53 protein-coding genes, 2 tRNA genes, 1 other RNA gene and 1 pseudogene (1 of these 57 only partly in view) are annotated in these 56202 nt (G+C 71.0%); 21 read left to right on the top strand and 36 right to left on the bottom strand.

Annotation, left to right across the window (positions count from 1 at the left end; translation table 11 throughout):
* On the top strand, positions 1 to 594 hold the 3' portion of the coding sequence (locus ISP_RS06975) for a hypothetical protein (protein WP_013223177.1). Its footprint begins 153 nt before the window's first position; the window shows 594 of its 747 coding nt (coding positions 154-747); its start codon lies off the left edge, out of view; its stop codon occupies positions 592 to 594.
* Here the strand turns inward: ISP_RS06975 and ISP_RS06970 are convergent.
* On the bottom strand, positions 576 to 797 hold the full coding sequence (locus tag ISP_RS06970) for a hypothetical protein (protein WP_013223176.1): 222 nt from the start codon (positions 795 to 797) through the stop codon (positions 576 to 578). The two genes, ISP_RS06975 and ISP_RS06970, sit on opposite strands and share 19 nt — an antisense overlap.
* Positions 798 to 805: 8 nt before the next feature.
* Entirely contained in the window at positions 806 to 1933 is a 1128-nt protein-coding gene (locus ISP_RS06965) for an inorganic phosphate transporter (protein WP_013223175.1), read from the bottom strand.
* Between the two features lie 194 nt (positions 1934 to 2127).
* On the opposite strand from ISP_RS06965, the gene ISP_RS06960 reads away from it, so the two are divergent.
* Together ISP_RS06960 and ISP_RS06955 are read left to right on the top strand one after the other, a co-directional pair.
* Positions 2128 to 3546: a carbon-nitrogen hydrolase family protein gene (locus ISP_RS06960; protein WP_013223174.1), complete on the top strand. Its 1419-nt coding sequence runs from the start codon at positions 2128 to 2130 to the stop codon at positions 3544 to 3546.
* Positions 3547 to 3627: 81 nt separating this feature from the next.
* Entirely contained in the window at positions 3628 to 4491 is an 864-nt protein-coding gene (locus ISP_RS06955; RefSeq protein WP_013223173.1) for an alpha/beta hydrolase family protein, read from the top strand.
* On the opposite strand, the gene ISP_RS06950 is transcribed toward ISP_RS06955, so the two are convergent.
* From ISP_RS06950 to hutH, 6 genes are all read right to left on the bottom strand, one after another.
* On the bottom strand, positions 4475 to 5632 hold the full coding sequence (locus ISP_RS06950; RefSeq protein ID WP_230468720.1) for an FAD-dependent oxidoreductase: 1158 nt from the start codon (positions 5630 to 5632) through the stop codon (positions 4475 to 4477). The two genes, ISP_RS06955 and ISP_RS06950, sit on opposite strands and share 17 nt — an antisense overlap.
* Before the next feature lie 107 nt (positions 5633 to 5739).
* Positions 5740 to 6885, bottom strand: a complete 1146-nt coding sequence (gene hutI / locus ISP_RS06945; protein WP_013223171.1) for an imidazolonepropionase — start codon at positions 6883 to 6885, stop codon at positions 5740 to 5742.
* Positions 6873 to 8123: a formimidoylglutamate deiminase gene (locus ISP_RS06940; RefSeq protein WP_013223170.1), complete on the bottom strand. Its 1251-nt coding sequence runs from the start codon at positions 8121 to 8123 to the stop codon at positions 6873 to 6875. The genes hutI and ISP_RS06940 overlap by 13 nt, the downstream gene beginning before the upstream one ends.
* Positions 8124 to 8224: 101 nt before the next feature.
* Positions 8225 to 9421, bottom strand: coding sequence for an allantoate amidohydrolase (locus tag ISP_RS06935; RefSeq protein WP_013223169.1), 1197 nt, complete (start codon positions 9419 to 9421; stop codon positions 8225 to 8227).
* Complete coding sequence (gene hutU, locus ISP_RS06930; protein WP_013223168.1) at positions 9418 to 11070, bottom strand: urocanate hydratase; 1653 nt, start codon at positions 11068 to 11070, stop codon at positions 9418 to 9420. The genes ISP_RS06935 and hutU overlap by 4 nt, the downstream gene beginning before the upstream one ends.
* A gap of 2 nt (positions 11071 to 11072) precedes the next feature.
* Positions 11073 to 12599 (bottom strand): histidine ammonia-lyase, encoded by a 1527-nt coding sequence (gene hutH, locus ISP_RS06925; protein ID WP_013223167.1) that lies wholly within the window; start codon positions 12597 to 12599, stop codon positions 11073 to 11075.
* Positions 12600 to 12683: 84 nt separating this feature from the next.
* Between hutH and ISP_RS06920 the strand changes: the two genes are divergently transcribed.
* The 3 genes from ISP_RS06920 (at position 12684) to ISP_RS06910 (ending at position 16183) form a co-directional block, all read left to right on the top strand.
* Positions 12684 to 13466: an IclR family transcriptional regulator gene (locus tag ISP_RS06920; protein WP_013223166.1), complete on the top strand. Its 783-nt coding sequence runs from the start codon at positions 12684 to 12686 to the stop codon at positions 13464 to 13466.
* Positions 13467 to 13587: 121 nt separating this feature from the next.
* Positions 13588 to 14805, top strand: coding sequence for an MFS transporter (locus tag ISP_RS06915; RefSeq protein ID WP_014466648.1), 1218 nt, complete (start codon positions 13588 to 13590; stop codon positions 14803 to 14805).
* A gap of 139 nt (positions 14806 to 14944) precedes the next feature.
* Complete coding sequence (locus ISP_RS06910; protein WP_013223164.1) at positions 14945 to 16183, top strand: GGDEF domain-containing protein; 1239 nt, start codon at positions 14945 to 14947, stop codon at positions 16181 to 16183.
* Between the two features lie 4 nt (positions 16184 to 16187).
* On the opposite strand, the gene ISP_RS06905 is transcribed toward ISP_RS06910, so the two are convergent.
* Both ISP_RS06905 and ssrA read right to left on the bottom strand, forming a co-directional pair.
* A complete protein-coding gene (locus ISP_RS06905) occupies positions 16188 to 16343 on the bottom strand; it encodes a hypothetical protein (RefSeq protein WP_014466647.1) in 156 nt (51 codons plus the stop codon).
* A 672-nt stretch (positions 16344 to 17015) separates the two neighbouring features.
* Positions 17016 to 17383: a transfer-messenger RNA gene (ssrA, locus tag ISP_RS06900) on the bottom strand.
* A gap of 152 nt (positions 17384 to 17535) precedes the next feature.
* On the opposite strand from ssrA, the gene ISP_RS06895 reads away from it, so the two are divergent.
* From ISP_RS06895 to ISP_RS06885, 3 genes are read left to right on the top strand one after another with little or no spacing between them, the layout of a single operon-like run.
* Positions 17536 to 18210, top strand: a complete 675-nt coding sequence (locus ISP_RS06895) for a sensor domain-containing protein (protein WP_013223163.1) — start codon at positions 17536 to 17538, stop codon at positions 18208 to 18210.
* Entirely contained in the window at positions 18207 to 19340 is a 1134-nt protein-coding gene (locus ISP_RS06890) for a sensor histidine kinase (protein WP_013223162.1), read from the top strand. Before ISP_RS06895 ends, ISP_RS06890 begins: the two co-directional genes overlap by 4 nt.
* Positions 19341 to 19379: 39 nt before the next feature.
* Positions 19380 to 20021, top strand: a complete 642-nt coding sequence (locus tag ISP_RS06885; protein ID WP_014466646.1) for a response regulator transcription factor — start codon at positions 19380 to 19382, stop codon at positions 20019 to 20021.
* On the opposite strand, the gene ISP_RS06880 is transcribed toward ISP_RS06885, so the two are convergent.
* On the bottom strand, positions 20006 to 20437 hold the full coding sequence (locus ISP_RS06880; RefSeq protein WP_230468719.1) for a GlcG/HbpS family heme-binding protein: 432 nt from the start codon (positions 20435 to 20437) through the stop codon (positions 20006 to 20008). The genes ISP_RS06885 and ISP_RS06880 overlap by 16 nt on opposite strands.
* Positions 20438 to 20576: 139 nt before the next feature.
* On the opposite strand from ISP_RS06880, the gene ISP_RS06875 reads away from it, so the two are divergent.
* Both ISP_RS06875 and ISP_RS06870 read left to right on the top strand, forming a co-directional pair.
* A complete protein-coding gene (locus ISP_RS06875) occupies positions 20577 to 20801 on the top strand; it encodes a hypothetical protein (RefSeq protein WP_013223159.1) in 225 nt (74 codons plus the stop codon).
* Between the two features lie 94 nt (positions 20802 to 20895).
* Positions 20896 to 22206 carry an acyltransferase family protein gene (locus ISP_RS06870; RefSeq protein WP_013223158.1) on the top strand — a complete coding sequence of 437 codons (1311 nt, stop codon included), beginning with the start codon at positions 20896 to 20898 and terminating at the stop codon, positions 22204 to 22206.
* On the opposite strand, the gene ISP_RS06865 is transcribed toward ISP_RS06870, so the two are convergent.
* From ISP_RS06865 to ISP_RS06830, 8 genes are all read right to left on the bottom strand, one after another.
* Positions 22196 to 23092, bottom strand: a complete 897-nt coding sequence (locus ISP_RS06865; RefSeq protein ID WP_013223157.1) for an amidohydrolase family protein — start codon at positions 23090 to 23092, stop codon at positions 22196 to 22198. The genes ISP_RS06870 and ISP_RS06865 overlap by 11 nt on opposite strands.
* Positions 23089 to 23571, bottom strand: a complete 483-nt coding sequence (gene smpB, locus ISP_RS06860; protein ID WP_013223156.1) for an SsrA-binding protein SmpB — start codon at positions 23569 to 23571, stop codon at positions 23089 to 23091. The genes ISP_RS06865 and smpB overlap by 4 nt, the downstream gene beginning before the upstream one ends.
* 46 nt (positions 23572 to 23617) lie before the next feature.
* A complete protein-coding gene (gene ftsX, locus ISP_RS06855) occupies positions 23618 to 24511 on the bottom strand; it encodes a permease-like cell division protein FtsX (RefSeq protein ID WP_013223155.1) in 894 nt (297 codons plus the stop codon).
* Positions 24512 to 24557: 46 nt separating this feature from the next.
* A complete protein-coding gene (ftsE, locus tag ISP_RS06850; protein ID WP_003082104.1) occupies positions 24558 to 25247 on the bottom strand; it encodes a cell division ATP-binding protein FtsE in 690 nt (229 codons plus the stop codon).
* 112 nt (positions 25248 to 25359) lie between these two features.
* Entirely contained in the window at positions 25360 to 26457 is a 1098-nt protein-coding gene (prfB, locus tag ISP_RS06845; RefSeq protein WP_141748464.1) for a peptide chain release factor 2, read from the bottom strand.
* Between the two features lie 63 nt (positions 26458 to 26520).
* A complete protein-coding gene (locus ISP_RS06840; protein ID WP_013223153.1) occupies positions 26521 to 27021 on the bottom strand; it encodes a PadR family transcriptional regulator in 501 nt (166 codons plus the stop codon).
* 414 nt (positions 27022 to 27435) lie between these two features.
* A tRNA-Met gene (locus tag ISP_RS06835) sits at positions 27436 to 27509 on the bottom strand.
* A 77-nt stretch (positions 27510 to 27586) separates the two neighbouring features.
* Positions 27587 to 28171 carry a TetR/AcrR family transcriptional regulator C-terminal domain-containing protein gene (locus ISP_RS06830; RefSeq protein ID WP_013223152.1) on the bottom strand — a complete coding sequence of 195 codons (585 nt, stop codon included), beginning with the start codon at positions 28169 to 28171 and terminating at the stop codon, positions 27587 to 27589.
* Between the two features lie 94 nt (positions 28172 to 28265).
* Here ISP_RS06830 and ISP_RS06825 point away from each other — a divergent pair, with 94 nt between their 5' ends.
* Positions 28266 to 29684, top strand: a complete 1419-nt coding sequence (locus ISP_RS06825) for an FAD-dependent monooxygenase (protein ID WP_013223151.1) — start codon at positions 28266 to 28268, stop codon at positions 29682 to 29684.
* Between the two features lie 133 nt (positions 29685 to 29817).
* On the opposite strand, the gene ISP_RS06820 is transcribed toward ISP_RS06825, so the two are convergent.
* Positions 29818 to 29891 (bottom strand) — tRNA-Met (locus tag ISP_RS06820).
* Between the two features lie 67 nt (positions 29892 to 29958).
* A complete protein-coding gene (locus ISP_RS06815) occupies positions 29959 to 32985 on the bottom strand; it encodes a UPF0182 family protein (RefSeq protein ID WP_265049899.1) in 3027 nt (1008 codons plus the stop codon).
* A 122-nt stretch (positions 32986 to 33107) separates the two neighbouring features.
* Here ISP_RS06815 and ISP_RS06810 point away from each other — a divergent pair, with 122 nt between their 5' ends.
* On the top strand, positions 33108 to 33659 hold the full coding sequence (locus tag ISP_RS06810; RefSeq protein ID WP_013223149.1) for a PPA1309 family protein: 552 nt from the start codon (positions 33108 to 33110) through the stop codon (positions 33657 to 33659).
* On the opposite strand, the gene ISP_RS06805 is transcribed toward ISP_RS06810, so the two are convergent.
* Positions 33656 to 34660 carry a YlbL family protein gene (locus ISP_RS06805; protein ID WP_187324693.1) on the bottom strand — a complete coding sequence of 335 codons (1005 nt, stop codon included), beginning with the start codon at positions 34658 to 34660 and terminating at the stop codon, positions 33656 to 33658. The two genes, ISP_RS06810 and ISP_RS06805, sit on opposite strands and share 4 nt — an antisense overlap.
* A 203-nt stretch (positions 34661 to 34863) precedes the next feature.
* Between ISP_RS06805 and ISP_RS06800 the strand changes: the two genes are divergently transcribed.
* A complete protein-coding gene (locus ISP_RS06800) occupies positions 34864 to 36237 on the top strand; it encodes a zinc-dependent metalloprotease (protein WP_014466645.1) in 1374 nt (457 codons plus the stop codon).
* A 206-nt stretch (positions 36238 to 36443) separates the two neighbouring features.
* On the opposite strand, the gene ISP_RS06795 is transcribed toward ISP_RS06800, so the two are convergent.
* A complete protein-coding gene (locus tag ISP_RS06795) occupies positions 36444 to 36953 on the bottom strand; it encodes a M48 metallopeptidase family protein (protein ID WP_013223146.1) in 510 nt (169 codons plus the stop codon).
* Positions 36954 to 37183: 230 nt separating this feature from the next.
* Between ISP_RS06795 and ISP_RS06790 the strand changes: the two genes are divergently transcribed.
* The 3 genes from ISP_RS06790 to ISP_RS06780 all read left to right on the top strand — a co-directional run bounded on the left by ISP_RS06790 (position 37184) and on the right by ISP_RS06780 (position 40682).
* The gene (locus ISP_RS06790) at positions 37184 to 38230 is read left to right on the top strand and encodes a ThiF family adenylyltransferase (protein ID WP_013223145.1); all 1047 of its coding nucleotides are present in this window, start codon (positions 37184 to 37186) and stop codon (positions 38228 to 38230) included.
* A 60-nt stretch (positions 38231 to 38290) separates the two neighbouring features.
* Positions 38291 to 39631 (top strand): ABC1 kinase family protein, encoded by a 1341-nt coding sequence (locus ISP_RS06785; RefSeq protein WP_013223144.1) that lies wholly within the window; start codon positions 38291 to 38293, stop codon positions 39629 to 39631.
* 163 nt (positions 39632 to 39794) lie between these two features.
* On the top strand, positions 39795 to 40682 hold the full coding sequence (locus tag ISP_RS06780; protein ID WP_013223143.1) for a hypothetical protein: 888 nt from the start codon (positions 39795 to 39797) through the stop codon (positions 40680 to 40682).
* Positions 40683 to 40716: 34 nt separating this feature from the next.
* Here the strand turns inward: ISP_RS06780 and ISP_RS06775 are convergent, their stop codons facing one another.
* From ISP_RS06775 to ISP_RS06745, 7 genes are all read right to left on the bottom strand, one after another.
* Positions 40717 to 40902 carry a hypothetical protein gene (locus ISP_RS06775; RefSeq protein WP_013223142.1) on the bottom strand — a complete coding sequence of 62 codons (186 nt, stop codon included), beginning with the start codon at positions 40900 to 40902 and terminating at the stop codon, positions 40717 to 40719.
* Positions 40899 to 41765 carry a class I SAM-dependent methyltransferase gene (locus tag ISP_RS06770; protein ID WP_014466643.1) on the bottom strand — a complete coding sequence of 289 codons (867 nt, stop codon included), beginning with the start codon at positions 41763 to 41765 and terminating at the stop codon, positions 40899 to 40901. The genes ISP_RS06775 and ISP_RS06770 overlap by 4 nt, the downstream gene beginning before the upstream one ends.
* 442 nt (positions 41766 to 42207) lie before the next feature.
* Positions 42208 to 42396 carry a hypothetical protein gene (locus ISP_RS06765; protein WP_141748463.1) on the bottom strand — a complete coding sequence of 63 codons (189 nt, stop codon included), beginning with the start codon at positions 42394 to 42396 and terminating at the stop codon, positions 42208 to 42210.
* A 113-nt stretch (positions 42397 to 42509) separates the two neighbouring features.
* Positions 42510 to 42764: a hypothetical protein gene (locus ISP_RS06760; protein ID WP_013223140.1), complete on the bottom strand. Its 255-nt coding sequence runs from the start codon at positions 42762 to 42764 to the stop codon at positions 42510 to 42512.
* The gene (locus tag ISP_RS06755; protein ID WP_013223139.1) at positions 42761 to 43117 is read right to left on the bottom strand and encodes a WhiB family transcriptional regulator; all 357 of its coding nucleotides are present in this window, start codon (positions 43115 to 43117) and stop codon (positions 42761 to 42763) included. Before ISP_RS06755 ends, ISP_RS06760 begins: the two co-directional genes overlap by 4 nt.
* A gap of 152 nt (positions 43118 to 43269) precedes the next feature.
* The gene (locus ISP_RS06750) at positions 43270 to 43527 is read right to left on the bottom strand and encodes a hypothetical protein (RefSeq protein WP_013223138.1); all 258 of its coding nucleotides are present in this window, start codon (positions 43525 to 43527) and stop codon (positions 43270 to 43272) included.
* Positions 43528 to 43731: 204 nt separating this feature from the next.
* Positions 43732 to 45825 carry an ATP-dependent DNA helicase UvrD2 gene (locus ISP_RS06745; RefSeq protein WP_176742114.1) on the bottom strand — a complete coding sequence of 698 codons (2094 nt, stop codon included), beginning with the start codon at positions 45823 to 45825 and terminating at the stop codon, positions 43732 to 43734.
* A 56-nt stretch (positions 45826 to 45881) separates the two neighbouring features.
* Between ISP_RS06745 and ISP_RS06740 the strand changes: the two genes are divergently transcribed.
* Positions 45882 to 46610: a DUF4191 domain-containing protein gene (locus tag ISP_RS06740; protein WP_013223136.1), complete on the top strand. Its 729-nt coding sequence runs from the start codon at positions 45882 to 45884 to the stop codon at positions 46608 to 46610.
* A gap of 344 nt (positions 46611 to 46954) precedes the next feature.
* Positions 46955 to 47461, top strand: coding sequence for a hypothetical protein (locus ISP_RS06735; protein ID WP_013223135.1), 507 nt, complete (start codon positions 46955 to 46957; stop codon positions 47459 to 47461).
* On the opposite strand, the gene ISP_RS06730 is transcribed toward ISP_RS06735, so the two are convergent.
* Positions 47458 to 47847 carry an RDD family protein gene (locus ISP_RS06730; RefSeq protein WP_013223134.1) on the bottom strand — a complete coding sequence of 130 codons (390 nt, stop codon included), beginning with the start codon at positions 47845 to 47847 and terminating at the stop codon, positions 47458 to 47460. The two genes, ISP_RS06735 and ISP_RS06730, sit on opposite strands and share 4 nt — an antisense overlap.
* A gap of 269 nt (positions 47848 to 48116) precedes the next feature.
* Here ISP_RS06730 and glnA point away from each other — a divergent pair, with 269 nt between their 5' ends.
* On the top strand, positions 48117 to 49541 hold the full coding sequence (gene glnA, locus ISP_RS06725) for a type I glutamate--ammonia ligase (RefSeq protein WP_013223133.1): 1425 nt from the start codon (positions 48117 to 48119) through the stop codon (positions 49539 to 49541).
* A gap of 73 nt (positions 49542 to 49614) precedes the next feature.
* Here glnA and ISP_RS06720 read toward each other — a convergent pair whose 3' ends face one another.
* From ISP_RS06720 to ISP_RS06700, 5 genes and pseudogenes are all read right to left on the bottom strand, one after another.
* Positions 49615 to 50040, bottom strand: a complete 426-nt coding sequence (locus tag ISP_RS06720; protein WP_013223132.1) for an acyl-CoA thioesterase — start codon at positions 50038 to 50040, stop codon at positions 49615 to 49617.
* 14 nt (positions 50041 to 50054) lie between these two features.
* The gene (locus ISP_RS06715; protein WP_014466641.1) at positions 50055 to 53030 is read right to left on the bottom strand and encodes a bifunctional [glutamine synthetase] adenylyltransferase/[glutamine synthetase]-adenylyl-L-tyrosine phosphorylase; all 2976 of its coding nucleotides are present in this window, start codon (positions 53028 to 53030) and stop codon (positions 50055 to 50057) included.
* 29 nt (positions 53031 to 53059) lie between these two features.
* Positions 53060 to 54111 (bottom strand): annotated as a pseudogene (locus tag ISP_RS06710) (anion permease).
* 94 nt (positions 54112 to 54205) lie between these two features.
* Positions 54206 to 54952, bottom strand: coding sequence for a type 1 glutamine amidotransferase (locus ISP_RS06705; RefSeq protein ID WP_013223128.1), 747 nt, complete (start codon positions 54950 to 54952; stop codon positions 54206 to 54208).
* Between the two features lie 15 nt (positions 54953 to 54967).
* Positions 54968 to 55390 (bottom strand): rhodanese-like domain-containing protein, encoded by a 423-nt coding sequence (locus ISP_RS06700; protein ID WP_013223127.1) that lies wholly within the window; start codon positions 55388 to 55390, stop codon positions 54968 to 54970.
* 111 nt (positions 55391 to 55501) lie between these two features.
* On the opposite strand from ISP_RS06700, the gene ISP_RS06695 reads away from it, so the two are divergent.
* Positions 55502 to 55954, top strand: a complete 453-nt coding sequence (locus ISP_RS06695) for an Lrp/AsnC family transcriptional regulator (protein ID WP_013223126.1) — start codon at positions 55502 to 55504, stop codon at positions 55952 to 55954.
* The last annotated feature ends 248 nt before the right edge of the window (positions 55955 to 56202 follow it).

Here is a 56202-nt window from a genome sequence, read left to right as displayed (position 1 = left end):
GCCGCCGCGCTGCAGCGGATGGCCCTGGCCGCGCGGGTCGTGCCCGTCGGGGTGCTCGCCAAGATCGCCGAGAAGGTGTTCGGCCCGCTGCTCTGCGCCCGGATCGCCGGGCTGGTCGACGTCGGGCGCGGGGTCGACGTCGCCAAGCGGCTCAGCCCCCGCTTCCTCGCCGACGTGGCCGCGGAGCTCGACCCGCGGCGCGCGAGCGCGATCATCAGCCGGATCCCCTTGGACACCGTCCTCGCCGTCGCCGGCGAACTGGCGCACAAGGAGGACTGGATCACCCTCGGCCGGTTCGTCGGGCACCTGCCGGACCCCACCGTGCAGCAGGCCCTGAACCGGATCGACGACCCGTCGCTGCTGCGGATCGCGTTCGTGCTCGACGACAAGCGCCGCGTCGACCACGTCGTCGGCCTGCTCCCGGCGCACCGGCTCGGCCGGCTGGTCACGGCGGCGAGCGCCGACGAAGACCTCTGGACGCCGGCGCTCGACCTGCTGACCCACCTGGGCGAGGCGCGGCGCGCCACGCTCAAACCGATGCTCGCCGACCTGCCCGAAGGGTTCCGGGACCGCGTTCAGGCGACGATCAAGTAGATCCCGTAGCCGATGATCGCCAGGCAGGCAGCGAAGCAGACGACCGCGCCGGCCAGCGGCCCGCTGCCCGAGCCACCCGCCTCACGCGCCGATTCGCGCTGCGATAGCCCGACCACGCCGAAGGAGAAGAGGCTCGTCAGCACGACGACCGAAGCCAGCGCGACGACGAAGACGAGACCGAGGGAACCCCAATTGATGTGCACGGCGCTCCTCAGGCGTTGGCCGGCTGCGTGACGCCGGGCTCGGGCTCGTTGATGGAGTTGGCGTTGACGGGGTTCCGCTTCGACGCGAGGTAGATGCCCAGCGCGATGACGACCCCGGCCAGGCCGACCAGCACGGTGCCCCAGGTCCCGAGCGTCGAGACCTCGGCGGCGAGCGCCCCGACGATCGCGGCGGCGGGCAGCGTCAGCGCCCAGGCCAGGACCATCCGGCCCGCGACGCCCCAGCGGACCTCGGCGAGCTTGCGGCCGAGCCCGGAACCGATGATGCCACCCGAGCAGACGTGCGTGGTGGACAGCGCGAACCCGAGGTGCGCCGACGTCAGGATGACCGCCGCGGCGCTGGTTTCGGCCGCGAACCCCTGCGGCGTCTGGATTTCGGTCAGCTTCTTGCCCATCGTCTGGATGATCCGCCAGCCGCCGAGGTAGGTGCCGAGGGCGATCGCGGTACCGGCGGTCAGGATCACCCAGACCGGCGGGCTCGAGTTCGGCGCGAGCGAGCCGGAGGCGATCAGCGTCAGCGTGATGACGCCCATGGTCTTCTGCGCGTCGTTCGTGCCGTGGGCGAGCGAGACCAGCGAGGCGGAGGCGATCTGGCCGGCCTTGAACGTGCGGCCCACCGTGTCCTGCTTCGCCCGGGCGGTGATCCGGTAGACGAGGAAGGTGCCCAGCGTCGCGACGATCCCGGCGACGATCGGCGAAGCGAGCGCCGGGATCAGGACCTTCTCGACGACCTTGCCGAAGTGGACGGCGTCGGAACCCGAGGCGATCCAGGTCGCGCCGATCAGCCCGCCGAACAGCGCGTGCGACGAACTCGACGGCAGCCCGATCAGCCAGGTCACCAGGTTCCACACGATGGCGCCGACGAGTCCGGCGAAGATGATCACCGGTGTCACCTTCGTGTCGTCGACGATCCCGCCGGAGATCGTCTTGGCGACCTCGACCGAGAGGAACGCGCCGACGAGGTTCAGCACGGCCGAAACGGCGACGGCGACTCTCGGTTTCAGTGCGCCGGTGGCGATGGAGGTGGCCATCGCGTTGGCGGTGTCGTGGAAGCCGTTGGTGAAGTCGAAGGCCAGCGCGGCGACGATCACCACCAGCACGATCAGCGAGAAGTCCATGGGCGGCCCACTTTCGTTGCTGTTCGTTAGCAACGCTACTGATCGACGGGGACGGCTCCGATCCCTGTCGAGTGACGGCTTACTGAACTCTGCGTGAACCGGGGTGGGGTAAGCCCTACCCCGATCCGGTGGTCCGGCCCAGTGTGGCCACCCGCGTCGCCTGGAACCCTCGAACCCGGGCGGAAGGGGCCACGATGAACAAGCTGGGATGGGCGCTCGTCGCGACAGTCGCGTCGGCGGTGTTGTTCTTCTTCGGCACGGGCTTGGACCCGGTGCCCGAACTCGCGTGGCTGGCACCGCTGCCGGTCCTGCTGCTCGCGCCACGCGTCCCCGGCGCCGCGGCGATGGCCTGCGCGTTCGTCGCCTACCTCGCGGGCAGCGCCGGGAGCTGGAGTTACTTCTGGCATTCGCTTTCGATCCCGCGCCCCGCGGCGATCGGGATCCTCGGCGGCAGCGCGCTGCTGTTCGCCCTGTCCGCCGGGCTGTTCCGGGTGCTGGTCCGGCGCGGGCACGGCTTGCCGGCAGCGCTGGCCGCACCCGCGTTGTGGACCGTCGTGCTCTACGTCGTTTCGCTGCTCAACCCCACCGGCGTGATGGACACCCTGATGACGACCCAGGCCGACCGGCCGTCCGTGCTGCGGCTCGCCACGGTGACCGGCGGCTGGGGCGTGGAGTTCCTGGTGCTGTTCGTCCCGGCCGCCGTGGCCGCCGCGCTGGCCCCGGGCGTCCGCGCCCGAGCCCGGCTCTCCGGCCTGGTCGTCACCGCCGCGGTGCTGGCCGGGCTCGTCTTCTGGACCACGCCGCCGCTCACCGGGCCGCCGACGCGGATCGCCCTGCTCGCCATGGGACAGAGCCGCTGGGCGCTCGACGTCGCCACGTTCGAGGGCCGCACCCGCATTCAGTCCTATGTGGACGAAATCGGCCGGCTACCGGAGGGCGTCCAGGCGGTCGTGCTCCCCGAAGCCACCTTCGCGGTGGACGAGGCCAGCCGTCCGCGGCTCGTCGAGGCCTTCACCCAGGTCGCCCGCGCGAAGAACCTCGACGTGGTCACCGGCGTCATCGACACGACCCCGGACGGCCGGTTCAACGCCGCGCTGGCGATCCCGCCGTCCGGCCCGCCGGTGGAGTACCGCAAGTGGCACAACGGGGATTCGCCGAACCTCGGTTCCGGCACCCGAACCGCGCACCTCGCCGGGATCGGGCTCATGGTGTGCATGGACGTCAACTTCGCCGACCCCAGCGGCGAATACGGCGAGGCCGGCACCGGTCTGGTCCTCATCCCGGCGTCCGACGAAGACGTCGACGGCTGGGCCCACAGCCGCACCGCGCTGATCCGCGGCGTCGAGAACGGCTTCTCGGTGGCGTGGAGCGCCGCGCGCGGCACGCCGATGCTGGCCGACGCCCGAGGACACGTGCTGGCCGAAACCCACACCGGTGACCGCCCGTTCTCGGTGGTCGTCGCCGACGTCCCGCTCGGTCCCGGCAAGACCCCCTACGCCCGCTTCGGCGACTGGTTCGCCTGGCTCTGCGGGCTGGTCGCGCTGGCCGGGATCGGCACCGCGGCCCGCAGGCCGTCGTTGTCACCCGTCACAACAAACGCCGGACAACTCTAAGCGTTTTCCCAGGTCGCCTCCAGCGGTCTGTGACCGACCATGATCTGGGTCACGTACTGACGGGTAACTGGAGGCAACGGAATGCGGGTCACCAACGGCGGTGCCAAGCGAATCCTGGCCGTGCTCGCCGCGGCGCTCACCTTCGGCGCGCTCGCGCCATCGGTCGCCGAAGCGGCCCCGAGCAGCGGCTGGAACGACTGGGGCTGCCGTCCGTCGGCCGCGCACCCGGAGCCCGTCGTGCTCGTCCACGGTCTCGGCGCGAACGACACCGTCAACTGGTTCTTCCACGCGCCGAAGATCGCCGCCCAGGGCTACTGCGTCTTTTCGCTGACGTACGGCACGGGCGTCCTCGGTCCCGGCGTCGGCGGGCTCGCGTCCATGCGCGACAGCGCGGCGCAGCTCGGCCGGTTCGTCGACCGGGTCCGGTCCACGACCGGAGCGGCGAAGGTCGACATCGTGGGTCACTCCGAAGGCAGCACGATGCCCGCGTACTACCTGAAGTACGGCGGCGCCGCCAAGGTCGCCCGCTTCGTCGGCTTCGGCGCCAACTACCGCGGGACGACGCTCGGCGGCCTCGACGCGCTCGCCAAGGCCCTGCTGACGTCCGTGCCCGAGCTCGGTGCGGTCCTGCGCACGGCGTGCGGCGCGTGCACGGAATACCTGGCGCCGTCGGCCTTCCTGGACGACCTCGCCCGCGGCGGCGTCCACGTCCCCGGCCCCACCTACACGAGCATCGTGAGCAAGTACGACGAAGTCGTCACGCCCTACACCAGCGGAATCCTCGGTGAACCGGGCACCACGGACATCGTCCTGCAGGACTTCTGCGCGGGAGACGCGTCCGGGCACCTGAGCCAGGCGGCCGACCCGAACGTCACCGGCCTGATCCTGCACGCGCTCGACGCGGGCTACGCACCGACGTGCACGCCGTTCACCCTGCCGTTGTGAGCGGGTTCTGCCCGAGGTACCGGCGCCCGTTTTCGGCGGACTCCCGCACCGCGGCGAACCCGTAGTCCACCATCGCGGTCTCGTAGGCCGCCACCGCTTCGAGCGGCGGAGCCCCGGCGAGCGCGGACGCCAACGCCGCACCGTCGCGCAACGCGGTGTTGGCGCCCGCGCCGGCGGCCGGGCTCATCGCGTGGATCGCGTCGCCGACGAGCGTCACGTGCGACGGTTCCCACGGCCCGATCGGGATGCTTGTCCGGATGGGTTGCGGGAACGTCGCCGGGACGTCCCAGTGCTCGACCATCGCGCGGGCCACCGGGTGCCAGCCGTCGACCAGGCGGAGCGCCACCTTCTGCAGGTCCTCCGGCGCCATCGCGGCGAGCTCGGCCTCGGAGTGGCCGGCGATCTCCCAGCGCGCGCCCACCGAGCAGGTCATGTACGGCCGGTCGTCGCGCAACCGCAGGTCCGGCACCAGCCGTGCGCACGCGCCGGCCACCGGTTCGGGGTAGTCGACCGGCGCGAACCCGGCCATCGTCCGGTCCGGCCCGATCATCATCGAGAACACCGCGAACATCTCCGGCTCGAACAGCGCGCGCGTTTCCGGCGTCAGCGGGATCCGGCCGTAGAGGTGCACCAGCCCGGCGTCGACGACCTGGGCGTGCGGGAGGTACTGCCGGCGCACACCGGAGTTGATGCCGTCGGCGCCGACGAGCAGGTCGCCCCGCGCGGCCGTCCCGTCGGCGAAATGCGCGGTCACGCCGTCGGCGCCGGTCTCGTAGTGCGTGAACTGCTTGCCGTAGGCGACTTCCTGGCCGTGCAGCAGGATCTGCCGCAGGGTGAAGCGGTTGATGTTGAGGTGCGTTCCCTCGCCTTCCAAGCGCGTGAGCAGCCGCAACCGGTGGTCGTAGACGTTCGTGTGCGGCAACGCGCGACCGGCGGTGGCGCGGAAGAGTTCGTGCAGCTCCGGCGGCAGCACTTCGCGCAACGCCGTGTCGCCGACGCCGCTGATGTGCAGCCGGTACCCCTGCTTGCGCGCGCCCGCCGACTCGTCGCGTTCGTAGACCCGGCAAGGGATTCCGGCGCGGCGCAGGCCGTGCGCAAGGCTCAGGCCACCCAGGCCGGCACCGATGATGATCACAGACACAGCTGTCCCTTCGTCACGGATGAAGAAGGGACGCACAGGTAAGCCTGCGTAAGCCGCCCGGACTAACCCATACCGGACTGTGTCTTCGCGCGTCCTCGCTTTCGACGTTAGCGCACGCGCTCCCCGGCCCGCCACACCAGGTTCGTCAGCGGCACGCCGGGCCGGTAAGCCAGGTGCGTCACCGAAGGCGCGTCGAGCACGTGGACGTCCGCCCGGGCGCCAGGACGCAGCACGCCCACGTCGTCGCGGCGCAGCGCCTTCGCGCCGCCGGCCGTGGCGGCCCAGACCGCCTCCTCGATCGTCATGCGCATCTGCAGCACGGCCGTTGCGACACAGAACGCCATCGACGTCGTGTACGAGCTGCCCGGGTTGGCGTTGCTGGCCAGCGCCACCATCGCCCCCGCGTCGAGCAGCCGCCGAGCCGGAGCCAGGGGCTGGCGGGTCGACAAGTCGCACGCGGGCAGCAGAGTCGCGACCGTCTCGGCAGCCGCCAGCGCTTCGAGGTCCGCGTCCGACAGATAGGTGCAGTGGTCGACGCTCGCCGCGCCCAGCTCGACCGCCAGCCGGACACCGGGTCCCTCGCCGAGTTGGTTGCCGTGCACCCGCAGGCCGAGCCCGCGCTCGGCGGCGGCCTTCAGCACCCGTGCCGACTGGGTCTCGTCGAACGCCCCCGTCTCGCAGAAGACGTCCGCCCAGCGCACGCTTTCCGCCACCGCGTCGAGCATCTCGCCGCAGACGAGGTCCACATAGGACTCGGCGTCGGCGCCGGGCGGCACGAGGTGCGCGCCGAGGAACGTGACCTCGTCGGCCACTTTGCCGGCGATCCGGGCGCTTCGGGCTTCGTCCGCGACGGTCAGCCCGTAGCCCGTCTTCGTCTCCAGGCAGGTCGTCCCCTGCCGGGCCGCCTCGTCGACGTGGCGGCGCAGGTTCGCCGCCAGCTGCTCGTCGGACGCCTCCCGCGTGGCCCCGACCGTGATCGCGATTCCGCCTGCCGTGTACGGCTTTCCGGCCATTCGCGCCTCGAACTCGGCGGTGCGGTCCCCGGCGAAGACGAGGTGCGTGTGGCTGTCGACCCAGCCGGGCAGCACCGCGCGGCCCTCGACGTCGACGCGCTCGTCGGCGTCCGGCGCGCTCGACGCCGGTCCGGCCCAGGCGACTTTCGAGCCGTCCAAAACCAGGGCCGCGTCGGAAAGACGGCCCAGCGCCGGGTCGTTGGTGGTGAGCTCGCCGATGCCCGTGATCAGGACTGCCACAGTGCCTCGATCTCCTTCGCCAGTACGGATTCCGGTCGGTCGACGAGCAGGTGCGCGCCGTCCCGCACGACCTCGCGGCCGGCGACGACGACGTTTCGGACATCGGCCCCCGACGCCGCGAACACGACGCCCGACGGCTCGATCCCGGCCGTCCGCAGCGAATCCAGGGACACGGTGACGAGGTCCGCGCCCGCTCCGACGGCGAGCGTGCCGACCTCGTTCCACCCGATCGTCGCGTGGTGCGTGCCCGCTTCGAGCAGTTCCTCGGCGCTGAACCGGCCACGCTCTTCGCTGGCCAGACGATCGTCCAGCTCCAGCGCCCGCGTCTCTTCGAACGCGTCGACGATGGCGTTGCTGTCGCTGCCGATGCTCAGCGGCACGCCGGCATCCCGCAGGGCGCGGGCCGGCCCGATGCCGTCGCCGAGGTCGCGTTCGGTGGTCGGGCAGAAGCACGCCCCGACCCGGAACTCGCCGAGCCACCGCACGTCCTGGTCGGTGAGGTGGGTCGCGTGCACGACAGTGAGCCGTTCGCCGAGCACCCCGTGGTCCCCCAGCAGCCCGGTCGGGGTGAACCCGGTGGCCGCTTCGCACTGCTCGTTCTCGGCGCGCTGCTCGGACAGGTGGATGTGCAGCGGCCGGTTCCCCGGCACACCGTCGTCCACTTGGGACAACTCGTCCTCGGGTACCGCGCGCACGGAATGGATCGCCCCGCCGACCCGGAACAGCTCGTCTTCTTTCAGCGTGGAGACCCGCGAAGCCCACGCCGAGGCCGAGCCGTCGGAGAACCGCCGCTGGACCTCGTCGGGTTCGACGCCGATGCCGCCCGCGAGGTAACACGTGTCGAGGAGTGTCAGCCGGATCCCGGCATCGGCCGCGGCCTGCCGCAGGGCCGCCCCCATCGCGTTCGGATCGGCGTAGGGCTTCCCGCCGGGCGCGTGGTGCAGGTAGTGGAACTCCCCGACGCTCGTGTACCCGCCGAGCACCATTTCGGCGTAGACCCCGCGGGCCAGCCGGTAGTAGGTGTCGGGATCGAGCCGGGACGCCAGCGCGTACATCCGCTCGCGCCAGGTCCAGAACGTGCCGCGCTCGTGGTGCGTCCGCCCCCGCAGGGCCCGGTGGAAGGCGTGCGAATGCCCGTTGGCGAACCCAGGCAGGGTCAGCCCCGTGAGCACGGTGCCGGACCGCGGCGAGCCCGGTGTCGCGCCCGTGATCCGGCCGCCGTCGACGTCGATCCGCACCCCGGCCGCGATCCCGCCCGGCAGCCAGGCCTGTTCGCACCAGAAAACTGTCGGTGCCGGGCGATAGGCTGGAAACGGGGGGCGCCCCCGCGGGCTGAGGGTCATCGCGCCAGCCGCTCCAGCACGGTGGCCAGCGCCGCGGCACCGGCTTCGACGTCGCCGGCCTCGGCGAACTCCTCCGGCGAGTGGCTGATCCCGGTCGGATTGCGCACGTAGAGCATCCCGGCCGGGACGAACCCGGCCAGGATCGCCGCGTCGTGCCCGGCGCCGGTCGGCAGCTCCGGCGGCCCGCCGAGCCAGCCGCCGAGGTCACGCCGGAGGGCGTCGTCGAAGACGACATCGCCGGAGTAGGACTCGCGCGTCACCTCGACCCGGCAGCCTTCCTCCTGCGCCGCCTCCGAGGCCGCTCGGCTGATCTCGGCGACCAGCCCCGGCGTGCCCTGGCCGGGCACCCGCGCGTCCAGCCACAGGTCCACAGTGGACGCGATGACGTTGGTCCCGCCGGGGGTCGGCACGAGCCGGCCGACGGTCGCCCGCGCGTCCGGCACCTGCGCGGCCAGCCGCCGCACGGCGGTGACCGTCGCCGCGGCCGGCAGCATCGGATCGGCGCGGTCGGCCAGCAGCGTCGCCCCGGCGTGGTTGCCCTGCCCCGCAAAGGAAAACCGCCACCGTCCGTGCGCGATCACCGTGCTGCCCACGGCCACCGGCGCACCGAGGTCGATCAGCCCGCGCCCCTGTTCGACGTGCAGTTCGAGGAACTGCCCGATCCGGTCCAGCCGCTCGGTGTCCCGGCCCATCCGCGCCGGGTCGACGCCCGCCTTCCCGGCCGCCTCGGCGAACGTCACGCCGTCGGCGTCCCGCAGGCCACGCGCCTTGTCGGCGTCGATGGTGCCGGTGAGCAGCCGCGACCCCAGGCAGGGAACGCCGAACCGGCCGCCCTCCTCCTCGGCGAACACCACGACGGCGAGCGGTCTCCGCGGCCGGAACCCGTTGGTTTGCAAGGCTTCGACCGCGGACAGCCCGCTCACGACCCCGAGCGGCCCGTCGAACGCGCCGCCACCCGGCACCGAGTCGAGGTGGCTGCCGGTGACCACGGCGTTGCGCCCCGGCGGCCCCCACCAGGCCCAGATGTTGCCGTTGCGATCGGTCTCGACGTCCAGCCCGAGCCCCAGCGCGCGCTCGACGAACCACTCGCGCAGGTCGTGCTCGGGCGCGTCGAAGGCGTGGCGGGAGTAGCCGCCGCGCTTCGGGTCGCGCCCGACGCCGGCGATCTCGGCCAGGAAACCAGAAGCGGTCACGCGTCCTCCCGCATCGGCACCCGCACACCGCGCTCGTCGGCGACGTCGGCCGCTTGGTCATAGCCGGCGTCGACGTGCCGGATGACGCCCATGCCCGGGTCGTTGGTGAGCACGCGCTCGAGCTTCTGCGCGGCCAGGAGCGTCCCGTCGGCCACGCTGACCTGGCCGGCGTGGATGGACCGGCCCATGCCGACGCCGCCGCCGTGGTGGATCGACACCCAGCTGGCCCCCGAGGACGTGTTGACCAGGGCGTTGAGCAGCGGCCAGTCGGCGATCGCGTCGGAGCCGTCGGCCATGCCTTCGGTCTCGCGGTACGGCGAGGCCACGCTGCCGGAGTCGAGGTGGTCGCGGCCGATGACGACCGGCGCCTTCAGCTCGCCGCTGGCGACCATCTCGTTGAACCGCAGCCCCGCCAGGTGGCGTTCGCCGTAGCCGAGCCAGCAGATCCGGGCGGGCAGGCCCTGGAACGCCACGCGCTCGCCGGCCAGCTTGATCCAGCGGGCGAGGGATTCGTTCTCCGGGAACAGCTCCAGCATCGCGCGGTCGGTGGCCGCGATGTCCTCGGGGTCGCCGGAGAGCGCCGCCCAGCGGAACGGGCCGTTGCCCTCGCAGAACAGCGGGCGGATGTAGGCGGGCACGAAGCCGGGGAAGTCGAACGCGCGCTCGCAGCCGCCGAGCTTGGCTTCGCCGCGCAGGGAGTTGCCGTAGTCGAAGACCTCGGCGCCGCGATCCAGGAAGCCCAGCATGGCGTCGACGTGGTCGGCCATCGACTCGCGCGAGCGGTCGGTGAACTCGTCGGGCTTCTTGGCCGCGTAATCGTGCCAGTCGTCGACGCTGACGCCCTTGGGCAGGTAGGAAAGCGGGTCGTGCGCCGACGTCTGGTCGGTGACGATGTCGACCTCGACGCCGCGGCGCAGCAGCTCCGGCAGCACCTCGGCGGCGTTGCCGACGACCCCGACCGACAGCGGCCGCTTCTCCTGCTTCGCCTTGGTCACGCGGGCGATCGCGTCGTCCAGGTCGTCGGCCACCTCGTCGAGGTAGCGCGTCTCGACGCGGCGGTGCGCGCGCTGCGGATCGCACTCGATGACCATCGCGACGCCGTCGTTCATGGTCACGGCGAGCGGCTGGGCGCCGCCCATGCCGCCGAGGCCGGCGGTCACGGTGAGCGTCCCGCGCAGGGACCCGCCGAACTTCTTCTTCGCGACGGCGGCAAAGGTCTCGTAGGTGCCTTGGAGGATGCCCTGCGTGCCGATGTAGATCCACGAACCAGCGGTCATCTGGCCGTACATCGTCAGGCCCTGCTGCTCGAGACGGCGGAACTCGGGCCAGGTCGCCCAGTCGCCGACCAGGTTCGAGTTCGCGATCAGCACGCGCGGCGCCCACTCGTGCGTGCGGAACACGCCGACCGGCTTGCCCGACTGCACCAGCAGCGTCTCGTCAACGTCCAAAGTGGTCAGTTCGCGGGTGATCGCGTCGAAGCTGGCCCAGTTGCGCGCGGCCTTGCCGGTGCCGCCGTAGACGACGAGGTCTTCGGGGCGCTCGGCGACGTCAGGGTCGAGGTTGTTGTGGAACATCCGCAGCGCGGCTTCGGTCTGCCACGACTTCGCGGTGAGCTGGGTGCCGCGGGCGGCACGGACGACGCGGGACATTCTCAGACCTCCAGACGGGCGGCGTCGAGGACGGCGCCGGAGCGGACGAGTTCTTCGGCGGCCGCGATTTCGGGCGCCAGGTGGCGGTCGGGGCCGGGGCCCGCGACCTTCGTGCGGAGCAGGTCGCGGACCGCGCCGGTGACCGGCGACGGCTCCAGCGGCGCGCGGAAGTCCAGCGCCCGCGCGGCCGTCAGCAGCTCGATGGCCAGGACGGTGGTCAGGCCGTCGACGGCCTTGCGCAGCTTCCGCGCGGCCGACCAGCCCATCGAGACGTGGTCCTCCTGCATGGCGCTGCTCGGGATGGAGTCGACCGACGCCGGGACGGCGAGCCGCTTGAGCTCGCTGACGATGGCGGCCTGGGTGTACTGGGCGATCATGTGGCCGGAGTCGACGCCCGGGTCGTGGGCGAGGAATGGCGGCAAGCCGTGCGAACGCGCCTTGTCGAGCATCCGGTCGGTGCGGCGCTCGGCGATGCTGGCGACGTCGGCGACCGGGATGGCCAGGAAGTCCAGGACGTAGGCGACGGGCGCGCCGTGGAAGTTGCCGTTGGACTCGACGCGGCCGTCCGCCAGGACGACCGGATTGTCCACAGCGGACATCAGCTCGCGGTCGCCGACGAGCTCGGCGTGCGCGAGGCTGTCACGCGCGGCGCCGTGCACCTGCGGGGCGCAGCGCAGCGAGTAGGCGTCCTGGACGCGGTTGCAGTCCGGGCCGCGGTGGCTCTCGACGATCTTCGAGCCCTGCAGCGCCTGCCACATCCGGGCCGCGGACTTCGCCTGCCCGGGGTGCGGGCGCAGGGCCTGGAGGTCGGCGGCGAACGCGCGGTCGGTGCCGAGCAGGGCCTCGACGCTCATCGCGGCGGTGAGGTCCGCGACGTCGAAGAGCCGGTGCAGATCGGCGGCGGCGAGCAGCAGCATGCCGAGCATGCCGTCGGTGCCGTTGGTGAGCGCGAGGCCCTCCTTCTCGGCGAGCACGACCGGCTCGATCCCGGCCTGCTTCAACGCCTCCGCGGCGGGCTTCAGCTGCCCGGCGTGGATCACTTCGCCCTCGCCCATCAGCGCGAGCGCGACGGCGGCCAAGGGGGCGAGATCACCCGAGCAACCCAGCGAGCCGTACTCGTGGACGATGGGGGTGATATCCGCGTTGAGCAGGGCCGCAAGCGTTTGCGCGGTGCCGGCACGGACCCCGGTGTAGCCGCTGGCGAGGGTGCGCAGCCGCAGCAGCATCAGCGCGCGGACGACCTCGGGTTCGACGGCGGGCCCGGCGCCGGCGGCGTGCGAGCGGATCAGGCTGCGCTGCAGCGCGGTGCGGCTCTCGACCGGGATGTGCCGGGTGGCGAGCGCGCCGAAGCCGGTCGAGACGCCGTAGGTCGGCGTGACGGCGTGGGCCAGGTTCTCGATGTGCAGACGGGTCGCGGCGAGGTTCTTCTCGGCGGCGTCCGTGAGCCCGACGGGCGCGTACCCGCGGACGACGTCGACGACCTGGGCGGCGGTCAGGGGCTCCGGGCCCAGGAGCACTTTTTCCGGCATGGGCCCATTGCACCCCTTCGGAACCGCTGGTGGGATGCCTCAACGGGTGGTTCTGTCTGGCATCCCAGACGCTAGGCTCGGGTCATGGGCGACAGCAGCGAGGTCCCGGCGCTGCGCCGCGGGCTGGCGGTGCTGAGCCTGCTGGCGACGCGGCCCGGCCCGATCACCGCGGCGGCCATCGCCCGAGAAGCCGGACTCCCCCGCTCCACGACGTACCACCTGCTCAACGAGCTCGAAGCGGCCGGTTTCGTCGTGCACCTGCCCGCCGAGCGCCGCTACGGCCTGGGCATCGCGGCCTTCGAGCTGGGCTCGGCCTACCTGCGCCACGATCCGCTGGAGCGCCTGGCCGGGCCGTTGCTGCGCAAGCTCGTCGACCGCGTCGGGCACACCGCCCACCTCGGCGTGCTGCACGGCAACGAGTCGCTGTACCTGATCAAGGAACGCCCGGCCCGGCCGGAGACGCTGGTGACGGAGGTCGGCGTCCGGCTGCCGGCGCAGCTGACCGCGTCCGGCCGGGCGATCCTGCGGCACCTGCCGGCCGCGCACGTCCGCGCGTTGTTCCCGGCGGCACCGGCGTTCGTGCTCCGCACCGGCCGCGGCCCGCGCACGCTGGCCGAGCTGCGTCGCACCCTGACCGCGGAACGCCGGCTCGGCTGGTCGGTCGAGGACGGCCACGTCACCGACGGCTTCGCGTCGGTGGCCTGCCCGGTCTTCGACCACGGCGCCCGCCCGCTGGCCGCGATCAGCGTCACCCTTCGCCACCACTGCGCGGCGGAGCCGTGCACGGAGACCTGGCCCGACCTGGCCGGCGAAGTGGCGGCAACGGCGGCCGAGCTGACCACCCGCATCGGCGGACACCCGGCCTGACCGCCGTCGCGGGCCGTCCGGGGGCTGCGGCTGCTGCGAACGGGGCAACTGTCACCGAACGGCTCGATTCCACTCCGGTGGGTGATTACCGTAGCTGGGGCTGCGGTTTCGAGGGGCACCGATGGATGACGCACGCGTGAAGAAGGCCGGTTTCGGTGCGGTGCTCGCCGTCGCCGAATTCCGGGCCATGTGGACCGCCGAGCTGCTGTCCGTCTGCGGCGACCAGCTCGCCAGGGTCGCGCTCGCGGTGCTCGTCTTCCAGCGCACGTCCTCGGCCGCGCTGACCGCGCTCACCTACGCCCTGACCTACGTTCCTTCGCTGCTCGGCGGCATCCTGCTGGCCGGCGCGGGCGACCGGTGGCCGCGGCGCGACGTGATGGTCGCGGCCGACCTGGCGCGGACCGCGCTGGTCGCGGTCATCGCCGTCCCCGGCGTCCCGCTGTGGGTGCTGTGTGTGCTGGTCGCGGTGATGACGCTGCTCGGCGGGCCGTTCAAGGCGGCGCAGCAGGCGTTGCTGCCCTCGGTCCTGGAAGGCGAGCGGTACCTCGTCGGGATGGCCCTGCGGAACGTGACGATGCAGGGCGCGCAGCTGGCCGGGTTCGCCGGGGGCGGCGCGCTGATCGCCGCGTTCACCCCGTCCGCGGCGCTGGCGTTGGACGCGGCGACGTTCCTGCTTTCGGCGTTGTTCCTGGTCACCGGCGTCCGGCGGCGGGCGGCGATCGCGCAGGCAGTCCGGCCGGCCTGGCTTTCCACGACCGGCGCGGGCATCCGGCTGATCTGGCGCGACCCGGCGTTGCGGACGTTGGTGGCGCTCAACTGGCTGGCCGGGTTCTACGTCGTGCCGGAGGCGCTGGCCGCGCCGTACGCAGCCGGGATCGGCGCGGGCGCGACACTGGTGGGGCTGCTGATGGCGGCGGATCCGGCGGGCAGCGTGCTCGGCGGCGTCGTGTTCGGCAAGTGGATCCCGGAGCACGTGCAGGTCCGCGTGCTGGGCTGGCTGGGGATCGCGGCCGGGCTGCCGCTGGTGGTGTTCGCCTGCCGGCCCGGCCTGGTGGTGTCGGTGGTGCTGCTGGCGGCGTCCGGGCTGGTGGCGACGGGCTACAACATCCAGGGCACGGTCTCGTTCATGCGGCGGGTGCCCGACGCGCACCGCGCGCAGTGCGCGGGGGTGAATTCAGCGGGCCTGATCACCGTGCAGGGGCTGGGCGCGGCCGCGGCGGGCGCGCTGGCCGAAGTGCTGGGCCCGGCGCACACCATCGCCGCGGCCGGGGCGGCGGGTGCCGCGGTGGCCGTGCCGATCGCGAGGGCGTGGCGCCGGGTCGGGGTGGTGGACCGATGACCTCAGTTGTCGCGTCCGCACATGGTGCGCCTCCCTCCGCGGCCCCAGGCCGGACCGGCTCCGTCACCGGCCGGACACCATGAGTATGCGGACCGGGAGCGGGATTGCGCGCACTGGGCCACGGATTCGTGACGTCCTCGTGGCACCGCGGCGCTGGGTGCTGTGGCGCCAGGGTCCGCGGGTGATCGGCTACTGCCTGATCAGCGAAGTGGTGGCGGTGGTGCTGACGCTGCGTCCGTCCCCGATCGCGGTGGACCGCCGGACGCTGTCGATCCTGGTGGTGCTGCTGGTCCTCGGGGTGGCGCAGTCGGAGACGGGCCGGCGCGTGGAGCGGATCCGCCGTCGCGTGTCGGGGACGCCGCACATCAACATGACGTCGGTCTGGACGTTCGCCGGGGTCCTGCTGCTGCCCCCGCTGCTGCTGGCGGTCCTGGTCGGCGGCCTGTACGCGCACCTGGCGATCCGCAGCTGGTACCGCCTGCAGCGGGTGCCGGCGTCCCGGACGGTCAGCAACGCGGCGATCATCGTGCTGTCGTGTTACGCCGCCCAGTCGGTGCTGCGGCTGGCCGGCTTCTCCGACATCCGCTCGGCGATGGCGCACAGCTGGGCGGGGACGTTCGCGATCGCGGCTGCCGGCGTGACGTTCTTCGCGGTGAACGCGGTCCTGGTTCTCCCGGCCCGCCGCGAGGTCGGCCGGACGCCGGAGGCGCTGTTCGGCACGTGGTCGGACAACGGCCTCGAGGTGGCCACGCTGTGCCTGGGTGCCTTGAACGCGGTGGTGCTGGCGACGTTGCCGGGCCTGGTGGTGCTGGTGTTCCCGCCGTTGCTGCTGTTGCACCGGACGGTGCTGGTGAAGCAGTTGGAGGTGGCGGCCCACCGTGACGAGAAGACGGGCTTGTACAACACGAGCGGCTGGCACGCGCTGGCGGAGCGGACCCTGGCGGCCACCGCTCGCGCGCGGGGCACGTTCGGGTTGCTGATGCTGGACTTGGACCACTTCAAGCAGGTGAACGACACGTACGGGCACCTGGCGGGTGACGCGGTCCTGAAGGCGGTGGCCCAGTCGATCATCTCGGCGGTCCGCGGCCGCGGCGACGCGGTGGGCCGCTTCGGTGGCGAGGAGTTCGTGGTCCTGCTGCCGGGGATCACGCAGCCGGACATCGGCGCGGTGGCCGAGCGGATCCGCCGGGCGATCAGCGCGTTGCGGGTCCCGGCGGGCCAGTTGTCGATCACGGGCTTGTCGGTGTCGATCGGCATCGCGGTCTACCCGACAGCAGGCGCTTCGCTACAGCGCCTGCTGGACGCCGCGGACACGGCGCTCTACCACGCGAAGGCGACGGGCCGGAACAAGGTGGTCCACGTGGCGGACCTGGTGTGAGGGGTCAGGCGGTCCGCTGCCGCCGCCCGGCGTCGAGCCCGAGCATGGCCAGCAGTTCGGCGCAGTCGTGGACGTCGGACGAGTGCCCGGCCACGGTGAGCACGGCGCGATCGTTCTGTTCGCCGAGGCGCACCGCCTCTTCAGCCCGGATAACGCCCATCCGGCTGTCTTCATCATTGGCAAGCGAGCTGCCACTACGCCGGGCCCAGGTCATCTGGCCACCTACTTCCGACTCCACGGGTGCGGAGTCATTGGTCGGACCCCAAGCATGACATTGACACGAATTTCACTCACAAGTGGCCCCCACCACAAGCAGCAACCACCCCGCCCAGAACCGAACACCCCCAGGTGAGCGCCCCCGCAACAACCACCACCCACACGAACGACAAGCCACCACCCCGAGCTCACCCGGCCGGCACCACCCGCCCCCACCCCACGGCCTGACTCACCGCCAAAGAAGAAACCCCCCGCAGGGCGCACCGCCCACAGAGGAACCACCGAGCCTGGCCTCACCTCCAGCGGAGGGGAAGTACCCCGCCCCAGCTCACCACCTACGAAGGCCCGCCCCGCCGGACTCACCCCCAGCGGAGGAACCACCGAGCCCCCACGGAGGCCCGCCCCGCCGGGCTCACCTCTCACGGAGGAACCACCCAGCCTGACTCACGGTTCCAGAGGGCCCACCCGGTCTGGCCAGCCACCCAACGCAACCACCCGGGGGGTCCAGGGGGGCGGAGCCCGCCCTGGCGGGGGTTTGGGGGTCCGCCCCCCAAAGAACACGGCAAAACGAAGGGAAGGCCCAGCCCCGAAGGGGCGTGGGCCTTCCAGCGACGTGTCGTGGAGGTGCCGGGAATTGAACCCGGGTCCTCTGGCGTATCAACAGGACTTCTCCGTGCGCAGTCCGCTACGTCTCTGCTTGGCTCCCTCAATCACGCGAACAAGCTGAGGTGACGAGCCCAGCCACTGTTTGCTTCACGGCAGTTCCCCGTGGCCGGGACTACCGCTGAGCCTCCTAGCTGATGCCGGTACCCGGGCCGGAGGCGAACCCGGGCCGACAGAGTCGCACTCGCTCAGGCGGCGAGGGCGAACTCGCGCTGACTGGAGTCGGCGCTTATTTGGTTGCGATGACGCTTACGGTGGTCTCTCGCCTGCACCGGCACGCTTCTCCTGAATCAACGTCCAAAGTCGAAACCGTTCACCCCCTTGTCGGGACACAACCTGTTCATCATAACGCCCGGCGCCAGCGCTTTAGTCCGGGTGGGGTGGGGCCAGCCCTACCGCCGGGATGCCCGCTCGCACCATGTCGCCCACCTCGCGAAACCGCGAAGCTGGTACCCGATGAAGGGAGCACGGTCATGGTGAGCGAGAGGCGGGATCCGCCGTTCGGTGGTTCGGTGGTGTTCTTGCTGATGAACCTGCCGCTGGGGGTGGTGGCGTTCGGGTTCCTCACCGTTTTCGTCTCGGCCGGGGCGGGGACCGCGGTGGTGTGGGTCGGGGTGGGCCTGCTCGCCGCTGTCGTGCTCGCCGTGCGGGGGGCCGCGCGGCTGGAGCGGGCGCGGATCTACGCGCTGCTGGATCGCTATATCGATCTTCCCTACCTGCCGCTGCCGGCCGGGAAGCAGGCCGTGCGGTGGAAGGGGCGGCTGAAGGATCCGTCGACCTGGCGGGATCTCGCCTACTTCGCCCTGCTCTTCCCGGTGGGCCTGGTCGAGTTCGTGCTCGTGACGACCTTCTGGGCGACGAGCCTGGCGCTCGTGGGCCTGCCGGTCTACTTCCGGTGGCTGCCGGGCGGCGAGTACCGCTTCCCCGCTTGGGAGGTGCCCTGGCTGACCGTGGACTCGACCGTGGAGGCGCTACCGTGGGCAGCGCTCGGGGTGTTGTTCGTCGCGTTGTCGGTGGCGCTGACCAGGGCGCTGGCGGGCACGCACGCCCGGCTGGCGTCCGCGCTGCTGGGGCCGACGGTGGCGCAGCGCCACCGGATGGAGCGCTGGTGGGAAAACGCGGAAGAGAAGAACCTGGTGGCGGGATGACCGAGGCGCAACAGCTGGAACACCCGCGGCCGCACCCGGCTCGCACGATCCTCTACATGATCGTCAGTTTCGTCTTCCGGTTCGTGCAGTTCGTGCTGATCGTGGTCGGCATCTCGGTGGGGGTGTCCACGGCGGTGATCTGGGTGGGGTTCCCGATCCTGCTGGCGACGACGAGCTTCGTGCGCTGGTCCGGAGACCGCGAGCGGGGCTGGCTGGGGACGATGCTGCGGGTGCCGCTGCCGCCGGTGCAGCGGCGGCCGTACGAAGCGGGGCAGCCGCTGCTGCGGCGGTGGATGGTCCGGCTGAGTGATCCGACGACGTGGCGGGACCTGGCCTACCTGATGGCGGCGTTCCCGCTGGCGTGTGCGGAGGTCGTGATCGCGCTGGCCTCGGTCGTGCTGCTGCCGATGGCGATCTGGGTGACGCCGTGGCTGGGCTGGCTGCACGGCGAGCTGGCGCTGGCGCTGCTGGGGCCGGACCGCACGAAGCGGCTGGAGCAGAAGGCCGAGCGGCTGCAGGCGTCGCGGGCGCGCGGGGTGGACGCGGCCGAAGCGGAACGCCGTCGCATCGAACGTGACCTGCACGACGGCGCGCAGCAGCGGCTGGTGGCCGTCGCGATGAGCTTGGGGCGCGCGAAGTCGAAGTTCGACCAGGACCCGCAGGCGGTGCGGGAGCTGATCGACGAGGCGCACTCGGACGCGAAGCTCGCCGTCTCGGAGCTGCGGGACCTGGCGCGCGGCATCTACCCGGCCGTCCTCGGTGACCGGGGGCTGGACGCGGCGTTGTCGGCACAGGCGGCGAAGTCGCCGATCCCGGTGGACGTCTCGGTGGACGTCGACCCGCGTCCGCCGGCCGCGGTGGAGACGACGGCGTACTTCATCGTCGGCGAGACGCTGACGAACATCGCGAAGCACTCCGGAGCGACCGAAGCGGTCGTGAAGGTGTGGCGGACCGACGACCACGTCGTCGTCGAGATCACCGACGACGGCCACGGCGGCGCGGAGGTGCGTCCCGGCGGCGGGCTGGCCGGCCTGGCCGACCGCGCCGCGACGATCGACGGCGTGATCACCGTGGTCAGCCCGGTGGGCGGGCCGACCGTGATCCGGGCTGACCTCCCCTGCCAGTGGTGAATAGGCTGGACCCCGTTCATCCACGAGCTTGGGGGCCGGATGCGGGTAGTGATCGCCGAGGACGCCGTGCTGCTGCGGGCCGGGGTGACCCGCCTGCTCGCCGACGAGGGCATCGAGACGGTCGCGGCCGTCGACAACGGCGACGACCTGCTCGGCGCGCTCAAGGAACACCGCCCTGACCTGGCGATCGTCGACGTCCGCATGCCGCCGACGTTCACCGACGAGGGGTTGCGCGCGGCACTGGCGGCGCGCAAGGAGATCCCGGGGCTGCCGGTGCTGGTGCTGTCGCAGTACGTCGAGGAGTCGTACGCGGTGGAGCTGCTCTCGGGCGGCGCGGGCGGCGTCGGTTACCTGCTGAAGGAGCGCGTGGCGGACGTCGCGGACTTCCTGGACGCGGTCCGCCGCGTCGCGGGCGGCGGCACGGCGATAGACCCGGACGTGATCGCCCAGCTGATGGCCCGCGGCCGGCGCAACCCGCTGGACGCGCTGACCGCCCGCGAGTCCGAGGTTCTGGGCTTGATGGCCCAGGGCCTGTCGAACACGGCGATCGCGAACTCCCTGGTGGTTTCGCACGGCGCGGTGGAGAAGCACATCGGCAACATCTTCTCGAAGCTCGGGCTCGAAGCCAGCGCGGAGGAACACCGCCGTGTCCGCGCGGTGCTGACCTACCTGGGCCGCTGAGCCCGCCACCGTTCGACGGCGACCCGCACCGCCTCCTCGTCCTCGCGGGCGTGCGCGCCGGAGGCCCCGGCGGCGCCGAGGATCACCTCGCCGTCCGTGACGAGAACTCCGCCCGCGTACGGGACGTAGTCCCCGTGGAAGAGGTGCTGGATGCCGTCGACGATCGGACCGGGCAGCTCCAGGCCGCCCGAAGCGTTCAGCGTGAGCAGCGCGGAGCGGGCCTTGGCCACGGCGATCCGGCTGGTCATCGGCATCCCGCCGTCGGCGCGGCGCAGCGTGATGACTTCGCCGGTGACGTCGAGCACGGCCACGGCCAGCGGCGGGAACCCGCGTTCCGCCCCGGCCGTCAGTGCGGCGTCCACCAGCCGGTCGGCGTCCGCCAACGTGAGACCCGGGAGGCGAGGCGATCCGTTCACGGCACCGAGCTTAGCGCCGCCGAGCGACGGACAGTGACCAAAAGTCCCGTAGGGTGGTCACGGGTCACCCGTTCCGCGGGCGGCACCCGGGTGAGCGCTCACCTACCATGAGCGGACCCGTCGTCGAGAGGAGCCGCAGATGTCCGACGAGACCCCCTGCGTCCGCTTCTTCGGCGGCCCGCTCGACGGCCGCGTCCAGGAGCTCGGGGACGCCGAGCCGATTCCCGGCACCGTCATCCGGCACATCCACCTGCACGGCGGGCCGAAGATCGAGACCCGCTACGAGCTCGGCCTCACCGACCGCGGCTGGGAGTACCGCCTCGCCGCCGCGCAGCACGAACCCGAGCCGGACGGCCTGAGGTAGGGGAAACCCCCGTACCGGCCGGGGGTGAACAGGACCCCGAACAGGCCGGGCAGCACCGCTGTCTTCCCCGGCCGAACCGGCCAGGCTGAGCAGCATGCACACGAGCCGCGACAGGTTCCTCGACGTCGTCCGGGCGGGGGCCATCCTCGCCGTCATCGCCCAGCACTGGATCATGCCGGTGCTCTCCTACTCCGACGGGCACCTCGCCACCGGCAACGCCCTGGCGACGCCGGGGTGGTGGGTCGTGACCTGGTTGTCGCAAGTGATGCCCTTGGTCTTCTTCGCCGGCGGTGCGGCCAACCTGATCTCCTTCCGCCGCGCCGCGTCCACGCAGCAGTGGCTCGCCGCGCGCATCAAGCGCCTGATGGTGCCGGTGCTGCCGCTGATGGTGGTCTGGCTGATCGTGCCGGACTTCCTGCGCGGCCTGGGTGTCCCGCCGCAGCCGTTGCAGGTCGGCAGCGCGATCGCCGCGCAGCTGCTGTGGTTCCTCGCGGTGTACGTGCTCGTCGTGCTGCTCACGCCGCTCATGGTGGCCGCGCACCGGCGCTGGGGCCTGAAGGTGCCGCTCGTCATGGGTGCGGCGGGCCTGCTCGTCGACGTCGCGCGCTTCAACGACCTGGGCTACCTCGGTTACGCCAACGCGATCTTCGTCTGGGTCGCCGTGCACCAGCTGGGCTTCCACTACGTCGAAGGCCGCCTCGGCTCGCTGACCCGCCGCGGCGCGCTGACGCTGTCGGCGGCCGGATTCGGCATCACGGCGTTGCTGGTGGCGTTCGGACCGTACCCCGCGAGCATGATCGGCATGCCGGGCGCGCCGGTGTCGAACATGAGCCCGCCGACCGTGCTGCTCGCCTTCCTCGCCGTCGGCCAGATCGGCTTGCTGCTCGCCTTCCGCCCGCAGCTCAACGCGCTCGCGGCGCGCCCCGGCATCGGCGACGCCCTCGGCTGGCTCGGCGCGCGGTTCATGAGCGTCTACCTCTGGCACATGCCGGCGCTGATCGTGGTGGCGGGCGTGACGGTGTACGGCCTCGGCTACCGGACGCCCGCCCCCGGAACGGTGTTCTGGCTGGTCATGGCGCCGGCGTGGTTCGCGACGTGCGGGATGGTGCTGTTCGGGCTGCTCCGGCTGTTCGCCCACTTCGAAATGCAGCGCGACACCGCGGTCGCGACGGCGCGGGTGCCGCAGCTGGTCGCGGCCGGGCTGCTGGTCTCGGGTGGCCTGCTCGGCCTGGCCGCGCACGGGTTCGCCCCGCTGTCGGACGGCATCGCGCGCGGCCCGGTGCCGTGGGTGGTCCTGGCGACGGCCGGGTTCCTCCTGGCCGGCAAGCAGATCCCGGTGGTCGACCTGCTCGGCCGCGCGGTCACCGTCAGCGAACGCGCGACCCTGCCCGGCCTCAAGCGCTGAGCAGCCGCAGCGGGGTGTCGTGCAGGACGGCCCGCAGGAACGGCTCCCCCAGGCGATCGTCGGCCGCCCAGCCGGCGATCGCCTGCAGCTGCGTCGCGTAGGAGTACGGGATGTTCGGGAAGTCCGTGCCGAGCACCACGCGGCCGGCGAACTCCGCCAGCCGCGCCGTCCAGTCCGGCGGCAGCGGCGACATCGCTTCGGCGAACGGCACGCCCACCATCGTCGTGTCCAGGTGCACCCGCGGGTACTTCGCCATCAGCTCGAAGGCGGTGCCGAATTCGGGCATCGCCGCGTGCGCGAGCACCGCCGTCAGCTGCGGATGCCGGGCGAGGACCTCTTCGAACACCGACAACCCGGTGAAGTCGCCCCGCAACGGTCCGTGTCCACAGTGGACGACGACCGGGACACCGGCGTCGGCCAGCGCACCCCACACGGGCTTCAGCAGGTCGTCACGCGGGTCGTACGCGCCCACCTGCACGTGCGCCTTGAACACCCGGGCGCCGGCGCGCAGCGCACCGTCCACAGCGGACCCGGCGCCGGGCTCGGGGTAGAACGTGCCGGTCGGCACCGCGTCCGGGACCCGGGCGGCGAACTCGAGCGCCCAGTCCGTCAGCCACTGCGCCATCCCCGGCTTGTGCGGGTAGACCAGCGGCGCGAACCGCGTCACGCCCAACGCGCGCAGGGTGGCCAGCCGTTCCTCTTCGGACGTCCGGTAGTGCACCGGCCATTCGGTGCCGTAGTGGGTCGAGGCCCGGTCGAAGTACGCCCAGACCTTGTCCATCACCGGCTTCGGCAGGAAGTGGACGTGCAGGTCGACCAGGCCCGGCAGGCCCAGCGACGCCGTCCAGCGAGCAACCTCACCGTCGTCCGCCGGGCCGGGCGTCACTCCGTGAACCGGCCCTTCAACGCGCGGCCCATGGCCTTCCTGATGTCCCGGTCCGCGTCGCGCTTCGCCAGCGTCTGCCGCTTGTCGTAGGCCTTCTTGCCCTGCGCCAGGGCGATTTCGACCTTGACCTTGCCGTCCTTGAAGTACATCGACAGCGGCACCAGCGAGAGCCCGCTCTCCTTGGTCTTGCCGATGAGCTTCTCGATCTCCCGCCGGTGCAGCAGCAGCTTCCGGGTGCGCCGCGGCATGTGGTTGGTCCACGTGCCCTGCGTGTACTCCGGGATGTGCACGTTGCGCAGCCACACTTCACCGTCGTCGACGGTCGCGAACGCGTCCGCCAGTGACGCCTTGCCCTCGCGCAGGCTCTTGACCTCGGTGCCGACGAGCACGAGACCGCACTCGTAGGTGTCGAGGATGGAGTAATCGTGCCGCGCCTTGCGGTTCGACACGATCACCTTCTGGCCACGTTCCTTGGGCATACGACCACTCTACGTGATATCGGGGGCTGCCAGCAGCCGGTTAAACCTAGTGCCGGACGTACAGGCGCAGCGTGACGTAACCGGTGATGGCGGAGATCACCACGGACACCCCGAGCAGGATCGGCGCGACCGGGAACAGCAGCTCCAGCATGGTGATCTTCGGGAAGACGTCACCGGTGAACACCGAGTCGAGGAAGCTCGCCTTGGTCAGCACCAGCATGATGATCCCGAGGATCGCACCGACCGCGCCGGCGACCACCGCCTCCAGGAGGAACGGCAGCTGCGTGTACCACCGCGTCGCGCCGACCAGCCGCATGATGCCGACCTCGGTGCGCCGGGTGAACGCGGACACCTGGATCGTGTTGGCGATCAGCAGCAGCGCGGCGATGGCCATGATGAGCGCGGCACCGAAGGCCATGTTGCGGACGCCGTTGAAGGCGTTGAAGACGCGGTCGAGGAACTTCTTCTGGTCGTCGACCTTCCGCACGCCCGGCTTGTTCGCGTACTCCTGCACGATCGCGTCGCTGCGGTCCGGGTCCTTCAGCTTCACGTGCAGCGACGCGGGCAGCGACTCGGGACCGGTGAGCGCGACCAGCTCCGGCTGGCTCTCGAAGATCTTCTTGAACCGGTCGAAGGCCTGGTCGCGGTTCTCGAACACGACCGACTCGACACCGTTGTTGCTCTGCAGCGAGGTCCGCAGCGACTGGCACAGGGCCTGCGTGCAGTTCTTGTCGGTCGCGCTGATGTCGTCGGTGAGGTAGACGGAAACCTCGACGTCGGCGAGGAAGTTGGACTTCATCTTGTCGATCGTCCGCACGGCGAGGAGGCCGCCGCCGAGCATGGCGAGCGACACGGCCGTGGTCAGCATCATCGCGATGGTCATCGTGACGTTCCGGCGCAGGCCGGTGACTACCTCACTGAAGACGAAACTGGCGCGCATGGCGGGTGCAGGTCCTTGGGGTCGGGGTCGTTGAAGGGCGGGGCGGTCAGCGACCGATGCCGTAGACGCCGCGGGCGTCGTCGCGGATCACCCGGCCGAGCTGCAGCTCGACGACGCGGCGTCGCATGGAGTCCACGATGGAGTGATCGTGGGTGGCCATCAGGACGGTGGTGCCGGTGCGGTTGATCCGCTCCAGCAGCAGCATGATGTCCTGGCTGGTGTCGGGGTCCAGGTTGCCCGTCGGTTCGTCGGCGAGCAGCACCAGCGGGCGGTTCACGAAGGCGCGCGCGATCGCGACGCGCTGCTGCTCACCGCCGGAGAGCTCGTTGGGGAGCCGGTCCGCCTTGCCGTCGAGGCCGACGAGCTCCAGCACCTCGGGGACGACCTTCTTGATGGTCGGGCCCGGCTTGCCGATGACTTCGAGGGCGAACGCTACGTTCTCCGCGACGGTCTTGTTCGCGAGCAGGCGGAAGTCCTGGAAGACGCAGCCGATGGTCTGCCGCAGGCGCGGGACCCTGCGGCGGGCCAGCTTGGCGACGTCGAAGTTGGACACCATCACGCGGCCCTTGCTGGGCGTCTCTTCACGCAGCAGCAGCCGGAGGAAGGTCGACTTCCCCGATCCCGAGGGACCGATGAGGAAGACGAACTCACCCTTTTCGATGTCGACGGACACCCGCTCGAGCGCGGGCCGCGTCGAGGTCTTGTAGACCTTGGAAACCTCTTCGAGCCGGATCACGATTCGGCATACTACCCACCGGTGTCGTGAAGCCCCGGTTGCCCGGTGCACCCGAGTGGAGCAAGGGGCGTTTCCGCACGGTGAGCGGTCGCGCGAACACCCCCTGCGCCGCTCAGGCGCTCCGCATGCGCCAGCGGATGCCGGCGTCGAGGAAGCCGTCGATGTCGCCGTCGAGCACCGCGGTGGGGTTGCCGACCTCGTAGTCGGTCCGCAGGTCCTTCACCATCTGGTACGGGTGCAGCACGTAGGAGCGCATCTGGTTGCCCCAGCTCGAGCCGCCGTCGCGGAGCGCATCCATCTCGGCACGCTCCTCTTCCTTCTTGCGCAGCATCAGCCGGGCCTGCAGGACCTTCATCGCGGCCGCCTTGTTCTGCAGCTGCGACTTCTCGTTCTGGCAGGAGACGACGATGCCGGTCGGCAGGTGCGTGATGCGCACCGCGGAGTCGGTCGTGTTGACGCTCTGCCCGCCGGGGCCCGACGAGCGGTACACGTCGACCCGGATGTCCTTCTCCGCGACGTCGACGTGGTCGACCTCTTCGACCTCGGGCAGCACCTCGACGTGCGCGAACGACGTCTGGCGGCGGCTCTGGTTGTCGAACGGCGAGATCCGGACGAGCCGGTGGGTGCCCTGCTCGACCGAGAGGGTGCCGTAGACGTAGGGGGCGCTCACCTTGAACGTCGCCGACTTGATGCCCGCCTCTTCGGCGTAGGAGATGTCGTAGACGTCGGTCGGGTAGCCGTGGCGCTCCGCCCAGCGCAGGTACATGCGGAGCAGCATCTCGGCGAAGTCCGCCGCGTCGACGCCGCCGGCCTCGGAGCGGATGGTGACGACGGCGTTGCGGTCGTCGTACTCGCCCGAGAGGAGGGTGCGGACCTCGAGGCCGTCGATGGCCTTGCCGAGGTCGGTGAGCTCGGCCTCGGCCTCGGCCATGCTGCCGGAGTCGCCCTCGGCCTCGGCGAGTTCGTACAGCACGCCCAGGTCGTCGAGCCGCTGGCGCAGGTCGGAGACCCGGCGCAGCTCGCCCTGCCGGTGGGACAGCTGGCTGGTGACCTTCTGGGCCGCCTCCGGGTCGTCCCAGAGGTTCGGGCTCGAGGCCTGCTGTTCCAGGTCGGCCACCTGGGCACGCAGCGCATCCAGGTCCATCACCGACTCGATCTGGGTCAGCTTGCCGGTCAGGTCCCTCATTGCCGCGTCGAACTCATCACTCACGTTTGTCAAGGTTACGGCAAAACCCACGACCGGTTGCGAGGACCGGTCGTGGGCGCGCGAACCTCAGGCCGCGGGGATGGCGTCGAGCAGCTTCAGCGCGGCCTTGGCCTGCGCTTGGGCGAACTCGGCGACGGCCTTCTCGTACGGCCCCTCGGCCGCCTTGGTGGCCGCCCTGGCGTCGTCGAGCTGCTGGCTGTAGCTCGTCCGGGCCGACTCGAGCAGCGACTGGCGCTGCTTCGCCGTCAGCGACCCGGCGTGCACGAGCCGCAGGATGAGCGGACTGCGCAGGTGGTCGGGGCCGGCTTCGGACGTCAGCCAGGCCTTGAAGGCCTTCTTGCCGGCGGCGGTGATCAGGTACTGCTGGCTGGAGCGCGGGCCCTGCTTGCCGAGCCGGACGAGACCTTCTTTGGACAGCGCCGGGAGCTCCCGGTACACCTGGCTGCGGGTGACGCTGAAGAAGGCGCCGAATCGCTCACCCGCTCCCGCGACGAGCTGCCCGCCGGTGGCGGGACCGTCGTGGAGCAGACCGAGCAGGGCGGCGGCTGTTGCATTCAATTCGGACACGCCCCCTAGATTCCCACTTATCGGCCGCTGTGTCCACAGTGGTCAGGGTATCTGTCCATTGTGGCTAGTGAGATCCCCTCGTTCGGCCCAATGCGACCGGGTCCACTGTGGACCTGGATACGCTCTGCAACCGCTCCCAGCGCATTTTGGTCCAACCAGACGCACCCAGGCCGTCCCGGCACCTCCAGGCAGGTGAGTTCGACGGGCGGCAATCCCCGGCTTGGCGCACCCCGAACACACACCGCAACCACCGAACACCGGTGTCCACATCGCGAGATCCGTAGCAAAAGCGACCTACCACGGGGGATCCAAGGGGACGAAGCCCCTTTGGCGGGGGTTTGGGGGTTCGACCCCCAATACAATGCGAAAGAGGCGTGGCGAACGTTTTCCGTTCGCACACGCCTCTTGCCTCTGTAGCGGGGACAGGATTTGAACCTGCGACCTCTGGGTTATGAGCCCAGCGAGCTACCGAGCTGCTCCACCCCGCGCCGTTTTGGTACTTCAATAGATTACACGGGGTCGCCAAGGGCTTTACACCGGGGTCCCGAAAGTCCCTGACCTGCCGTTATGTGGTCTCGAGCCACTGCCGGGCTCCACTGAGGACCATGGCCAGCCCGTCCTCGAACCGCGCGTCGGCGTCCCCCAGCACCGCCTCGCCCGCCGACTCCCGGTAGCGCTCGTCGAACTCTCCGGGCATGGGCCGCACGGCCTGCTCCTCGATCACGTAGCCGATGACGAAGCAGTAGACGGTGAAGGTCGCCCGGCTCGCCCGCTGCTCATCGACCCCGGCTTCGATGCTCCGGCGCAGCGGGTGCTCACCGACCAAGCTCGTGTCGCCGAGGTAAGTGCCGGCGAAAACCTTTCCGCCGTCGCGATAGGCGAGCATCATCCGGCGCAGCGCACGGGCACTGTGCGCGGCACCCTCCCACTCCTCCGCCGACGCCGGCGGCCGCCGATCGGCCGCGGACTCGCGGTACATCTGCGTCGCCATCTCGTCGAGCAGTTCCTGCTTGTTCTTCATGTGCCAGTAGAGCGCGGGCGCCTTGACGCCGAGGTCGGCGGCGATCAGCCGGAGCGTGAGCCCGTTGAGCCCCACTTCATTGAGCAGCTTCAGGCCGGACCGAGCAATGTTCTCCCTGGTCAGAGCCATCTTCTGCGGACTCCTCACGATCGCGGCTTGACAATTTAACGATGTTAAGGCCATGGTGGGGACAGGTCAATTTAACGTTGTTAAGGAGCTGGGGATGCAGGAGCTGACGGCGGAGGTGGTCGTGGTCGGCGCGGGCCCGACGGGCCTGATGCTGGCGAACGAACTCGCACTGGCCGGAGTGGACGTTCAGGTGCTCGAGCGGATGCACGAGCGAACGGGGTTGTCGAAGGCGCTGAACCTCCAGCCGCGCACGGCGGAAGTCCTGGATCTGCGGAGGTTGCTGCCTCGCGCGCAGGACCGGTCGTTCGCGACTGTCGCGGACGGACACTTCGCGGTGATCCCGGTGCCCTACACGGGCTGGGACACCCGCCACCCCTATCAGCTGGGCATTCCCCAGGCCGAGGTCGAAGCGGCGTTGGAGGAGCGCCTGGCGGAGCAGGGCGTGCGGGTGCGGCGAGGGCACGAGCTCACGAACTTCTCCCAAGACGCCGACGGCGTCACGGTCATCGCGGGCGACCTGCGCATCCGGGCGGCGTACCTGGTGGGCTGCGACGGCGGCCGCAGCAGTGTGCGCAAGGCGCTGAACCTGTCGTTCGAAGGGATCGAGGGCCAGGGCCACGGGGTGGCAGCGGACGTGCTGTTCAAGTCGACACCACCGGGCGCACCGACGCAGTGGCGGTCGATGTCGAACATGGTGACCTCCGGCAGCCCGGGCAAGTTCATCGGAGTGATCCCCCTGGCCGAACCGAACTTGTACCGCATCAGCTTCGGAGACCGCTTGAACCGCCCGCCCAACCTCCGAGCAGAGGTGACAGCCGAGGAAGTCCGCCAAGCAGTCACCGAGCGCTTCGGCCCCGAAGCGCAGATAGCAGAGATCCGCTGGGCATCCCGTTTCTCGGACGACAGCCGCCTGGCCGAAAAATACAAGGTAGGCCGAGTCCTCCTGGCGGGCGACGCAGCCCACACTCACTTCCCAGCAGGAGGCCAGGGCCTGAACCTGGGGATCCAGGACGCAATGAACCTGGGCTGGAAACTGGCAGCAGAGCTGAACAACCGAGCCTCAGCAGCACTCCTGGACAGTTACGAAGAAGAGCGTCGCACAGTGGCCAGCCAGGTACTGAACAACATAGCGGCCCAGAACGCCCTGGTCCCCACAACCCCAAACCAACTCGCCCTGCGAGCCCTCTTCAGAGACCTGGCAACCCTCCCCGAAGTCCAACACCACCTATCCGGAATGGTCTCAGGCCTCGACATCCGCTACAAGACAGAGGAAACCCACCCGGCAGCAGGAACCCGCCTACCCGACTTCCCCACAGCCCAAGGCTACGCAAGCACCTTATTCCACAAAGGAAACTGGGTCCTGCTAACAAAAACCCCAACCCCCAGTCCCCACACAGAGGTACTCGTAGCACAGGTCCCCCACCTGCCCTGGCCAGACCTGCAGAGAATCTTGGTCCGCCCAGACGGCTACATAGCAAACACAACGGGCTCTACAAAAGGCTGGCTCACCTGACAACCAAACCAGACACCGGGGGGTCCAGGGGCGGCGAAGCCCCCCTGGCGGGGGTCTGGGGGTTCGACCCCCAGGGAAAATGCGAAGGAGGGGCGGCTCGCCGATCTTGGCGAGCACACCCCTCCAACCTCTGTAGCGGGGACAGGATTTGAACCTGCGACCTCTGGGTTATGAGCCCAGCGAGCTACCGAGCTGCTCCACCCCGCGTCGTGACACCTACCTTACGCCCTCGTTTCGCGGGGGTGCAAAGCAGGTGCCCTCCGGGTAACCGACGTCACCCTCCCGGCTGGGTGCTGGGTGGCGGTGTGCTGGTGCCGGGCGCCGCGGTCTTGGCTGCTTCGTACGCCTTGGCCGCCGCGTCGAGGGCGGCCAGTGCGGCGCCTTGGTCGGTGAAGTTGCCGGATTGCTGGGCGGCCTTGAGTTTGGCGATGGCCGATTGGATGTCGGCGACGGCCCGGTCGAGGGCCGCGTTGCCGCCGCCGGTGTTGGGGGGTGTCGTGGTCGGGGTGGTGGTGGGTGTCGTCGGCGAGGTCGGCTGCCCGGCTTGGGGCGGGGTGGTGGTGGCTTCGCCGGTGCCGGCGCCGAAGACCTGGTCGAGGGCTTCCTGGAGGGTGGCGCCGTAGCCGACCTTGGGTCCGTAGGAGACGAGGACGCGGGCCAGCTGCGGGTAGCTGTTCTGGTTGCGCTGCCGGATGTAGACGGGTTCGACGTAGAGGAAGCCGTCGGCGACCGGGAGCGTGATCAGGTTGCCGTAGATGGGGGTGACGTTGGGGTTGTTGAAGAGGGTGCGGTCTTGGGCGACGCGGGAGTCGCTCTGGAACCGGTTCTGGACTTGGACCGGGCCGTCGACCTGGGTGGCTCCGGTGGCCGCGCTGGGTAGCTGGAGGACGCGGATCTTGCCGTAGTCGGCGGGGTCGGAGGAGACCGACATCCACGACGCGAGGTACTGGCGCTGGAGACCGGTGAGCGAGCTGGTCAGCTGGAACGTCGGCTTGGTCTGGCCCGGGGTGTCGGCGAGGACGTAGTAGCCGGGCTGGTTGGCCGCGCCGGCCGCCGCGGGGTTCGAGCCGCCTTCGGCGGTCGGGTCCTGCGGGACGCTCCAGAAGGCCTGCTGCGAGTAGAACTCCTGCGGGTTGCTGACGTGGTAGCGCGACAGCAGTTCACGCTGGATCTTGAAGAGGTCTTCGGGGTAGCGGAAGTGGGCGCGCAGGTCCGGGGAGATCTCGGAGCTGGGCTTCACGAGCCCGGGGAAGACCTTCTCCCAGGCGTTGAGGACCGGTTCCTTGTCGTCGATCGAGTAGAGCTTCACGCTGCCGTTGAAGGCGTCGACGGTGGCCTTGACGGAGTTGCGGATGTAGTTGATGGAGCTGTTGGCCTGACGGGCGACGCCGTTGAGGGAGTCGTTCGTGGCCGCGCCGAGCTGGGTCTGCTGGGCGTACGGGAAGTTGTTGAGCGTGGTGTAGCCGTCGATGATCCACTGGATCTTGCCGTCGACGACCGCGGGGTACGGGTCGCCGTCGAGGGTCAGCCACGGCGCGATCTTGCTGACGCGGTCGCGCGGGTCGCGGTTGTACATGATCTTGGAGTTATCGCCGATGGCGTCGGAGAACAGGATGTTCCGTTCGCCGTACTCGGCGGCGAAGGCGAGGCGGTTGAACCAGTTGTCGATCGGGACGCCGCCGGAGCCCTTGTAGGTGTAGCGGTCGGTCGCGGTGTCGTACTCGCCGGGCGCGTTGCCGGAGGTGCCGCCGACGATGGCGTAGTCGGATTCCGCGGCGGACAGCTCGCCGTAGTAGATGCGGGGTTCCTTGACCTCGATGCCGGTCTGGCCCGGGGCGGCCGAGCCGGCTCCCGACGGGTTCTGCGTGTCGCTGGTCGTGGCGATCGGGTAGCCGCCGTCGGAGTTGGCGTCCTTGACCGCGCGGTCGATCGTGTTGGCCGGCGCGACGACGAAGCCGTTGCCGTGGGTGTAGACGAGGTGCTTGTTGATCCAGCTGGTCTGGTTGCCGGTGAGGCCCTCGGTCTTGATTTCCTTCGCGGCGACGATGTAGTCCTGCGCGACCCCGCCGACGGTGTAGCGGTCGATGTCCAGCTTGGCCGGGAAGCCGTAGAAGTTCTCGCGGCCGACGCGCTGGGTGAAGGTGTCGGAGAGGATGTTCGGGTCGAGCAGCCGGATGTTCGACATCGTCCCGTTGTCGCTCTTGATCTGCTCCGGGGTGGCGTCCGACTTGCCCGCGTAGGGCTGGTACTGGACGTCGGTGAGGCCGTAGGCGCGGCGGGTGGCGTCCATGTTGCGCTGGATGGACGTCGCTTCCCGCTCGTTGGCGTTCGGCTTCACCGAGAACTGGTCCAGGATGGCGGGCCAGGCGACGCCGACGAGGATGCTGGACAGGATGAGCAGCACGAGCGCGATGGCCGGGAGCTGGAGGTTGCGCAGGAAGGCGCCGGCGAAGAACGCGATCGCGCAGATCACCGAGATGCACAGCAGGATCAGCTTGGCGGGCAGGACCGCGTTCAGGTCGGTGTAGGTGGCCCCGATGAACAGCGGGTACGCCCGGTCGGACAGCAGCAGGTTGTACCGGTCGAAGAAGTACTCGACCGCCTTCAGCAGCACGAAGAGCCCGACGGTGATGGCGAGCTGCGCGCGGGTCGGGCCGGCGAGCTGGCCGCCCTTGCCCGCCAGGCGGATCCCGCCGAAGACGTAGTGGGAGATCAGGGCGCCGAAGAAGGAGATGACGACCGTGATGAACAGCCAGCCGAGCAGCCAGTTGATGAACGGGAGGTCGAAGGCGTAGAAGCCGACGTCCTTGCCGAACTCGGGATCGGTCTGGCCGAACGAGGTGCCGTTGAGGACCAGCTGCACGACCTGCCAGTCGCTCTGGGCGGACAGGCCGGCGATCAGGCCGGTGAGCACCGGGATGCCGACGCCGAAGAGGCGGATGCGGGCGACGATCGCCGACCGGTAGCGCGCCAGCGGGTCGTCGGCGCCGGAGATCGGCACGAACACCGGGCGGGTCCGGTAGGCGATCATCAGGCTGACCGCCAGCGCTCCGCCGACGAGCAGGCCGACGGCGAAGAACAGGATGATCCGGGTCACCACCTGGGTGGTGAACACCTCTCGCGCGCCGACTTCGCCGAACCACAGCCAGTCGACGTACGTGTCGAGGAGACGGGCCCCGAGCAACAGCGCCAGCACGATCACCGCGGCGATGATGAGGAGGATCCGGCTCCGCCGGGACAGCTTCGGCAGGCTCACCGGGGGCCGAGTCGCCACGGCACACGCTCCTGTCTTCGTCAACATTCGAGCAGGGGCGCGTGCGCCCCCTGATTCCCTAACTCTACGGATGCCCGGTGAAGTTCCCGGGACCCGCCCAAACCGGACTCGCGGCGTCGGCGCGCGGGCCGACCTGACACGATGTGCGCATGGCAGCGAACGAAGCGCGACAGGCCGGCGTGGCCGCGCTCGCCCGTGAGATCGAGGAGTTCATGGCCGCGGCCGGCTGGGACCAGCCGCCGCAGCTGTTCGCGCTGGTGCCGACGGCGGCGCTGCTCGACGAGCAGCCGGAGCTGGCCGGCCAGCTCGACCGGGCGAACCCGCTGACGCCGGTGGCGCAGGAAGCGCTGCCGGAGGGCGACCTGGCCGAGGCGCTGGGCCGGATCGCGTGGCCGGACCTCGTCATCGGGTGCGCGCTCGCCCAGGAGATCATCGTGCTGCCGCCGGGCTCGGAGTCGGAGCTGCCGGACGTCGCCGAGGCGGACGCCGAGAGCCTCCGCCGCGCGGCCGCCGACCACCCGCAGCGCACGGAGGCCCGCTTGGTGGCGGCCGTCCTGCGCGACGGTGAGGGTGCCTGCGTGATGCGGCTGCGCGGGATCGGCACGGCCGAGGGCACGGACGAGGCGATGGACGAGATCGTGGAAAGTCCCGACCTGGCCCCGAACCTGCTCGAAGCGTTGAAGGCCACGCTGCTGCCCTAGCAGGCGGCCGTCGGCCGTCCCGCCTTGAGGTTGGCCAGCTGGGTGAGCGCGTCGTCCAGTGTGGACACCTTGATGAGGTTGAGGCCTTCGGGCGCGGTGCTCTTGGCCTCGGCGCAGTTGTGTTCGGGCACCAGGAAGTCGGTGGCGCCGGCTTCGCGGGCGCCGACGACCTTGAACGAGATCCCCCCGATCGGGTCGACCTCGCCGGTCTCGGTGATCTCGCCGGTGCCGGCGATGTGCCTGCCGCCCGCGAGGTCGCCGGACTGCAGCCGGTCGATGATGGCGAGGGTGAACATCAGCCCGGCCGACGGGCCGCCGACGTCCTGCAGGGAGATGTTGACGGTGAACGGCGCGTCGGCGCGGTCGACCGCGGTGAGGCCGATGAAGCCCTCCTTGCGGTCGGGGCGCGCGGCGAGGGTGAGCGGCACGGTCCGCTCGGGCTGGCCGTCCGACTGGAAGGTGATCTGGACGGTCTGGCCGGGCAGGGTGCCGTTGAGCGCGGCCCGCACGTCGGCGGCCTCGACGATCTTCTTGCCGTTGACGGTGATCAGCTTGTCGCCGGGCGCGAGCACGTGGTCGGCCGGGCTGCCGGAGACGATCTGCTTCGCCAGCACCTTGATCGGGTAGCCCAGCTTGCGCAGAGCGGCGACCTGGGCGTTCGTCTGCGAGTCCTGCAGCTGCTGGATGTTCTCCTGCTTGACCTGCTCGTTGGTCTCGCCCGGCTTGAAGTACTCCTCGCGCGGCGCTAGCGCGAACCGGCCGCTCGCCCAGAAGCCGAGGCCCTGGAACAAGGTGACGCCGTCGTGCAGGGAGACGGTCGTCATCCGCAGCTCGCCGGTGGTCGGGTGGGTCTCGTGCCCGGTGACCTGGATGACCGGGTTGCCCGCCGCGTCGCGACCCAGCGTGTCGTAGGTTGGGCCCGGGCTGATCGCGACGAACGGCACCGGCACGACCGAGCCGAGCACCACGAAGATCAGGAACAGCGAGCCGCTGACCACCAGCGTCCAGCCGCGGCGGGTCATCCGGCGGGCCTCGCCAGCCGGCTCCGGCGCCGGTTCCGGGGCGCTCTTCGCGGGGGCGGTCTCCTCGGAGGACTTGGTCACGACCGACAGCGTACGGTGACCGCGTTCGCTTCCCGGTGAAGGCCACGCTCATGGGTCCGGTTGACCTGCTCGGCAGCCGCCGACCCGCGTACGGTGGACACATGAGCAAACCCCCGTTCGGCTTCGGACCTTCCGATCCCGACAAACGAGGTGAGAACGACCCCTCGGAAGGCGGGCAGCAGTCCGGCGCCGAGGCCTTCAACCAGCTCGGGCAGATGCTGAGCCAGCTGGGCCAGATGCTCAGCCAGGCCGGCACCTCCAGCGGGCCGGTGAACTACGACCTCGCCAAGCAGATCGCCCTGCAGACCCTCGGCAGCGAGGGCAACACCGGAGAGAGCAAGCTCGGCTTCCGCGGCGGAGACGACGCGAACGCCGCGGTCCGCGACGCGGCCCACCTGGCCGAGCTCTGGCTCGACGCGGCAACGGTGTACCCGGCCGGCGCGACGTCGACGGTCGCCTGGTCGCCGCGGTCCTGGGTGGAGAAGACGCTCCCGACGTGGCAGCGGCTGTGCGACCCGGTGGCCCAGCGGGTTTCGGGCGCCTGGATGGAAGCCCTGCCCGAGGAGGCCAAGCAGGCCGCGGGCCCGCTGCTGCAGATGATGGGGCAGATGGGCGGGATGGCCTTCGGCTCCCAGCTCGGCAACGCGCTGGCCCAGCTGGCCTCGGAGATGCTGACCTCGACGGAGATCGGCCTGCCCCTGGCCCCGGCCGGCACGTCGGCCCTGCTGCCGGCGAACATCGAAAAGTTCGCCGAGGGCCTGGAGCTGCCGAACAGCGAGATCCTGGTGTTCCTGGCGGCGCGCGAAGCGGCCCACCAGCGCCTGTTCACGCACGTGCCGTGGTTGCGGCAGCGCCTGCTGGCGACGGTCGAGGAGTTCGCCCACGGCATTTCGGTGGACACCTCGGCCCTGGAGTCCCTGGCCGGCCGCATCGACCCGGCGAACCCGGCGAGCATCGAAGAGGCGATGTCGTCGGGGCTGCTGGAGCCCCAGACGACGGAGGAGCAGAAGGCGGCACTGAGGCGCTTGGAGACGCTGCTGGCCCTGGTCGAAGGCTGGGTCGACGTGGTGGTGGCCGAAGCGGTCGGCGACCGGCTGCCGGGAGCGGACGCCCTGCGCGAGACGCTGCGCCGCCGCCGCGCCACGGGTGGACCGGCCGAGCAGACGTTCGCCACCCTGGTCGGCCTGGAGCTGCGCCCCCGCCGCATGCGGGACGCATCGAACCTGTGGAAGCTGGTGGGCGACCGCCACGGCACGGAAAAGCGCGACGGCCTCTGGTCCCACCCGGACCTGATGCCGACGGCCGAGGACCTGGACGAGCCGATCGACTTCGCGGACCGAGTGGGATCGGCGGGTTCGATCGACGACCTGGACCCGATGGCCGAGCTGGAGCGCACGGAGCAGGCCGAGCGTTCGGAGCGCTCGGAGCGGGAGAAGGAAGAGCCCCCGTCGGACGAGGACGGCAAGCAGTCCTGAGCTGAGCCCCGGAAGGCCGGTGCCCCGTCGCCCGAGCGCGACGGCGGGTCACCGGCCTTCTGCTGTCCGGCGCCGCTGTCCGGCAGCGCCCGGCCGCCAACACTCACGTGCCCTTCCCCCGGCCCGCCAAGCGGCCGGAACGAGCGGCCGGAACGAGCGGCCGGGGCAACCCACCCAAGGCGGATCACCCCGGCCGCTTCACCCGCTCAGTCCTCGGTGGAGATCCCCCACCCGGCAGCGGCCGACAACCCCTCCAGGTACCCGATCGCCCGTTCCGTCTTCGGGTACCGCTGCACCAGCGCCCAGAAGGCCGCATCGTGCCCGGGCTCCCGCAGGTGCGCCAGCTCGTGCACCAGCACGTAATCCAGCACCCACGGAGGCACCTTCCGCAGCCGTTCGCTGACCCGGATGGTCGCGTCGACCGGCGTGCAGGACGCCCACCGCGTGCGCATCGGCGGCACCCAGCGGACGCTCGCCGGCACCGCGGTGCCGCCCAGGTACTTGCCCGACAGCAGCGCGCAGCGCGCCAGCAGGGCTTCGTCCGACGTCTTCGGGGACGCCGGCCGACGTGGTTCCGAGCGCTGCAGTTTGCGCTCCATCTCGGCGACCCAGTGTTTCTCCTCCGCCCTGGTCATCCGCGCGGGGATGAGCACGACGAGCGTGTCGTCGTTCCAATACGCGGTGACCGTCCGGTGCCGGCGCTGGCTGCGCCGCACTTCGACCTTGTGTCCGGGTGTGTCCGACGAGAGGTTCGTTTCCTCTCGGCCCCTCAGTGAGGGCATCCGTGCTTCGACCACCCGACAACGGTAAGGCCAAGCACCGACAACTCCGAGCGCCTTGAGGTCACAGACCCGAGTTGTCCACAGCCGGTTCCACTTGTGGACAACTCGGCCGTTCCGGCTCCTTCCGGGGCCTCCCGGTCGCCGGCGGGTGCGATCCTGCGGACATGATCCTCGACACCGCGGACATGCCACCGGTACTCCTTCCGGCCCACCCTGCCCTGCTCCCGGGCCTCACCGTGCTCGAACGCGGTCCCCGGGAGATCCAGATCGGCCTCGACCCGCGCCACGGCGTGATCGTCGAAAACCTCTCCCCGCACCTCGTCGCGAAGCTGCGCGCCCTCGACGGCAGCAAGCCCGTCGAGCGGCTTCTGCTCGCCGAGAGCGAACACCGCGACCAGCTGCGGACGCTGCTGCGGCAGCTGACCGCGCTCGGCCTGGTCACCGACGCCGGCCGGCCCGACGGCGCGGGCTTCCGCGGCGAGCCCGGCCTCTGGTCGCTGCGGGCGCGGCACCACCAGCCGGCCGTGGCGGACCGGCGGCGCGCGGCCGCGGTCTCGGTGCACGGCGACGGCAGGGTGGCGGTGGCGGTCGCCGTCCTCCTGGCCAACGCCGGCATCGGGCACGTCGAGCTGCAGGTGTCCGGCACCGTGACCGAGCACGACCTCGGCTCCGGCTTCACCGACGCGGACCTGGGCCGGTCCCGGCGGCAGGCCCTCGCCGACCTGCTCCGCCGGGTCGATCCCGAGGTCCGCGTCACCCGCCTGCACGACCGGTACCCGGACTTGGCGCTGCTCACCGACGCCGTCGTGCCGGCTCCCGAGCTCGTCGCGGAGCTGATGGGCGACGGCATCCCCCACTTGGCGGCGCGCGTCCGCGACGGCACGGGCATCGTCGGGCCCCTGGTCGTGCCGGGCCGCAGCTCGTGCCTGCGCTGCGCCGACCTGCACCGCACGGACCTCGACCCGTGCTGGCCGCGCGTCGCCGGGCAGCTCGCCGGCCGGCACCAGCGGCCCGACCTCGGTGCGGTCCAGTCCTGCGCGTCGCTGGCCGTCGCCCAGGCGATGCGGCTGCTCTCGCCGAGCGCTCCGGCCCCGCCGACGTGGAACGCGACCCTCGAGATCGACGCCTTCGACGGCCGCATCCGCCACCGGGGCTGGCCGCCGCACCCGCGGTGCCGGTGCGGTGCCCGGGAGGTGATCCTGGAGACGTAGCCCACGAAGACGTCGCTTGCAGGCTGCGCGCCGCCGCGGCCGCAGGGCAGAATCGCCGTTGTGACCGACTTCCGCGACCCAGCCGATCGTGACACCGCGATGCCGCACAAGGGCGCCGCCCGTACCGCCAAGCTCGCCAGTCTCCCGCTCGGCATCGCCGGCCGGGCGGTCGGCGGCTGGGGCAAGAGGCTCGCGGGCCAGAGCGCGGAGCAGGTGAACGCGACGCTGTCGGCGAAGGCCGCCGAGCAGCTGTTCGAGGTGCTCGGCACGCTCAAGGGCGGGGCGATGAAGTTCGGTCAGGCGCTGAGCGTGTTCGAGGCGGCGGTGCCGGACGACATGGCGAAGCCGTACCGCGAAGCGCTGACGAAGCTGCAGGCCGCCGCGCCGCCGATGTCGGTCCGGCAGACCCACCGGGTGCTCGCCGAGCAGCTGGGCCGCACCTGGAGCAGCCGGTTCGCCTCGTTCGACGACGAACCGGCGGCGGCCGCGAGCATCGGCCAGGTGCACCGCGCGGTCTGGCACGACGGCCGCACGGTCGCGGTCAAGGTGCAGTACCCGGGCGCCGACGAGGCCCTGCGCAGCGACCTGCGGCAGCTGCAGCGGTTCAGCAGGCTGTTCCAGGCGTTCGTGCCGGGCACCGAGGTCAAGCCGTTGCTGGCCGAGCTCGCGGAGCGGATGAACGAGGAGCTCGACTACCAGGCCGAGGCCCAGCACCAGCGCGCCTTCGCGAAGGCGTTCGACGGCGATCCCGGCATCCTGGTCCCGCGGGTGGTGGCCAGCGCGCCGAAGGTCGTCGTGACGGAATGGGTCAGCGGCACACCGCTGTCGAAGGTGATCGCGGACGGCGACCGCGAGACCCGGAACCTCGCGGGCCGGCTGCTGGCGGAGTTCCACTACTCGTCGCCGGAGCGCGTCCACCTGCTGCACTCGGACCCGCACCCGGGCAACTTCATGATCACCGAAGACGACAGGCTGGTCGTCATCGACTTCGGCGGTGTCGCCCGGCTGCCCGAAGGCATCCCCCGCCACCTGGGTGAGATGACGCGGCTGGCGCTCGACGGCGAGTCCGCCGGGCTGATGCGCCTGCTGCGGGAGAACCGGTTCATCCGGCCGGACAGCGACCTCACCGCGGAGGAGGTGCTCGCCTACCTCGCGCCGTTCACCGAGCCGCTGGCGGCACCGACGTTCCACTTCACCCGCCGCTGGATGCAGAAGCAGGCCGGGCGGGTGGGCGACAGCCGCGGCAACGACTTCCGGGTCGGGCGCTCGCTCAACCTGCCGCCCGAGTACCTGATGATCCACCGGGTGACGGCGGGGTCGACGGGCATCCTCTGCCAGCTCGACGCGGAGATCCCGGCCCGCGGCATCGTGGAGCGCTGGCAGCCGGGGTTCGCCGCCTGAGTTGTCCACAGGTGGGACCTCGAACGGAGGGATTCCGCCGAGTTGTCCACAGCTGTGGCAGACGGGGGTTCCACCCGGTTGGCCGAGCCGCCATGCTCGGAACATGACTGCTACTCAATGCGCCAACCCGCTCGCCCTTCGTAATCCCGGCGGCGGCGAGGTGATGAACCTCGAACAGTTACGCCAGGCGGGGATATCCGACCGAAGAACCCGGCGGCTCTGTGGCCCGGGAGGGCCGTGGCGCCGCCTGCACCCCGGTGTCGTCCTGCTGCGCAACACCGCCCCGACGCGGCAGCACCTGCTGCACGCCGCGCTGATGCGCTACGGGCCGGAGGTGGTGATCACCGGGGCCGACGCCCTGCAGGCCCACGGCGTGAAGTGCCCGGTGGAGGGCGAGGTCCGCCTGCTGGTGCCCGAGCACTGCCGGGTGGTGGCTCCCGAGGGGATCCGCCTGGCACGCTCGGCCCGGTTGCCGGAGCCGGTCGAGGTCGACGGTCTCCCGTTCGCCCCGCCGGCGAGGGCGACGCTGGACATGGCCCGGTCCGCACCCGACCCGGCCCGCATCCGGCACCTGCTGACGTTGCCGCTCTACTGGGGCCTGTGCGACCGGCAGGAGCTGCTGGCGGAGCTCGAGGCGGGCCCCCAGCGCGGCACGGCAGTGGTGCGCAAGGTGCTGCGCGAACTCGACGAGGGGCCGATCCAGGCGCACGGCCTGGCCACCCGCGTCCTGGACCTGGTGCCCCTCCCGCCGCCGAGCTGGGACCAGACGATCTGCGACCGCCGCGGCCGCCGCATCGGCGAGGCGGACGCCTGGTGGGACGAGTTCGGCCTGGCCTGGCAGTACCGCTGCTCCCCGGGCACGGGAGGCGGCTTCAGTCACCTGGCCCTGGCGGCGACGGGCATCGTCCTGGTCCGCTGCACGGTCCGGCAGCTGCGCCAGGTCCCGCGAGAGGTGGCGCAGGAGCTGGCCAGGGCATTCGGCGACGCGTCGCGCACGCCTCGCCCCAAGGTCCGCGCGGTTCCGCAGACGCTCGTCGGAGACGCGGCCTGATGATCGCCGGCAACCACTCGGGAGGGCGAAGTGATCACCAGTACTCGTCGGGCAGCTTGCCTTCGATGTCCCGCACGTGCTGGCGCGCGCAGTCCGGGCACAGCCACCGCAGCGCTCCCCGCTCGCGGGTGGACACCCAGGCGAGCGCCGTAGCCGGATCGTCGTCGGCAGCGCGAGTCCGGCCGCAGCGCCTACACCCGGCCGGTTCCGGCGCGGTCACTTCAGCCGTCCACAGTGGATCGCCTTGGCGCCGAGGAGGTACAGGTCGTCCCGGTGGCCCAGGAAGTCCGGACTCCGCGGGTCGGTCAAGGTGGCGGCCGCGGCCCGATCGTCGGCGTCGAGCCACTCCCCGGCCGATTCCGCAAACCACCCGACGCGGTGCACCACGTATTCACGAAGGAGGTCCGAGTCCGGCATCGGGTGGTCGATGAGCGCACCGAACGACTCGACGTCCTCGAGGCCGGCTTCGCGAAGCGCGCGCGGCCAGCCGTAGGGCATGGCGACGCTGCCCGGAATCCCGGCCCGCATCCGCTCGAACCACGAGGCCCGAGCGGCCAGCAGCCGATGCTCCAGCCCGGGGCGCCCGACCCCGAGCTCCCACGGGAGGCACCGCATCTCGAGCCCGCCCTCGGAGATGGCCAGCACCCCGCCCGGCCGCAGCAGCCCGGCAAGCGTGCGCAGCGCGGCCTGCTGATCGCCGACGTGGTGCACGACGCCGGAGGCCCACACAAGGTCGGCGGCGGGCACGGCCAGCGCAGGATCGGTGAGGTCCCCGAGCAGGCTGACGACCTCGACGGACTCGCCGGCCACCCCGGCAACGGCCTGTTCGGCCTCGACCAGCAGCGTCGGCGTGGCATCGAAGAGCACAACGGTGCCCCCACCGAGGCGGGCGAGTTCGCGCGCGAACAGCACACTCATCCCCCCGGCCCCGCACCCGACGTCGACCACGGTCGGCCGCGCCACCACCGACCCGACCAGCCGCCGGGCAACGGGCGCGAGCGCCTCGGCATCGAGAGAGTCGGCCATGCGCAGCTGGGCCAGCCGAGCCGCCCAGTCGATGTCGCCGTGGGTGTGTCCGGACATCACCCCATTCAACACCAGCGGCCCCAGCCTCGACCGCCACGAAAGGAGGCCACTCGAAGAAGGCACCGAGAACCCGAACGCCCCAGCAAGCACCAGGCAACGGCAGCCAGCGCCGCCATCAGCACAACGGCACAGGAGCAACCGCATCTCAGCGACAAGCCCCGACCGTCCACCGGCACGCCAACGCCAGCGGCACCCCACCGCGCCAGCGGCGGCGCGGGCAAGCGCGGCAGCAGTGGTAGCAACGGCACGCAGCCGCGCACTGCAGCGGCACGATCCACCCGCGCACGCCCGGGCGGCGCCAGCCCCACTACGGCACAACCGCGCTCCACAGCGCGACCGCCCACACCCCGCGGCATCGGCCCCACCGCCCACCACCACGACACAACCGCAGTCCGCAGCACCACCGCGCACAACCAGCGGCGCCCGACCCCACCGCGCATCACCGCGCGACCACGCTCCACAGCGCGACCGCGCACACCAGCCGCACCTGCTCCACCGCGCACCGCCACGACACAACCGCGGTCCGCAGCACCACCGAGCGCATCCAGCGGCGCCCGACCCCGCCGCGCGCCGCCCCCAGCAACCGCGCCCACAGCGCGACCACGCGCGCCAACGGCACCAGTTCCACGCACCGCCACAGCACAACCGCGCTCCGCGAGCGCGACCGCACTCACCGGACCACAGCAAAGCCCGAAGCGCGAAAGCCCCCACCGCCCGCGGACGGGCGGCAGGGGCCTGCGCTCAGCTCTGGTCCTGGTACCGCTCCGCCCGTCGAGCGGCCCAGCGGGCTACTCGCGTCCAGCGGCGGGCGGCACGCGCGCCACTTCGGGCCCGCTGGGCGCGGACCCCTTCCTCCAGGTCCCGTATTCGGGCCCTGGACAGTTCTTCGTAAAGCAACATCTCGCTGATCTCCTCGATCTCGGTCTTCGTCAGCTGCAGCTCTTCGCTGCGGGGGTGGGCTTCGTAATCCCTCGTGGTGACCGGTCCGGCGCTCATGCGGCGGCGCTCCGGTGATCGCCGCCGGCCTTGGCGGCTGCGGGCTCGACGACTGCGTTCTTGCGCGGACGGCCGCGGGGCCGCTTGCGCGCGATCACCGCGCCGCGCTCGAAGATCTCGCCGCCCCAGACGCCCCACGGCTCGCGACGGGCCAGGGCGCCGGCCAGGCAGGCATCGCGGACCGGGCAGTCGGCGCACTGCGCCTTGGCGCGCTCGAGCTCGGCCGGGGACTCCGCGAACCACAGGTCCGCGTCGCCCGAACGGCAGGGCAGCGCTACGTCGGGGACGGCGATCGGGTCGAGCAGGTCGGCGAATATTGCCTCACCGGAGGTGTAGGCGACGGCCGAAGACATGGTGGTTCCTCCTTGTGTCGTACGGGTTTTCGGTTGAGTGCTGGAGCTGGGCAACGCTGGTTCCTCTTGGGTTGTGCAGCCAAAAAGCACGAAGGCCGCGGATCCGGTTTTCCCGGTTCCGCGGCCTTCGTGAGCCTCGTGTCCTGACTAGGTCAGGAACTTCGCTCCCGTATCGACAACGGAACACGGAACTGCTTGATGGTCGGCAGATCAGCCTGCGGGTACGCGGCGAGAACGCCCTGCGTCCCGAAGACGACGACACCGGTGGTCCAGCGACGCGAGACGCGCCGCACGCCACGGATCTCGTGAGCGCTCACGGACACACCAGTGCCCGGGCGCTGAGCAGCCGCAACTTCCGCGGCGCAGGACAGACGGGTGCCCGGGTTCGTGAGCGTCATGTTGATGGTCATTTCACCGGCACCTCCTTCTGTACTCTGCACACACGGCCGCCGAGCGGCCTTCCGTAGATCCCCAGTCGAGCCCTTCGGGCTCGGTACTGGCAGGTTATTGCCCCGCACCACACCGGGGCAACTCAATTAACGGGAAAATCCTCGAAGATACGAAGATCGCCGCTGAGCAGCGGGTTCGCCGCGTCGATCATGGTTCGGACGCGGTCAAGACTCCGCGGACGCCCGGACGACGCCGAGGATCTCCGCGCCGAAGCGTTCGAGCTTCGTCGCGCCGATGCCGGAGATCGACACCAGCGCCGCCTCGTCGGCCGGGCGCTGCTCGGCGATGGCCATCAGCGTGGCGTCCGTGAACACCACGAACGTCGGCACCTTGAGCTCGCGCGCCCGGTCGCCGCGCCACGTCTTCAGCCGCTCCAGCAGGCCCTCATCCACTGTGGACGGGCATCGCCCGCAGCGGCCCAGCTTGATGTCGATGGTCTCCAGCAGCGGCCCGCCGCAGACGCGGCAGCGCGTCTTGACCGGCGACGCCGGCTTTTGCTGGGACCGCGCGGCCCTGGCGGCCGGGTGGTCCTCCGGGACCAGGCCGTAGAGGAACCGGCTGCGCCGCCGGTTGCGCCGCGCGCCCGGTGTGCGGGCCAGCGCCCAGGACAGCCACAGGTGCTCGCGGGCCCGGGTGACGCCGACGTAGAACAACCGCCGCTCCTCCTCGATCGCCGCTTCGTCGTCGCCGGCGTGCAGGATCGGCATCGTGCCCTCGGCGAGGCCGACGAGGAACACCGCGTCCCACTCCAGGCCCTTCGCCGCGTGCAGCGACGCCAGCGTCACGCCCTCGACCGTCGGCGGGTGCTGGGCGGCGGCGCGCTGGTCGAGCTCGGCGCAGAAGCGGGGCAGGTCCGCGTCCGCGACCGTCGAAGCGAGCTCTTCGGCCAGTTCGACGATCGCCAGGAGCGCGTCCCAGCGTTCCTTCGCCGCGCCGCCGGCCGGCGGCGACTCGGTCAGGCCGACCCGGGCGAGCACCGAACGCACCGTCGTGACCAGGTCGGAGCTGCCGTCACCGCTCGCCATCCGCAGCGCGGACATCGCCTGCCGGACCTCCGTCCGGTTGAAGAACCGCTCGCCGCCGCGGACCAGGTACGGGATGCCGGCCTCGGCCAGCGCCGACTCGTAGGCCTCGGACTGGGCGTTCACCCGGTAGAGGATCGCGATCTCGCTCGCCGAGACGCCGCCGTCGAGCAGCTCGCGCACCCGGCGGGCGACGGCCCCGGCCTCGACCGCCTCGTCGTCGAACTCGGCGAAGCGCGGCTCCGGCCCCGGCGGCCGCTGTCCGATCAGCTTCAGCCGCGAGCCCGCCGGCCGTCCCCGCGCCGCGCCGATCACCCGGTTGGCCAGCGCGACGACCTCGGGCGTCGACCGGTAGTCGCGCTCGAGGCGGACGACGGTGGCATCCGGGTAGCGCCGGGTGAACTCCAGCAGCGGCCGCGGCGACGCACCGCCGAAGGAGTAGATGGTCTGGTTGGCGTCGCCGACGACGGTCAGGTCGTCGCGGCCGCCGAGCCACGCGTCGAGCAGGCGCTGCTGCAGCGGCGTGACGTCCTGGTACTCGTCGACGACGAAGCAGCGGTAACGCTCCCGGAACTCTTCGGCGACGGCGCCGTGCTCCTCGAGCACCGCGGTCGTGTGCAGCAGGAGGTCGTCGAAGTCGAGCACCTGCGCGGCGTTCTTCAGTTCTTCGTAGGTGCGGTACACCTCGGCGACCTGCGCCGCCGGCGCCGGGATGTCCCGCTGGGCGCGCGCGGTGACGGCCGGGTAGTCGTCCGGGCTGATCAGCGACGCCTTCGCCCACTCGATCTCGCTCGCCAGGTCACGCAGGATCTCGACCTCGGTGCCGAGCTTGGCCCGGTTCGCGGCCTGGCCGACGTACCGCAGCTTGTTCTCCAGCAGGTCCCACGGCCGGTCGCCGACCACGCGCGGCCAGAAGTACCGCAGCTGCCGGCGGGCGGCGGCGTGGAACGTCAGGGCCTGCGCAGCTTCGACGCCGAGGCCCCGCAGCCGCGTCCGCATCTCCCCCGCGGCCCGCGTCGTGAACGTCACGGCGAGGACCTGACCGGCGGAAACGTGCCCGGACCGGACGAGGTGGGCGATCCGGTGGGTGATCGTGCGGGTCTTGCCCGTGCCGGCGCCGGCGAGCACGCAGACCGGCCCCCGCGGGGCACTGGCGGCGGCGCGCTGCTCGGGGTCGAGGCCATCGAGCAGACGGTTGATGCTCTTGGTGGAAAGTACGCCGGTCACGTCCGGCATCCTCGCAGAGGGGGACGGGGAAACGGGGCAGGGGCACGCGGCCGTATCCTGGTCATATGGCGGGACAGCAGGACAAGGAAGCGGCCAAGCAGGCCAAGAAGGAGAAGCGCGCGGCGAGCAAGGCCCGCCGTGGCCAGCTCTTCGAGGCCTTCAAGATGCAGCGCAAGGAAGACCCGTGGCTCATCCCGTGGATGGCCGGGGCGATCGTCGTCGTCGCGGGCGTCTTGTTCGGGATCGGGTTCTTCTTCCACGCGCAGTGGGTGCTGCTGCCGCTCGGCCTGGTGCTCGGCGCCCTGCTCGCCATGATCATCTTCGGCCGGCGCGTCCAGAAGACGGTCTACTCGAAGGCCGACGGCCAGCCCGGCGCCGCGGCGTGGGCGCTGGAGAACCTCCGCGGCAAGTGGAAGGTGACGCCGACCGTCGCGGCGACGACGCAGCTCGACGCCGTGCACCGCGTGCTCGGCGGCCCGGGCGTGGTGCTCGTCGCCGAAGGCGCGCCGCACCGCGTGAAGACCCTGCTCGCCCAGGAGAAGAAGCGCGTCTCCCGCCTGATCGGCGACACGCCGATCTACGACGTGACGATCGGCCACGAAGACGGCCAGCTCCCGCTGAAGAAGCTCCAGGGCTACCTGATGAAGCTGCCCCGCAACTTGAAGCCGGCCCAGGTCGACGCGCTCGAGGCGAAGCTCGCGGCGCTCGGCAACCGCGGCGCGGCGCTCCCCAAGGGCCCGATGCCGGCCGGCGCGAAGATGCGCAACGTCCAGCGGACCATCCGCCGCCGCTGACCCGCACGCAAGAAAGGCCCCCGTCCGGATCCCGGACGGGGGCCTTTTGTGCACTCGAGTGGCAATTCTGCTGCTCACACCGACTCTGAGCTGCGCAAACTCTGCGGGTGAAGTTCCCGGCCGCCTCGGTACGGTCGATGTCGTGGGGGAATCGACCATGACTGCGAACGACGGCACCGGGTTTCCGCCGACCTGGACCGGATGGGCCAGGGCATCCGCGACTACCTGGACCCGGCGGTGGAGCACTTCCAGCGGGTCAGCTCCGCCGCCGACGAGAGCACCTACGTCGGTAGCCTGCTGGACTCGTCGACAGCGAACGGGACATCGCCCGGGATCTCGCCGCCGTGCTCCTGGCGTACGCCACGATCATGCACAACGCCCGCAAGAACTGGCTCAACCGGGCCGAGGGCCTGGTCAAAGCGGTCCAGAAGAAGCACGACGGCGACGTGAACGCGCTCCTGCAGGTCCTCGTCACGATGGCGGGAGCGGTCTTCGTGGCCGCGGTCGGCGTCGTGGCCGTCCTGGAAGTCGCCGTCGAAACGGGCGTCGAGACCATCAAGCAGGAAATCGGCGGCGACTCCTACGAAGAGATCGCCGATTCGTACTTCGCCGCCTGCCGGGCCCTCCGGCACCAGGTCGACGAGGCGATCGAGCAGGAGGTCGCGAGCCGCCTCACGCCGCTCACCGACGAGCGGCCGGTGCCGCCACTGTCGCCGCTCGACACGTCGACGTTCGAAACGCACCCCCGCGTCCTGGTGCCGCCACACGTGCCGCCCGGCGTCGGCCGGTGGCTGGACCGGCGGGAGGCGAAGGCCGGGCCGTCGAACATCGGCTCCCGGCTGGACTCCTAGCGCATCCGGATCACGACGGTGCCGGTCAGCCGGTCGAGCCAGCTGCGGCCGTCGGCGTTGCGGACCGCCGCCGGGATGAGCACGAACGTCAGCGCGGCCCGGACCAGCGCGCGCACCGGGCCGACCAGCGCGGCGCCGTCGAGGCGGGCGACGCGGATGCCGACGGCGGCCATCCCGGGGGTGAAGCCGAAGAACCCGGCCGAGATGACCGAGATGACCGCCCACACGCCGCCGGACCAGAGGTTGAACTGCTGCATCGCGGCCGGATCCCGCAGGCTGGGGTGCAGGAAGATGGCCGTGACCAGGGCCGCGACCACGAGGTCGACGATCAGCCCGAGCAGCCGCGCGCCCCCGCTCGCCGCCGAGCCGACGCCCGATTCGGGCAAACCGAACTTCTCGCCCGGCCACCGCGAGCCGTGTTGATCAGTGTCCTGACCGCCGTCGCCGGTGCCGGGTAGCCATTCGCCGGTCCATCTCGCCACCCGTCTAGGGTATGCCGGTGGCGTGGAGCACATCCGACCTGGTCGGATACCCGATATCGACCACCCGTTAACACCGGCGAAACATACGGGTGACGGTCGGGCAACACCGCACTTTTAGCGTGAGCCGAAGAGAGCACTGCCGTACGAGCTCGAACGAGAAGGAGTCACCGAGGGTGCCCACTACTCCAGACGACATCCAGCGCCTCATCGCCGACGAGGACGTCGAAGTCATCGACGTCCAGTTCTGCGACCTGCCCGGCGTGATGCAGCACTTCACGGTCCCCGCGAAGGCCTTCACCGAAGAGGCCTACGAAGAGGGTCTCGCGTTCGACGGCTCCTCGGTGCGCGGCTTCCAGTCCATCCACGAGTCCGACATGCTGCTGCTGCCGGACGCGGCGACCGCGCGGATCGACCCCTTCCGCAAGGCGAAGACGCTCGCCCTCAACTTCTTCGTGCACGACCCCTTCACCCGTGAGGCGTACAGCCGCGACCCGCGCAACATCGCGCGCAAGGCCGAGCAGTACATCGCCGAGTACGGCGTCGCCGACAACGTCTACTTCGGTCCCGAAGCCGAGTTCTACATCTTCGACTCGATCCGCTTCGACTCCGCCGAGCACGCCTCCTTCCACGAGATCGACTCCGTCGAGGGCTGGTGGAACACGGGCGCCGACGAGGTCGGTGGCAACCAGGGCTACAAGACGAAGTTCAAGGGCGGCTACTTCCCGGTCCCGCCGGTCGACCACTTCGCCGACCTGCGCGACGACATCGTCCGCAACCTCCAGGGCTCCGGTTTCGAGATCGAGCGCGCGCACCACGAGGTGGGCACCGCCGGCCAGACCGAGATCAACTACAAGTTCAACACGCTGCTGCACGCCGCGGACGACCTGCAGCTGTTCAAGTACATCGTGAAGAACACGGTGTTCGCCGCGGGCAAGACGGCCACGTTCATGCCGAAGCCCCTCGCCGGCGACAACGGCTCGGGCATGCACTGCCACCAGTCGCTGTGGAAGGACGGCCAGCCGCTGTTCCACGACGAGTCGGGCTACGCCGGCCTGTCGGACACCGCGCGCCACTACATCGGCGGCCTGCTCAAGCACGCCCCGAGCCTGCTGGCCTTCACGAACCCGACGGTGAACTCCTACCACCGCCTGGTCCCGGGCTTCGAGGCGCCGGTTTCGCTGGTCTACTCGCAGCGCAACCGCTCGGCCTGCGTCCGCATCCCGATCACGGGCAACAACCCGAAGGCCAAGCGCGCCGAGTTCCGCTGCCCGGACTCGTCGGGCAACCCGTACCTGGCGTTCTCGGCGATGATGATGGCCGGCCTCGACGGCATCCGGAACAAGATCGAGCCGCCGGAGCCGATCGACAAGGACCTCTACGAGCTCCCGCCCGAGGAGGCCAAGGACGTCAAGCTGGTCCCGGGCGACCTGGGCACAGTCCTGAACACGCTCGAGGCGGACCACGACTACCTCCTCGAGGGCGGCGTGTTCACCCCGGACGTGATCGAGACGTGGATCTCGTACAAGCGCGAGAACGAGATCGACCCGCTGCGCCTGCGCCCGCACCCGTACGAGTTCTCCCTGTACTACGACGTGTGATCCGGTAGCAGAACGGCCCCCGAACACGCCGGCGGTGAGGTGCGAAGAGCCCTCGCCGCCGGCGTTTCTCGTGTCACTCCGACGGCGACAGCAGCTTCATGTCCGCGCCCGCCGCCTCAAAGCGGGCGCGCGGGTCCTCGACCAGCTTGCGGCGCTCCAGGTCCATCAGCCCCAGCGTGCAGGTGATCTCCGCCGCCAGGGTGCCGTCCAGCTTGAGGATGTTCGAATCCATCCGGAACGTCTTGCCGCGGCCGAACTTGGCCTCGCACGTCACCTCGACCTCGTCGCCCGCGCGCAGCTCGCGGCGGAACACCACGTGCGTCTCCAGCAGCACCGCCGCCACACCCGGAAGCCCCTTCAGCGCACCCGACGCTTCGAGCAGCTCCAGGCGGGAGACCTCGCCGTACGAGTGGTACACGGCGTGGTTGAGGTGGCCCAAGGTGTCCAGCTCGTAGTGCCGGACCTTGATCCGGGTCCGGAACGGCTCGCGATCGGTCACCGGCCCACTGTAGGTCAGGCCTCGTAGAACAGGTGCTCCACCACCGCGTGCGCCCGCCGGGTGATGCGGCGGTACGTGTCGAGGAACTCGCCAGGGTCGTCGCCCGCCGACTGGCCGAGGACGCGGGCCACCGCGGTCAGGTCGCGGCCCGAGCCCGGCACCTGGTCGACCGCCTTGCCGCGCACCAGCATCCCCGCGTTGCGCACCCGGGTCGCCAGCAGCCACGCCTCGGTCAGCGAGTCCGCTTCCGGCTGCTCGGCCAGGCCCGCTTCCGGGAGCACCGCCAGCGCGTCGAGCGTCGACGTCGTCTGCAGGCCTTCGACCTCGTGGGCGTGCTGGAGCTGCAGCAGCTGCACCGTCCACTCGACGTCGGCGAGGCCGCCGCGGCCGAGTTTCGTGTGCAATGTCGCGTCGGCGCCGCGCGGCATCCGCTCCGTCTCGACGCGCGCCTTGATGCGGCGGATTTCCCGCGCCTGCGTCCCGTCCAGCCCCTTCCCGGGGTAGCGGATCGGGTCGATCATCGCGATGAACCGCTCGCCGAGTTCGTCGTCGCCGGCGACGAACCGGGCCCGCAACAGCGCCTGCGCCTCCCACACCTCACCCCACCGCGCGTAGTAGGCGCGATACGACTCCAACGTCCGGACCAGCGGCCCGCTCCGGCCCTCCGGCCGCAGGTCGGCGTCGACCTCCAGCGCCGGGTCCGAACTCGGCGCACCCAGCATCTTCCGGACGGTCTCCGCGACCGACGAAGCGAACTTCACGGCGTCGGCGTCCGAAACCCCTTCGGACGGCTCGCAGACGAAGAGCACGTCGGCGTCGGAGCCGTAGCCGAGTTCGGCACCCCCGAGCCGGCCCATCCCGATGACGGCGATGCGGGCCGGCGTCCGGCCGAGCTCGGCCTGCCGCTGCCGGAACGCCGCGGCCAGCGCGCCCTGCAGCACGGCCACCCAGACGCTCGAAAGCGCTTCGCAGACCTCGGGCACGTCGAGCAGCCCGAGCAGATCCGCGCAGGCGATGCGCAGGAGTTCGTGCCGCCGCAGCGAACGCGCGGCGGCGACGGCGGCGTTCAACCCGGGCTGACGCCGGACCGCGGCCCGCAGCGACGTCGCCACCTCGGCGGGCGTGCGGCCCAGCAGCCGGGCCGGGTCGCCGAGCAGCTGCAGCACCTCCGGCGCGCGGACCAGCAGGTCGGGCACCAGCCGCGACGTCCCCAGCAGGAAGGCCAGGTTCTCCACGACCGTGCCCTCGTCGCGCAGCACCCGCAGGTACCACGGGGTGTCTTCGAGCGCCTCGGACACCTTCCGGTACGACAGCAGCCCGCCGTCGGGGTCCGGCGTGTCGGCGAAGAGGTCGAGCAGCACCGGCAGCAGCGCCTGCTGGATCGCGGCGCGCCGCGAGACGCCCGCGGTGAGGGTCTTGATGTGCTGGAGCGCGCCGTCGGGCGCGGTGTAGCCGAGCGCGGCCAGGCGGCTGGCGGCCTGCTTCGTCGTCAGGCGCAGCGCCTCGGTCGGCACGTTCGCGACGGACTGCAGCAGCGGCCGGTAGAAGATCTTCTCGTGCAGACGGCGGATTCCCTTGCCGTGCCGCCGGAACTCCGCGAGCAGCGACTCGCCCTGGCTCTTGCCGCCGGCCGCCTTGATCCCGCTCGCCCTGGCGAGGATGCGCAGCTCGGCGGTGTCCGACGACGCGGGGAACAGGTGCGTGCGGCGCATCCGCCGCAGCTGCAGCCGGTGCTCGATCATCCGCAGGAACTCGTACGACGCACCCAGCTCCGCGGCGTCCTGACGACCGACGTAACCGCCTTCACCGAGGGCCGCAAGCGCGTCCATAGTGGACGGTGAGCGCAGGTCCGCATCGACCCGGCCGTGCACGAGCTGCAGCAGCTGCACCGCGAATTCGACGTCGCGCAGGCCACCGCGGCCCAGTTTCAGCTCGCGTTCGGCGTGCTCGGACGGCACGTGGCCCTCGACCCGGCGGCGCATCTGCTGCACCTCGGCGACGAAGTTCTCCCGGTCGGCCGCCGACCACACCAGCGGCGCCACCATTTCGGCGTACTGACGGCCAAGCTCGGCGTCGCCCGCCACCGGACGCGCCTTGAGCAGCGCCTGGAACTCCCAGGTCTTGGCCCACTTCTGGTAGTAGCCGTGGTGGCCCTCCAGCGTGCGGACGAGCGCGCCGGCCTTGCCCTCGGGACGCAACGCCGCGTCGACCTCGAAGCACGCCTTGTCGACAACGCGCATCATCGTGCTGGCCAGCCGCGTCGCGAGGCCGAGGTCGCCCTCTCCGACGAAGATGACGTCGACGTCGCTGACGTAGTTGAGCTCCCGCCCGCCGCACTTGCCCATCGCGATGATCGCCAAGGTGCCTTCGGCGGGCGCGCCGGCTTCGGCCTCGGCGACGAGCAGCCCGGCGGCCAGCGCGGCCTCGGCGAGCTCCGTCAGCTGCGCCGCGACCTCGGCGTAGCTGGGGTGCTCGAGCCCGTCCTCGACGACGTGCCCGAGGTCGGCGGCGGCGATGCCGAGCAGCTGGCCGCGATAGGCGACCTTGAGGGCGTGTTCGGCTTTGCGCCCGGTGAGCACCGAACCGTCGTCGGCCAGCAGCGCCGTGCGCAAGGCCTCGCGGTAGCAGGCGGAGTCGGTGCACTTGTCCCCGATGAGCGAGCGCCACTGGCCCGGGTTGGCGGCGAGGAAGTCCGCGAGCGCGCTCGACGTCCCGAGCACGCTGAGGAAGCGGCCGCGGAACGTCCGGTGGGTGCGGAGCTGCGCTTCGAGGGCGGCCCACTCGGCGGCGTCGGCCTCGCGGATCCGGTCCAGGCCACGCAGGGCGAGGTCCGGGTCGGCGGTGCGGGACAACGCCGCGAGCACGTCGGCGGCGGGCTCGACCGGGCCGGCGTCGGACCACCAGCCGGCCGCGCGCAACTGACCCTCGGCACGGGAATCGGTGAAGCCGTACCTCGCCGCCGAAGCGGTCGTTCGCGCGCGGTCTGCCATCACCGACCACCGTAGCCGGGGAACCCGGCTCAGGCGGCGAGCCGGCCCGGCTCGGTAACAGCCGGCGTCGGCTCGGGGACCTGGAAGCTGTGCGCGGTGACGGGGTGGCGTCGCGAGAGGAGGTAGATGCCGAGGCCCACGCCGATCCCGACGACGCCGACGGCGACCGTGCCCGCGCTGCCCAGCGACGCGACCTTGCCGGAAATCGCGCCGACGATCGCGGCCGCGGGCAGGGTGAACAGCCACGCGACGACCATCCGGCCGGCCATCCGCCAGCGGACCGGCGCGTCGCGGCGGCCGACGCCCGAGCCGACGATCCCGCCGGAGCAGACGTGCGTCGTCGACAGCGGGAAGCCCAGCCGCGACGACACCAGGATGACCAGCGCCGAGCTCGTCTGGGCGGCGAAGCCCTGCGGGCCCTCGATGTCGGTCAGGCCCTTGCCCAGGGTGTGGGTGATGCGCCAGCCGCCGAGGTAGGTGCCGAGGGCGAGCGCGCACGCGGCACTGATGATCACCCAGACGGGTGGCGACGAGCCCGCCGGGAGGCTGCCGGCGGTGACGAGCGTGAGCGTGATGACGCCCATCGTCTTCTGCGCGTCGTTGGTGCCGTGGGCGAGCGAGACCAGCGAGGCCGAGACGATCTGGCCGACCTTGAACCCGCGCGTGGCCGGCCGGCCGCGCACCAGGAAGCGGTAGACCAGGTAAGTGGCGGCCATCGCGACGAGCCCGGCGATGACCGGGCTGGCCGCGGCCGGGATGAGGACCTTCTCGACGATCTTTCCGAAGTGGACCGAGCCGGCGCCCGCGGAGATCCAGGTGGCGCCGATCAGGCCGCCGAAGACGATCGCCGGGCCGATCTTGGTGTCGTCCACCAGGCGCTGGAGATCGTCTTGGCGACCTCGACCGACAGGAACGCGCCGACCAGGTTCAACACCGCCGAGATCGCGACGGCCACGCGGGTTCTGAGGGCCCCGGTGGCGATCGACGTGGCCATCGAGTTCGCGGTGTCGTGGAACCCGTTCGTGAAATCGAAAATGAGGGCCGTGATGACGACGACCACGACCAGCAACGAGGGTTGCACCCCGACCTCCGCACCCTTGTGGGGACTTCTCCCGCAAGGTCCCTGACGGGTAAGCCTGGCGTTAACACGACGTTGCTGGTTGTGACCTCTGTCGTTAAGCCAGCGGCAATGTGCGATTCCCCGCCACCGCGGGCGCGAGCTCACCGGCGGCGAGTTTGACGAACCGGTGTGCGAAGGGGCGCCAGGTCTCGTCGATGTCGGCGTGCACGGTGACCAACGCTTCGTGCTCCAGTGCGCCCGGCCGGGCGAATTCGGCTTCGTCGGGGCATTCCGCGGCCCAGCTCTCGACGACCTCGGGCGTCGTCTCGATGTGGAACTGCACACCGTAGACACATCGCCCGAGCCGGTAGGCCTGGTGCGTGTAGCGCGGCGAAGAGGCGAGGAGTTCGGCACCGGGCGGGAGCCGGGTGATGGCGTCGGTGTGGAACTGGAGGACGTCCTGCACGAGCGGCAGGTCGGCGAACAGCGGGTCGGTCCACGCCGCGTCCTTCTTGCTGACGAGGTGCGGACCGACCTCCGGCCCATCGGGAGCGACCTCGACGCGGCCACCGGTCGCGACGGCCAGCAGCTGGGCGCCGAGGCAGATCCCGAGGGTGGGCAGGTTCTTCGCCGCCGCCTTGGACAGCAGCCGCCGGACGTCGGCGAGCCACGGGTGCTTGGCGTCGTCTTCCGCGGCCATCCCGCCGCCGAGGCAGACGACGGCCTGGTAGCCGTCGAGCTCGGGGAGGTCTTGCTCCGGCAGCAGGCGGACGTCGAGTTCCGCGCCGGCCTCGGTCAGCCAGTCGCCGAGGGGGCCCAGCGGGTCCGACGCGTCCGGCTGGATGATCAGGATTCGGGTCACGTTGTCCAGGGTAGGTCAGCAGGCACAGCGCATTCCTCCGGCTTTGTCGCCCTCGACCGGGTAGCCGGCGGCGATCCAGCCGGCGATGCCGCCGGAGAGCCGTTTCACCTTGAAGCCGAGCTCGGCGAGCTTGAGCGCGCCCTTCGTGGCGGCGTTGCAGACGGTGCTTTCGCAGTAGCAGACGTACACGAGGTTCCGGTCGAGGTGCGCGGTCGTCTCGGGCGTCAGGTCGCGGTAGGGCAGGTTGATGGCGCCGGGGATGCGGGCGTGGGCGAAGGCTTCGGGCGCCCGCGTCTCGACGACGACGTAGCCGTCGGTGCGGCCGGCTTCGAGGTCCTGGACGAGATCGTCGGGATCGACCTCGAAGCCGAGTTCGGCGCTGAAGTATTCGACGGCTGCTTCGGGCGCTGCGGCAGGGAAGGCGAGCGTGCGTGTCATGGGGTAAATCCTGCTGGCGCAGGCGGTTTCCGGACAGGGCAGAATCGGGGTGGAAGCCCGGGTCGACCGGGGATTTCTGTGTCTTGGCCCTGCGAGCCCGGGAGAGTTGCGGTGGACCACCTCGACGACGTCGACTGGCGCCTGCTGGAGCTCCTGCAGGCCGACGGGCGCTTGAGTTTTACGGAGCTGGGACGCCGGGTATCGCTGTCCGGCTCGGCGGTGACGGAGCGCGTCCGCCGTCTCGAGGAGCGCGGGGTGATCACGGGCTACGCGGCGAACGTCGACACGACGAAGCTGGGGCTGCCGATCGAGGCATTGGTGCGGGCCCGGGTCCGGAGTCTCGACACGCCCCGGTTCCGGACGGCGGTCCTGCCGCTGGCCCAGGTGGTGGCGGCGGACCACGTCACGGGTGAGGAGTGCTGGATCCTGCGGGTTCTGTGCCGGGATACGGCAGAGCTCGAGGAGCTGGTCGAGAAGGTGCAGCGGTACGGGGAGACGACGACGTCACTGGTGTTGTCGTCCCCGTTGAGGAGGCGGCCGCCGGCTCGGCCGGGAGCGAGGTGAGGCATCGCGCGTGAGCCGGGCGGCTTCATGCGTGACTGGAGGGGCATCTCGCGTGATCAGGAGGTCGACACGCGTGATTGGGGGGGGGTCGACACGGCAGGTAGTCCTGGGAATAGGAAAAGGGGCCTGGGCCGGGAGACTTGCGTCTCTACCGGGCCCAGGCCCCTTTTCCATGTTGAGTTCGGCGGTGTCCTACTCTCCCACAACCCTTCGGTTGCAGTACCATCGGCGCTGTCAGGCTTAGCTTC

The sequence above is a fragment of the Amycolatopsis mediterranei genome (assembly GCF_026017845.1).
Taxonomy (GTDB): domain Bacteria; phylum Actinomycetota; class Actinomycetes; order Mycobacteriales; family Pseudonocardiaceae; genus Amycolatopsis; species Amycolatopsis mediterranei.
Note: the sequence above shows the minus strand (reverse complement) of the source record. Positions and strands in the feature narration are given on the sequence as shown.

Excerpts from the sequence above, each read along its gene's own strand:
- ISP_RS06960 (WP_013223174.1), top strand. The coding sequence starts at position 2,128 with ATGAACAAGCTGGGATGGGCGCTCGTCGCGACAGTCGCGTCGGCGGTG.
- ISP_RS06760 (WP_013223140.1), bottom strand. The coding sequence starts at position 42,764 with ATGAGCGCCGGACCGGTCACCACGAGGGATTACGAAGCCCACCCCCGC.
- ISP_RS06965 (WP_013223175.1), bottom strand. The coding sequence starts at position 1,933 with ATGGACTTCTCGCTGATCGTGCTGGTGGTGATCGTCGCCGCGCTGGCC.
- ISP_RS06830 (WP_013223152.1), bottom strand. The coding sequence starts at position 28,171 with ATGGCTCTGACCAGGGAGAACATTGCTCGGTCCGGCCTGAAGCTGCTC.
- ISP_RS06920 (WP_013223166.1), top strand. The coding sequence starts at position 12,684 with ATGGGCGACAGCAGCGAGGTCCCGGCGCTGCGCCGCGGGCTGGCGGTG.
- ISP_RS06870 (WP_013223158.1), top strand. The coding sequence starts at position 20,896 with ATGCACACGAGCCGCGACAGGTTCCTCGACGTCGTCCGGGCGGGGGCC.
- hutU (WP_013223168.1), bottom strand. The coding sequence starts at position 11,070 with ATGTCCCGCGTCGTCCGTGCCGCCCGCGGCACCCAGCTCACCGCGAAG.
- ISP_RS06885 (WP_014466646.1), top strand. The coding sequence starts at position 19,380 with ATGCGGGTAGTGATCGCCGAGGACGCCGTGCTGCTGCGGGCCGGGGTG.
- ISP_RS06755 (WP_013223139.1), bottom strand. The coding sequence starts at position 43,117 with ATGTCTTCGGCCGTCGCCTACACCTCCGGTGAGGCAATATTCGCCGAC.
- ISP_RS06770 (WP_014466643.1), bottom strand. The coding sequence starts at position 41,765 with ATGTCCGGACACACCCACGGCGACATCGACTGGGCGGCTCGGCTGGCC.
- ftsX (WP_013223155.1), bottom strand. The coding sequence starts at position 24,511 with ATGCGCGCCAGTTTCGTCTTCAGTGAGGTAGTCACCGGCCTGCGCCGG.
- ISP_RS06750 (WP_013223138.1), bottom strand. The coding sequence starts at position 43,527 with ATGACCATCAACATGACGCTCACGAACCCGGGCACCCGTCTGTCCTGC.
- ISP_RS06745 (WP_176742114.1), bottom strand. The coding sequence starts at position 45,825 with ATGCCGGACGTGACCGGCGTACTTTCCACCAAGAGCATCAACCGTCTG.
- ISP_RS06740 (WP_013223136.1), top strand. The coding sequence starts at position 45,882 with ATGGCGGGACAGCAGGACAAGGAAGCGGCCAAGCAGGCCAAGAAGGAG.
- hutH (WP_013223167.1), bottom strand. The coding sequence starts at position 12,599 with ATGCCGGAAAAAGTGCTCCTGGGCCCGGAGCCCCTGACCGCCGCCCAG.
- ISP_RS06875 (WP_013223159.1), top strand. The coding sequence starts at position 20,577 with ATGTCCGACGAGACCCCCTGCGTCCGCTTCTTCGGCGGCCCGCTCGAC.
- ISP_RS06810 (WP_013223149.1), top strand. The coding sequence starts at position 33,108 with ATGGCAGCGAACGAAGCGCGACAGGCCGGCGTGGCCGCGCTCGCCCGT.
- ISP_RS06715 (WP_014466641.1), bottom strand. The coding sequence starts at position 53,030 with ATGGCAGACCGCGCGCGAACGACCGCTTCGGCGGCGAGGTACGGCTTC.
- ISP_RS06905 (WP_014466647.1), bottom strand. The coding sequence starts at position 16,343 with ATGGGCGTTATCCGGGCTGAAGAGGCGGTGCGCCTCGGCGAACAGAAC.
- ISP_RS06780 (WP_013223143.1), top strand. The coding sequence starts at position 39,795 with ATGAACCTCGAACAGTTACGCCAGGCGGGGATATCCGACCGAAGAACC.
- ISP_RS06955 (WP_013223173.1), top strand. The coding sequence starts at position 3,628 with ATGCGGGTCACCAACGGCGGTGCCAAGCGAATCCTGGCCGTGCTCGCC.
- ISP_RS06825 (WP_013223151.1), top strand. The coding sequence starts at position 28,266 with ATGCAGGAGCTGACGGCGGAGGTGGTCGTGGTCGGCGCGGGCCCGACG.
- ISP_RS06790 (WP_013223145.1), top strand. The coding sequence starts at position 37,184 with ATGATCCTCGACACCGCGGACATGCCACCGGTACTCCTTCCGGCCCAC.
- ISP_RS06915 (WP_014466648.1), top strand. The coding sequence starts at position 13,588 with ATGGATGACGCACGCGTGAAGAAGGCCGGTTTCGGTGCGGTGCTCGCC.
- ISP_RS06895 (WP_013223163.1), top strand. The coding sequence starts at position 17,536 with ATGGTGAGCGAGAGGCGGGATCCGCCGTTCGGTGGTTCGGTGGTGTTC.
- ISP_RS06890 (WP_013223162.1), top strand. The coding sequence starts at position 18,207 with ATGACCGAGGCGCAACAGCTGGAACACCCGCGGCCGCACCCGGCTCGC.
- ISP_RS06815 (WP_265049899.1), bottom strand. The coding sequence starts at position 32,985 with ATGTTGACGAAGACAGGAGCGTGTGCCGTGGCGACTCGGCCCCCGGTG.
- ISP_RS06800 (WP_014466645.1), top strand. The coding sequence starts at position 34,864 with ATGAGCAAACCCCCGTTCGGCTTCGGACCTTCCGATCCCGACAAACGA.
- ISP_RS06700 (WP_013223127.1), bottom strand. The coding sequence starts at position 55,390 with ATGACACGCACGCTCGCCTTCCCTGCCGCAGCGCCCGAAGCAGCCGTC.
- smpB (WP_013223156.1), bottom strand. The coding sequence starts at position 23,571 with ATGCCCAAGGAACGTGGCCAGAAGGTGATCGTGTCGAACCGCAAGGCG.